Annotated in this window: 61 protein-coding genes and 3 tRNA genes (2 of these 64 cut by a window edge); 50 read left to right on the top strand and 14 right to left on the bottom strand. The window is 40.1% G+C overall.

The genetic code is table 11. The features are described from left to right. From hisC to acs, 5 genes are all read left to right on the top strand, one after another. Nucleotides 1-578, top strand: the 3' portion of a protein-coding gene (gene hisC / locus ACRD69_RS07955) for a histidinol-phosphate transaminase (RefSeq protein WP_430814534.1). It extends 466 nt beyond the left edge of the window; the window shows 578 of its 1,044 coding nt (coding positions 467-1,044); its start codon lies beyond the left edge, outside the window; the stop codon is at nucleotides 576-578. A gap of 3 nt (nucleotides 579-581) precedes the next feature. After that, nucleotides 582-1,493, top strand: coding sequence for an alpha/beta hydrolase (locus tag ACRD69_RS07950; protein ID WP_430814533.1), 912 nt, complete (start codon nucleotides 582-584; stop codon nucleotides 1,491-1,493). Continuing rightward, a complete protein-coding gene (gene hisB / locus ACRD69_RS07945; RefSeq protein WP_430814532.1) occupies nucleotides 1,490-2,620 on the top strand; it encodes a bifunctional histidinol-phosphatase/imidazoleglycerol-phosphate dehydratase HisB in 1,131 nt (376 codons plus the stop codon). The genes ACRD69_RS07950 and hisB overlap by 4 nt, the downstream gene beginning before the upstream one ends. Nucleotides 2,621-2,949: 329 nt before the next feature. Beyond that, nucleotides 2,950-5,949: a PEP/pyruvate-binding domain-containing protein gene (locus tag ACRD69_RS07940; protein ID WP_430814531.1), complete on the top strand. Its 3,000-nt coding sequence runs from the start codon at nucleotides 2,950-2,952 to the stop codon at nucleotides 5,947-5,949. 142 nt (nucleotides 5,950-6,091) lie between these two features. After that, complete coding sequence (gene acs, locus ACRD69_RS07935) at nucleotides 6,092-7,981, top strand: acetate--CoA ligase (protein WP_430814530.1); 1,890 nt, start codon at nucleotides 6,092-6,094, stop codon at nucleotides 7,979-7,981. A gap of 80 nt (nucleotides 7,982-8,061) precedes the next feature. On the opposite strand, the gene fabD is transcribed toward acs, so the two are convergent. Both fabD and ACRD69_RS07925 read right to left on the bottom strand, forming a co-directional pair. Further along, nucleotides 8,062-8,952: an ACP S-malonyltransferase gene (gene fabD, locus ACRD69_RS07930; RefSeq protein WP_430814529.1), complete on the bottom strand. Its 891-nt coding sequence runs from the start codon at nucleotides 8,950-8,952 to the stop codon at nucleotides 8,062-8,064. A 239-nt stretch (nucleotides 8,953-9,191) separates the two neighbouring features. Further along, nucleotides 9,192-10,742 carry a M28 family metallopeptidase gene (locus tag ACRD69_RS07925; protein WP_430814528.1) on the bottom strand — a complete coding sequence of 517 codons (1,551 nt, stop codon included), beginning with the start codon at nucleotides 10,740-10,742 and terminating at the stop codon, nucleotides 9,192-9,194. Between the two features lie 317 nt (nucleotides 10,743-11,059). Between ACRD69_RS07925 and rpsL the strand changes: the two genes are divergently transcribed. The 36 genes from rpsL (at nucleotide 11,060) to ACRD69_RS07745 (ending at nucleotide 35,381) form a co-directional block, all read left to right on the top strand. Further along, a complete protein-coding gene (rpsL, locus tag ACRD69_RS07920; RefSeq protein ID WP_212191489.1) occupies nucleotides 11,060-11,443 on the top strand; it encodes a 30S ribosomal protein S12 in 384 nt (127 codons plus the stop codon). 116 nt (nucleotides 11,444-11,559) lie between these two features. Continuing rightward, the gene (gene rpsG / locus ACRD69_RS07915; protein ID WP_262325223.1) at nucleotides 11,560-12,036 is read left to right on the top strand and encodes a 30S ribosomal protein S7; all 477 of its coding nucleotides are present in this window, start codon (nucleotides 11,560-11,562) and stop codon (nucleotides 12,034-12,036) included. A 25-nt stretch (nucleotides 12,037-12,061) separates the two neighbouring features. Next, complete coding sequence (gene fusA, locus ACRD69_RS07910) at nucleotides 12,062-14,173, top strand: elongation factor G (protein ID WP_430814527.1); 2,112 nt, start codon at nucleotides 12,062-12,064, stop codon at nucleotides 14,171-14,173. Between the two features lie 19 nt (nucleotides 14,174-14,192). Further along, a complete protein-coding gene (gene rpsJ, locus ACRD69_RS07905; protein WP_130642659.1) occupies nucleotides 14,193-14,498 on the top strand; it encodes a 30S ribosomal protein S10 in 306 nt (101 codons plus the stop codon). A 20-nt stretch (nucleotides 14,499-14,518) separates the two neighbouring features. Next, entirely contained in the window at nucleotides 14,519-15,136 is a 618-nt protein-coding gene (gene rplC / locus ACRD69_RS07900; protein WP_430814526.1) for a 50S ribosomal protein L3, read from the top strand. Continuing rightward, entirely contained in the window at nucleotides 15,136-15,765 is a 630-nt protein-coding gene (gene rplD / locus ACRD69_RS07895; protein ID WP_430814525.1) for a 50S ribosomal protein L4, read from the top strand. Before rplC ends, rplD begins: the two co-directional genes overlap by 1 nt. A gap of 11 nt (nucleotides 15,766-15,776) precedes the next feature. Continuing rightward, the gene (rplW, locus tag ACRD69_RS07890) at nucleotides 15,777-16,067 is read left to right on the top strand and encodes a 50S ribosomal protein L23 (RefSeq protein WP_430814524.1); all 291 of its coding nucleotides are present in this window, start codon (nucleotides 15,777-15,779) and stop codon (nucleotides 16,065-16,067) included. A gap of 5 nt (nucleotides 16,068-16,072) precedes the next feature. Beyond that, on the top strand, nucleotides 16,073-16,897 hold the full coding sequence (gene rplB / locus ACRD69_RS07885) for a 50S ribosomal protein L2 (RefSeq protein ID WP_430814523.1): 825 nt from the start codon (nucleotides 16,073-16,075) through the stop codon (nucleotides 16,895-16,897). Between the two features lie 20 nt (nucleotides 16,898-16,917). Continuing rightward, complete coding sequence (gene rpsS / locus ACRD69_RS07880) at nucleotides 16,918-17,187, top strand: 30S ribosomal protein S19 (protein ID WP_212227769.1); 270 nt, start codon at nucleotides 16,918-16,920, stop codon at nucleotides 17,185-17,187. Between the two features lie 38 nt (nucleotides 17,188-17,225). Next, the gene (gene rplV / locus ACRD69_RS07875; RefSeq protein ID WP_430814522.1) at nucleotides 17,226-17,645 is read left to right on the top strand and encodes a 50S ribosomal protein L22; all 420 of its coding nucleotides are present in this window, start codon (nucleotides 17,226-17,228) and stop codon (nucleotides 17,643-17,645) included. Between the two features lie 7 nt (nucleotides 17,646-17,652). Further along, nucleotides 17,653-18,372 (top strand): 30S ribosomal protein S3, encoded by a 720-nt coding sequence (gene rpsC / locus ACRD69_RS07870; protein WP_262325229.1) that lies wholly within the window; start codon nucleotides 17,653-17,655, stop codon nucleotides 18,370-18,372. 30 nt (nucleotides 18,373-18,402) lie between these two features. Continuing rightward, the gene (rplP, locus tag ACRD69_RS07865) at nucleotides 18,403-18,834 is read left to right on the top strand and encodes a 50S ribosomal protein L16 (protein WP_430814521.1); all 432 of its coding nucleotides are present in this window, start codon (nucleotides 18,403-18,405) and stop codon (nucleotides 18,832-18,834) included. Between the two features lie 4 nt (nucleotides 18,835-18,838). Continuing rightward, nucleotides 18,839-19,036, top strand: a complete 198-nt coding sequence (rpmC, locus tag ACRD69_RS07860; protein WP_262325230.1) for a 50S ribosomal protein L29 — start codon at nucleotides 18,839-18,841, stop codon at nucleotides 19,034-19,036. Between the two features lie 7 nt (nucleotides 19,037-19,043). Next, complete coding sequence (gene rpsQ, locus ACRD69_RS07855; RefSeq protein WP_430814520.1) at nucleotides 19,044-19,298, top strand: 30S ribosomal protein S17; 255 nt, start codon at nucleotides 19,044-19,046, stop codon at nucleotides 19,296-19,298. Between the two features lie 2 nt (nucleotides 19,299-19,300). Further along, nucleotides 19,301-19,666, top strand: coding sequence for a 50S ribosomal protein L14 (gene rplN / locus ACRD69_RS07850; protein ID WP_430814519.1), 366 nt, complete (start codon nucleotides 19,301-19,303; stop codon nucleotides 19,664-19,666). A gap of 20 nt (nucleotides 19,667-19,686) precedes the next feature. Continuing rightward, complete coding sequence (rplX, locus tag ACRD69_RS07845) at nucleotides 19,687-20,007, top strand: 50S ribosomal protein L24 (protein WP_410053432.1); 321 nt, start codon at nucleotides 19,687-19,689, stop codon at nucleotides 20,005-20,007. After that, complete coding sequence (rplE, locus tag ACRD69_RS07840; protein WP_430814518.1) at nucleotides 20,007-20,564, top strand: 50S ribosomal protein L5; 558 nt, start codon at nucleotides 20,007-20,009, stop codon at nucleotides 20,562-20,564. Before rplX ends, rplE begins: the two co-directional genes overlap by 1 nt. Before the next feature lie 4 nt (nucleotides 20,565-20,568). Next, nucleotides 20,569-20,838 (top strand): 30S ribosomal protein S14, encoded by a 270-nt coding sequence (rpsN, locus tag ACRD69_RS07835; protein WP_212191474.1) that lies wholly within the window; start codon nucleotides 20,569-20,571, stop codon nucleotides 20,836-20,838. Nucleotides 20,839-20,895: 57 nt separating this feature from the next. After that, nucleotides 20,896-21,291 (top strand): 30S ribosomal protein S8, encoded by a 396-nt coding sequence (rpsH, locus tag ACRD69_RS07830; protein ID WP_212191473.1) that lies wholly within the window; start codon nucleotides 20,896-20,898, stop codon nucleotides 21,289-21,291. Between the two features lie 12 nt (nucleotides 21,292-21,303). Next, nucleotides 21,304-21,855: a 50S ribosomal protein L6 gene (gene rplF / locus ACRD69_RS07825; protein ID WP_430814517.1), complete on the top strand. Its 552-nt coding sequence runs from the start codon at nucleotides 21,304-21,306 to the stop codon at nucleotides 21,853-21,855. A 20-nt stretch (nucleotides 21,856-21,875) separates the two neighbouring features. Continuing rightward, the gene (gene rplR / locus ACRD69_RS07820; protein WP_430814516.1) at nucleotides 21,876-22,232 is read left to right on the top strand and encodes a 50S ribosomal protein L18; all 357 of its coding nucleotides are present in this window, start codon (nucleotides 21,876-21,878) and stop codon (nucleotides 22,230-22,232) included. Nucleotides 22,233-22,238: 6 nt separating this feature from the next. Beyond that, nucleotides 22,239-22,757, top strand: a complete 519-nt coding sequence (gene rpsE / locus ACRD69_RS07815; protein ID WP_430814515.1) for a 30S ribosomal protein S5 — start codon at nucleotides 22,239-22,241, stop codon at nucleotides 22,755-22,757. A gap of 11 nt (nucleotides 22,758-22,768) precedes the next feature. Next, on the top strand, nucleotides 22,769-22,945 hold the full coding sequence (rpmD, locus tag ACRD69_RS07810) for a 50S ribosomal protein L30 (RefSeq protein WP_212191469.1): 177 nt from the start codon (nucleotides 22,769-22,771) through the stop codon (nucleotides 22,943-22,945). A gap of 29 nt (nucleotides 22,946-22,974) precedes the next feature. After that, a complete protein-coding gene (gene rplO, locus ACRD69_RS07805) occupies nucleotides 22,975-23,421 on the top strand; it encodes a 50S ribosomal protein L15 (protein ID WP_262325238.1) in 447 nt (148 codons plus the stop codon). Between the two features lie 4 nt (nucleotides 23,422-23,425). Next, nucleotides 23,426-24,772 carry a preprotein translocase subunit SecY gene (gene secY, locus ACRD69_RS07800; protein ID WP_430814514.1) on the top strand — a complete coding sequence of 449 codons (1,347 nt, stop codon included), beginning with the start codon at nucleotides 23,426-23,428 and terminating at the stop codon, nucleotides 24,770-24,772. 19 nt (nucleotides 24,773-24,791) lie between these two features. Then, entirely contained in the window at nucleotides 24,792-25,577 is a 786-nt protein-coding gene (gene map, locus ACRD69_RS07795) for a type I methionyl aminopeptidase (protein WP_430814513.1), read from the top strand. A 15-nt stretch (nucleotides 25,578-25,592) separates the two neighbouring features. Next, complete coding sequence (gene infA, locus ACRD69_RS07790) at nucleotides 25,593-25,811, top strand: translation initiation factor IF-1 (protein WP_143303625.1); 219 nt, start codon at nucleotides 25,593-25,595, stop codon at nucleotides 25,809-25,811. Between the two features lie 14 nt (nucleotides 25,812-25,825). Further along, nucleotides 25,826-25,942 carry a type B 50S ribosomal protein L36 gene (gene ykgO / locus ACRD69_RS07785; RefSeq protein WP_071792536.1) on the top strand — a complete coding sequence of 39 codons (117 nt, stop codon included), beginning with the start codon at nucleotides 25,826-25,828 and terminating at the stop codon, nucleotides 25,940-25,942. A gap of 11 nt (nucleotides 25,943-25,953) precedes the next feature. Continuing rightward, the gene (gene rpsM / locus ACRD69_RS07780) at nucleotides 25,954-26,331 is read left to right on the top strand and encodes a 30S ribosomal protein S13 (RefSeq protein ID WP_430814512.1); all 378 of its coding nucleotides are present in this window, start codon (nucleotides 25,954-25,956) and stop codon (nucleotides 26,329-26,331) included. A gap of 10 nt (nucleotides 26,332-26,341) precedes the next feature. Further along, the gene (rpsK, locus tag ACRD69_RS07775) at nucleotides 26,342-26,731 is read left to right on the top strand and encodes a 30S ribosomal protein S11 (protein ID WP_212191463.1); all 390 of its coding nucleotides are present in this window, start codon (nucleotides 26,342-26,344) and stop codon (nucleotides 26,729-26,731) included. Between the two features lie 144 nt (nucleotides 26,732-26,875). Beyond that, nucleotides 26,876-27,481 carry a 30S ribosomal protein S4 gene (rpsD, locus tag ACRD69_RS07770; protein ID WP_200465977.1) on the top strand — a complete coding sequence of 202 codons (606 nt, stop codon included), beginning with the start codon at nucleotides 26,876-26,878 and terminating at the stop codon, nucleotides 27,479-27,481. Nucleotides 27,482-27,490: 9 nt separating this feature from the next. After that, entirely contained in the window at nucleotides 27,491-28,483 is a 993-nt protein-coding gene (locus tag ACRD69_RS07765; RefSeq protein WP_212191461.1) for a DNA-directed RNA polymerase subunit alpha, read from the top strand. 5 nt (nucleotides 28,484-28,488) lie between these two features. Beyond that, nucleotides 28,489-29,019 (top strand): 50S ribosomal protein L17, encoded by a 531-nt coding sequence (rplQ, locus tag ACRD69_RS07760; RefSeq protein WP_430814511.1) that lies wholly within the window; start codon nucleotides 28,489-28,491, stop codon nucleotides 29,017-29,019. A gap of 132 nt (nucleotides 29,020-29,151) precedes the next feature. Beyond that, nucleotides 29,152-30,453 (top strand): phosphopyruvate hydratase, encoded by a 1,302-nt coding sequence (gene eno / locus ACRD69_RS07755; protein ID WP_430814510.1) that lies wholly within the window; start codon nucleotides 29,152-29,154, stop codon nucleotides 30,451-30,453. A gap of 149 nt (nucleotides 30,454-30,602) precedes the next feature. Then, entirely contained in the window at nucleotides 30,603-31,916 is a 1,314-nt protein-coding gene (locus tag ACRD69_RS07750; protein ID WP_430814509.1) for a citrate (Si)-synthase, read from the top strand. Nucleotides 31,917-32,057: 141 nt separating this feature from the next. Further along, nucleotides 32,058-35,381: a two-component regulator propeller domain-containing protein gene (locus tag ACRD69_RS07745; protein ID WP_430814508.1), complete on the top strand. Its 3,324-nt coding sequence runs from the start codon at nucleotides 32,058-32,060 to the stop codon at nucleotides 35,379-35,381. 146 nt (nucleotides 35,382-35,527) lie between these two features. Here ACRD69_RS07745 and ychF read toward each other — a convergent pair whose 3' ends face one another. The 3 genes from ychF to hisS form a co-directional block, all read right to left on the bottom strand. After that, nucleotides 35,528-36,628, bottom strand: coding sequence for a redox-regulated ATPase YchF (gene ychF, locus ACRD69_RS07740; protein WP_430814507.1), 1,101 nt, complete (start codon nucleotides 36,626-36,628; stop codon nucleotides 35,528-35,530). 196 nt (nucleotides 36,629-36,824) lie between these two features. After that, a complete protein-coding gene (gene hutH, locus ACRD69_RS07735; protein WP_430814506.1) occupies nucleotides 36,825-38,330 on the bottom strand; it encodes a histidine ammonia-lyase in 1,506 nt (501 codons plus the stop codon). Nucleotides 38,331-38,729: 399 nt separating this feature from the next. Then, on the bottom strand, nucleotides 38,730-40,094 hold the full coding sequence (gene hisS / locus ACRD69_RS07730) for a histidine--tRNA ligase (RefSeq protein ID WP_430814505.1): 1,365 nt from the start codon (nucleotides 40,092-40,094) through the stop codon (nucleotides 38,730-38,732). Between the two features lie 266 nt (nucleotides 40,095-40,360). Here hisS and ACRD69_RS07725 point away from each other — a divergent pair, with 266 nt between their 5' ends. Further along, the gene (locus ACRD69_RS07725) at nucleotides 40,361-40,540 is read left to right on the top strand and encodes a hypothetical protein (RefSeq protein WP_430814504.1); all 180 of its coding nucleotides are present in this window, start codon (nucleotides 40,361-40,363) and stop codon (nucleotides 40,538-40,540) included. A gap of 220 nt (nucleotides 40,541-40,760) precedes the next feature. On the opposite strand, the gene ACRD69_RS07720 is transcribed toward ACRD69_RS07725, so the two are convergent. Continuing rightward, nucleotides 40,761-41,429, bottom strand: a complete 669-nt coding sequence (locus ACRD69_RS07720; protein ID WP_430814503.1) for a PAS domain S-box protein — start codon at nucleotides 41,427-41,429, stop codon at nucleotides 40,761-40,763. Nucleotides 41,430-41,762: 333 nt separating this feature from the next. Continuing rightward, nucleotides 41,763-42,242 (bottom strand): WbuC family cupin fold metalloprotein, encoded by a 480-nt coding sequence (locus ACRD69_RS07715; RefSeq protein WP_430814502.1) that lies wholly within the window; start codon nucleotides 42,240-42,242, stop codon nucleotides 41,763-41,765. Between the two features lie 133 nt (nucleotides 42,243-42,375). On the opposite strand from ACRD69_RS07715, the gene ACRD69_RS07710 reads away from it, so the two are divergent. Next, entirely contained in the window at nucleotides 42,376-43,479 is a 1,104-nt protein-coding gene (locus ACRD69_RS07710; RefSeq protein WP_430814501.1) for an adenylate/guanylate cyclase domain-containing protein, read from the top strand. Between the two features lie 40 nt (nucleotides 43,480-43,519). On the opposite strand, the gene ettA is transcribed toward ACRD69_RS07710, so the two are convergent. Beyond that, a complete protein-coding gene (gene ettA / locus ACRD69_RS07705) occupies nucleotides 43,520-45,205 on the bottom strand; it encodes an energy-dependent translational throttle protein EttA (protein ID WP_430814500.1) in 1,686 nt (561 codons plus the stop codon). A 229-nt stretch (nucleotides 45,206-45,434) separates the two neighbouring features. Here ettA and ACRD69_RS07700 point away from each other — a divergent pair, with 229 nt between their 5' ends. Further along, nucleotides 45,435-45,608 carry a hypothetical protein gene (locus ACRD69_RS07700; RefSeq protein ID WP_430814499.1) on the top strand — a complete coding sequence of 58 codons (174 nt, stop codon included), beginning with the start codon at nucleotides 45,435-45,437 and terminating at the stop codon, nucleotides 45,606-45,608. Nucleotides 45,609-45,980: 372 nt separating this feature from the next. On the opposite strand, the gene ACRD69_RS07695 is transcribed toward ACRD69_RS07700, so the two are convergent. From ACRD69_RS07695 to ACRD69_RS07680, 4 genes are all read right to left on the bottom strand, one after another. Next, nucleotides 45,981-46,055 (bottom strand) — tRNA-Val (locus ACRD69_RS07695). 23 nt (nucleotides 46,056-46,078) lie between these two features. Further along, nucleotides 46,079-46,156 (bottom strand) — tRNA-Val (locus tag ACRD69_RS07690). Nucleotides 46,157-46,215: 59 nt separating this feature from the next. After that, nucleotides 46,216-46,290: transfer RNA gene (locus ACRD69_RS07685), tRNA-Val, on the bottom strand. 67 nt (nucleotides 46,291-46,357) lie between these two features. Further along, nucleotides 46,358-47,656, bottom strand: coding sequence for a bifunctional folylpolyglutamate synthase/dihydrofolate synthase (locus tag ACRD69_RS07680; protein WP_430814498.1), 1,299 nt, complete (start codon nucleotides 47,654-47,656; stop codon nucleotides 46,358-46,360). Nucleotides 47,657-47,731: 75 nt separating this feature from the next. Between ACRD69_RS07680 and ACRD69_RS07675 the strand changes: the two genes are divergently transcribed. The 5 genes from ACRD69_RS07675 (at nucleotide 47,732) to ACRD69_RS07655 (ending at nucleotide 53,212) form a co-directional block, all read left to right on the top strand. Then, nucleotides 47,732-49,048, top strand: a complete 1,317-nt coding sequence (locus ACRD69_RS07675) for a PhoH family protein (RefSeq protein ID WP_430814497.1) — start codon at nucleotides 47,732-47,734, stop codon at nucleotides 49,046-49,048. Nucleotides 49,049-49,169: 121 nt separating this feature from the next. Then, complete coding sequence (gene mtaB / locus ACRD69_RS07670) at nucleotides 49,170-50,486, top strand: tRNA (N(6)-L-threonylcarbamoyladenosine(37)-C(2))-methylthiotransferase MtaB (RefSeq protein ID WP_430814496.1); 1,317 nt, start codon at nucleotides 49,170-49,172, stop codon at nucleotides 50,484-50,486. A 5-nt stretch (nucleotides 50,487-50,491) separates the two neighbouring features. After that, on the top strand, nucleotides 50,492-51,280 hold the full coding sequence (locus ACRD69_RS07665; protein WP_430814495.1) for an inositol monophosphatase family protein: 789 nt from the start codon (nucleotides 50,492-50,494) through the stop codon (nucleotides 51,278-51,280). A 1-nt stretch (nucleotide 51,281) separates the two neighbouring features. Continuing rightward, complete coding sequence (locus tag ACRD69_RS07660; protein WP_430814494.1) at nucleotides 51,282-52,163, top strand: lysophospholipid acyltransferase family protein; 882 nt, start codon at nucleotides 51,282-51,284, stop codon at nucleotides 52,161-52,163. Nucleotides 52,164-52,177: 14 nt separating this feature from the next. Next, nucleotides 52,178-53,212, top strand: coding sequence for a glycosyltransferase family 2 protein (locus tag ACRD69_RS07655; protein WP_430814493.1), 1,035 nt, complete (start codon nucleotides 52,178-52,180; stop codon nucleotides 53,210-53,212). Here the strand turns inward: ACRD69_RS07655 and ACRD69_RS07650 are convergent. Continuing rightward, nucleotides 53,209-54,501, bottom strand: a complete 1,293-nt coding sequence (locus tag ACRD69_RS07650; protein ID WP_430814492.1) for a UDP-N-acetylmuramoyl-tripeptide--D-alanyl-D-alanine ligase — start codon at nucleotides 54,499-54,501, stop codon at nucleotides 53,209-53,211. The two genes, ACRD69_RS07655 and ACRD69_RS07650, sit on opposite strands and share 4 nt — an antisense overlap. 96 nt (nucleotides 54,502-54,597) lie before the next feature. Further along, entirely contained in the window at nucleotides 54,598-56,094 is a 1,497-nt protein-coding gene (gldJ, locus tag ACRD69_RS07645) for a gliding motility lipoprotein GldJ (RefSeq protein WP_430814491.1), read from the bottom strand. A 318-nt stretch (nucleotides 56,095-56,412) separates the two neighbouring features. Here gldJ and porU point away from each other — a divergent pair, with 318 nt between their 5' ends. Further along, nucleotides 56,413-56,735 carry the start of a type IX secretion system sortase PorU gene (gene porU / locus ACRD69_RS07640; protein WP_430814490.1) on the top strand. It continues 3,415 nt past the right edge of the window, so 323 of the gene's 3,738 nt are visible here — the first part of the coding sequence; its start codon is at nucleotides 56,413-56,415; the stop codon falls past the right edge of the window.

Genomic DNA, 56,735 nt, shown 5'->3' with positions numbered 1-56,735 from the left:
TTAACGAAGAGGATATTGTTCAGCTAATAAAACGCTTTGAGGGAATTGTGGTGCTTGATGAAGCCTATATTGATTTTGCACCCGACAAAAGCCTGCTGCCAAAATTGGATAAGTATCCAAATCTGGTGGTTTTACAAACATTTTCAAAAGCATGGGGTATGGCTGGTATTCGTTTGGGTATGGCTTTTGCATCTCAGGAAATTGTAGGCGTACTAAGTAATATCAAATACCCTTACAATATTAATGTGCTGACACAGGAAAAAGCCTTGGAGCTATTGGAGCGTGAATCGGATAAGAATGAATGGGTCAAACAGTTGTTGGCAGAAAGAGAGACGATGGCTCAGCGATTAGAGCAATTGACTTTTGTAAGAAAAGTATACCCTTCTGATGCCAATTATATTTTGATAAAGGTACTTGAGCCAAGGGCGGTTTATGATTTTCTGGTCACTAAGCAAATCATTATCCGCGATCGCTCAACGGTATCATTGTGCAAGGGATGTTTGCGTATTAGCATTGGTCAACCTGCTGAAAACAGCTTGTTATTGGAAGCATTATCTTTATATGGCAAAAATCAATAGATAATGAATAAACTAATAGCATTAATGGGACTTCTTACTTTGGCTTTTAACGGCCTTTCACAGCAACAGGTAATTGCCTTATGGACTGAACAAATGCCTTACAGAACAGAAACTGACCTGACGGAAGTTAAATCAGTATCCAATGGAGGCAGTAAACTCATTAGTGATATTGTCGCGCCAGAGATTCTATTCTTTAAAAGTAACAGCTCTGGCAAACGGCCTGTTGTTCTGATATGCCCCGGAGGTGGTTATGCATTTGAAGCCTATGAGCACGAAGGCACTAAAGTAGCCGAATGGTTCAATACGCGAGGTATTCACGCTGCAGTTCTGAAGTACCGCTTACCTGATAAGCGAATTAGTTCTGATCCGGTTTTTACACCTTTAACAGATGCCTTACAGGCGATGAAGCGATTAAATGAATTGGCAAATGATTTAAGTATTGATCAGCAATCTATCGGAATCATGGGATTTTCGGCAGGTGGTCATTTGGCAGCTTCAGCTTCCACCTTGTTTCATCTCGATAGATTTAAAGATCAGAACAACTGCAAGCCGGCGTTTTCAATTCTGATGTACCCGGTTATCTCTATGAGCAGTGATTTGACCCATCAGGGATCAAGAAAGAACTTACTGGGAAACTATCCAAATGCTGAACTGGTTGAATTGTTTTCCTGTGAGAAGCAGGTGTCGGACAAAACTCCACCTACTTTTATTTTACATGCCACTGATGATATGACTGTTAAAGTTGATAATACGCACGCGTATGCATTTTCACTGGAGCAATTCAATGTGCCTCACAAGAAAGTGATTTTTGATAAGGGAGGACATGGATTTGGCTTCCGCGAGGGAGCAGAGACAAACAAATGGACCAATTTATTAGAGGATTGGCTTCGAAGTTTAAAGATGATAGAACAATGAAGAAAAAACTACTCTTTGTCGACCGCGACGGAACATTAATTATAGAGCCACCTGTTGATTACCAGGTGGACAGTTTGGATAAACTGGAATTTTATCCTGGAGTATTTCAACATTTATCAAAGGTTGTTGACTTACTGGATTTTGAACTGGTGATGGTAACCAATCAGGACGGTCTTGGAACTGATTCATTTCCCGAAGATACCTTCTGGCCTGCTCATAATAAAATGATGAAGGCATTGGAAAATGAAGGTATTACCTTTGCAGATGTACTTATTGATCGGTCCTTTCCAGAAGATAATGCACCAACTCGTAAGCCGCGAACGGGTCTTCTTGGTAGTTACATGAATGGCGACTATGATCTGGCTAATTCATTTGTAATAGGGGATCGGATTACTGATGTTGAACTGGCTAAAAACCTTGGTTGTAAAGCAATCTTTTTAAAAGACAAGCATGAAGCCGAAAAGGAATTACATGCCGGTGGTTTGACTACGGTATGCCAGTTAGCAACCATCAATTGGAGCGAAATAACGGCTTTTCTGTTTTCATCCGAACGGTCTGCAACAGTTGAACGTAATACGGCGGAAACAAAAATAAGTGTGTCAATCAATCTTGACGGTAAAGGTATCTGCGATATTAAAACAGGTCTTAACTTCTTTGATCATATGCTAGAACAGATTGGGCGTCACTCAGGCTGTGATTTATCGGTTAAGGTCGATGGTGATTTACATGTAGATGAACATCATACCATTGAAGATACTGCCATCGTGTTGGGCGAAGCCATTAAAAAAGCACTTGGTGATAAACGTGGAATTGAACGCTATGGATTCTGTCTGCCAATGGACGACTGTCTGGCACACGTAACTCTTGATTTTGGAGGACGCTCATGGCTTGTTTGGGAGGCAGATTTTAAACGGGAAATGATAGGTGATATGCCTGTAGAAATGTTCTATCACTTCTTTAAGAGCTTCTCAGATGCGGCAGCTTGTAATTTAAACATTAAGGCAGAGGGGAATAATGAACACCATAAAATCGAAGGTATATTTAAAGCACTTGCTAAAGCGATAAAAGCAGCCATTCGTAAAGATCCATATAATAACAGACTTCCCAGTACAAAGGAGATGTTGTAGGATATGGCATTATGCTTCTTTCAGCAGACATTGAAAAAACAGCTCTTATGTGATATGACAATCATGTAAGAGCTGTTTTTTATTTGGGAAATAAATGTATTGAGACTTCGCAACAGGTAGATCAAAGTTCACCATGCTCCCAGTAGAAAAATAGTGCGATAAATATCTATATGTTACACAGCATAAGCAATAGCTTACCAAAATCACATTACTTTTCTTCTCATCCCAACAATTTTCATTTATTTTGTTGTTCGTGGTCAGCTGTGCTAATAATCTAACGATCAATCAGCCTGACGACCCATTGATCTAATTACCTAATGATCTACAACATGAATAATCCAATCGACGAATTAACACTATCAAACCTATATAACCGTAAACGTTCAGACCGGGATATTTTCCAGGAACTCATGTCTTTTAAGGTAAGTGAGGTTTTGCTCATTGCCAATCATTACGATGCGTATAGCATTGTGCGTGAAGGACGGTTTTTTGACAAGATTTTTGGTGAGTACCTGCAGTTAAATTTATTTACGGCACCGCGCATAACGAGTGTGGCTACTTCGGCAGAGGCAGAGGAGTTGATGCAGGAACGTGATTTTGATATGATCATATTAATGGCTGGTCTGGACAAGCAGGCACCATTACAAATGAGTGAACGTTTGAAAGAAATTCAACCTGAAGTGCCTATTCTGCTGATGGTAAATAATAATGCTGACCTTAAGTTTTTTGATGAAGCCAGTGGTAATATAGAGCACATAGATCGGGTATTTGTATGGAACGGTGATTCACGCGTATTCCTCGCCATGATAAAATATGTCGAGGATAAGATGAATGTGGAGAAAGATGTGAAGGTTGGTGACGTGAGAGTTATACTGTTGGTTGAGGATTCACAAAAGTATTATACCCGATACCTGCCATTGCTATATTCAATCATTATGCGACAAACTCAGGCTATCTTGTCTGAAGAGTCGAGTGACCAGCTGCACAAAATTATGAAGATGCGCGTGCGTCCGAAAATTCTACTGGTTAGTAATTATGAAGATGCAGTTCTGATCGTGGATAAATACCTCGATAACCTGATTTGTGTAATTTCAGATGTGCAATATGCGCGCAATGGTGTCGATGATGTGAATGCGGGTGTTGAACTTATCAGGTATGTAAAATCTAAGACGATAATTCCTACGCTGCTGCAATCATCTGATCCGTCCAATGCCCTGCGTGCTGAAGCTGTGCAATCAGATTTTATCGATAAGAACTCAGATAGTTTATCGCTGGACATATATAATTTTATTCACCAGAAGTTAGGCTTCGGTAACTTTGTTTTTAAAAACAGTCGGGGAGCGAAAGTGGCAGTTGCCCGCAATATGAAAGAGTTTGTTGATTGTATTGAAGATGTTTCTCCTGAATCGTTATTGTATCATGCGCGTAGAAATGGTATCTCTACATGGTTAATGGCCCGTGGTGAGATATCCATTGCAAAACGGTTGCGTCCTTATCGTATCGAGGACTTTGAAAGTTCAACAAAGCTGCGACAAGCTATTTTAGATGTTTTTGAAGATGTTCGTTTAAAGCGTCTGCGTGGAAAAGTGGTCATGTTCGAAAAAGAAATGGTGAAGAGCAGCCGCTACATTGTTCGTATAGGTGAAGGATCGTTTGGAGGCAAAGGGCGAGGTGTTGCTTTCCTGAGTAATTTTATCGAAAACATAAATTTTGATCGTATTGTTGACGATATTAATATCCGTATACCATCCACCACAATTATAGGCGCCGGGGAATTCACACATTTTATTGAAAAGAACAATTTATACAACCTGGCATTTGTTGAGAAAAAATATGATGAGATAAAGCAACTGTTTCTTAAGTCGGAGTTGAGCGATGAGGTGAATGAAAAGCTCATGCAATATGTGGAGGTAATGGATCAGCCACTTGCTGTTCGTTCGTCAGGCTTATTCGAGGATAGTCTGTTGCAGCCTTTTGCCGGTGTTTATGCCACCTATATGGTGCCTAATAATCATCCCGATATTAATGAACGCTTACGTCAGTTAAGCACAGCCGTTAAGTTGGTGTATGCTTCTATGTTCAGCGATCAGTCAAAGGCCTACTTTGATGCGGTTAATTACAAGATCGAGGAGGAAAAAATGGCGGTCATTATTCAGGAGGTAGTAGGTGGTAAAGTGGGTGATCGTTTTTACCCACACATAAGCGGTGTGGCTCAGTCGTATAATTACTACCCATTCTCATATATGAAACCAGAAGACGGTTTTGCCGTGCTGGCCGTAGGATTGGGTAAATACGTTGTGGGAGGCGAAAAAGCTTATCGTTTCTGCCCCAAGCATCCAAAGCTTGAACTGAACTCCATACAGGATCAGATAAAAGATTCGCAATCGTATTTCTATGCGCTTGACCTTGATAGGACGGATTTCTGTCTCGAGAAAGGAGGTGAGGATGCTGCCATCGTTAAGCTTAGTGTTAAGGAAGCTGAAGAGGATGGAAACCTAAAGCATTGTGCAACAGTTTATGATTACAACTATGATCGGATGACAAACGATTTCTCCAAAAGGGGACCGCGTGTAGTTAACTTCTCCAATATCCTGAAATACGATTATATCCCATTGTCACGAACACTCGATATGTTGCTTCGCTTCTTTAAAGAGGCTATGGGTGCTCCTGTTGAAATTGAGTTTGCTGTTGATCTGGAGCCGGGACGACGTAACTTGCCAACTTTATACCTGTTACAGATAAAGCCGCTGATCCGTGTTGAAAACAATGTGAATATTGATTTTGACGAGGTGGATAAGAATAAAATGGTTCTTCAGTCCATAAAAGGAATGGGTAATGGTCGTCTGAACCACATAAAAGATGTGGTTTATATGAACATTGATGTGTTTGACAGGACAAAAACAGCTGAAATGGGCGCCGAGATGGCTGAGATTAACCGTTATTTTGAAGAGCAGGGTAAGGAATATGTGCTGATTGGACCCGGTCGATGGGGCACGCGCGACCGTTTTACAGGTATTCCCGTCTTTTGGTCTCAAATTTCACATGCCCGTGTTATCGTTGAAATGGGCTTGCCTGATTTTCCTCTTGACGCTTCTTTGGGTTCGCACTTCTTTCACAATGTAACATCGATGAATGTGGGTTACTTTAGTGTTCATCATAATAGTGAAGAGCAATTCGTTGGTCTTGATAAATTAAAAGAGCAAAAGTTGGTTCGTGAAACAGAATATTTTAAGCACGTGGAGTTTGAGCATCCTTTGACCATTTTAATGGATGGCAAACAACAAAAAGCAGCAATTGTTATCAATGATAAACCTATTGATGTTGACTAACAATATGGATTAAGCCTCCTTCGGGAGGCTTTTTTGGTATTGCATAAAAGAAAAAAGAATCCGAAAACATTGAAAAACATAAAATCAGTTTTTATCTTGATGGGTATCAAAATATTAACCATAGAGATAAACTGAAAGATTTATGATGGATTCAAAGGATTTCGTATATCCTGCACAAGGTGTGGTAGATTATGCAACAGTTAAGTCGTATGAAGATTTATACCAGGCATCAATAAAAGATCGCGAACGATTCTGGGCAGATGAAGCAGCACGACTTGAGTGGTACCAGCCTTGGAATAAAGTTTTGGATGATTCCAATCATCCGTTTTATAAATGGTTTGTTGGTGGAAAAACAAACATTATCCATAATGCCATTGATCGTCATCTCAAAACTGCCACCCGCAATAAACTGGCACTAATATGGGAAGGGGAACCCGGTGATCTAAAAACATACTCTTACCATGCCTTAAATCGCGAAGTGGCTGAATTTGCCAATATTCTTAAAGCAATGGGTGTGCATAGGGGGGATATCGTGACGATTTATATGCCACAGATACCCGAGCAGATATTCGCCATGTTGGCTTGTGCTAAAATAGGAGCAGCCCACAGTGTTGTTTACGGAGGTTTCAGCCATGAAGCATTGGCAGAGCGGATCAATGCCGCCAACAGCAGGGTTGTTATAACCGCAGACGGTGGTTTCAGGCGTGGTAAAGCAACGAAGCTGAAAGACATTGTCAACAAGGCAATGGAATTATCTCCCACAATGGAAGTGTGTATAACCGTAAAGCGTACCGGTGAAGATGTTTATATGGAAAATGACCGCGATTACTGGTATCATGACCTAAAGGCTTTGCCAATTGCCAGCCATAAATGTGATACGGAACAAATGGACGCTGAAGACATGCTGTTTCTTTTATATACTTCCGGTTCTACGGGTAAGCCCAAAGGCCTGGTTCATACACATGGAGGATATAGTGTATATACCTCAGCAACCCACCGAATGGTCTTTGATATTAAACCTGAAGATCGTTGGTGGTGTGCTGCCGATCCGGGCTGGATCACGGGTCATAGCTATATGGTTTATGGTCCTTTAATTAATGGCTCTACTATATTTATGTATGAAGGTGCACCTAACCACCCATATCCCGATCGCTGGTGGCGAATGGTCGATAAATATGGTATTACGGTGTTATATACATCGCCCACAGCAATCAGGGGGCTCATGCGATATGGAGAATCATGGGTAAACAGGCATGATATAAGCTCATTGCGTTTGTTAGGCTCGGTTGGCGAGCCAATCAACCCTGAGGCATGGCGCTGGTATCATGAGGTAGTTGGGAACAAAAAATGTCCTATTATGGATACATGGTGGCAAACAGAGACTGGAGGATTTGTTATTACACCATTGCCCATTACACCTCTTAAACCAGGATCAGCAACCAAACCATTTTTCGGTCATGAAATTGGTGTTGTGGATGAGCAGGGGAATGATGTTGCAACCAATGATGTTGGAGCATTGGTGATCAAGAATCCGTGGCCGGGTATGGCCAGGACTATCATGGGCGACGATGGCCGTTATAAAGAAACTTACTGGGCTAAGTTCGAAAAGCAGAGATATTACCATGCAGGCGATTCAGCGAGAAAAGATGAGGATGGGTATTACTGGATAATTGGACGAAGTGATGATGTTATTAAGGTAAGTGGATATAGATTAGGAACAGCGGAGATTGAAAGTGCAGCAGTTAGTCACCCTGATGTGGCCGAAGCAGCGGCCATAGCTTTGCCTCACGAGTTAAAAGGTAGTGGCATTCATATATACATCATACTAAAAGCGGGTAAAGAAGGAACAAGGGAATTGGCTAAAGAAGTGATGGAACATGTGGCAAAGGTAATGGGGCCCATTGCCAAGCCTGAGGAAGTTGTATTTGAACAGTCGTTGCCAAAAACCAGAAGTGGAAAGATTATGCGACGTGTTTTAAAAGCGCGGGCTTTAGGTGAGGATGAAGGAGATTTGAGTACGCTTGATGACTAAGCAAAATAAAAGGCAAGCTTTAATGGCTTGCCTTTTTTATATCTATAAATCAATTAGTCCATTGAACTAACGATCTATTTTTATCCCTGATAAGTGCTGAAACCGTTTGTTTCCATTTTACGGTCAACTTTCTTGACTAATCCCTGTAAAACTTTACCAGGACCAACTTCAGTGAATGAAGATACACCATCGGCAATCATGTTTTGAACAGTTTGTGTCCAACGAACAGGAGCTGTTAATTGTGCAACAAGGTTTTCTTTAATAGTAGCAGGATCAGTTACTGCCTGGGCATTAACGTTTTGGTAAACCGGACAAACAGGAGCGCTGAATTCGGTTGACTCGATCGCAGCTGCTAATTCTGTCCTGGCTGGCTCCATTAAAGGAGAGTGAAAAGCACCTCCAACAGGTAACTTAAGAGCGCGTTTCGCACCTTTCTCGGTTAAAAGCTCACATGCTTTATCAATACCGGCGAATGAACCTGAAATAACCAACTGTCCCGGGCAATTGTAGTTAGCTGCCACAACAACATCATCAATGCTTTCACATACTTCTTCCACAATTGCATCTTCCATACCAACAATGGCTGCCATTGTTGATGGTTCAATCTCGCATGCCTTTTGCATGGCCTGTGCACGTTGTGAAACAAGCTTTAATCCATCTTCAAAGTTCATGGCGCCAGCTGCAACCAAGGCAGAGAATTCACCTAATGAGTGACCGGCAGTCATTTCTGGTTTAAACTCTTCGCCCAATGTTTTTGCTAGTATCACTGAGTGTAAAAAGATGGCTGGTTGAGTTACTTTGGTTTGCTTTAGGTCTTCGTCAGTTCCTTCAAACATTAAGTCAGTAATGCGAAATCCTAAAATTTCATTTGCTTTTTCAAATAGTTCCTTCGCCATTGGAGAGTTATCGTATAAGTCTTTACCCATTCCAACGTACTGGGCACCCTGGCCCGGAAATACAAATGCTTTCATAATTGTTATTTTTATAAGGCAGGCCACAAGTGTTGTTAAGAACGTTAATTGTTGTTTTTGTGACCTGCTTAATAATTTAAATTGTTAATGTATCTCATCCCGGTATTAGGTGCCTTATGCTGCAAAACAACAAAGGCTCACGGTTGACGAGAGCCATTAATTCTTTTAATTTATCTGGGCAAAGATAAAGCATAAATTTGCTATACTCCTAATATTTATTTCATCAATTGTATTTTCGACTATTCGTTAGCTAAGTTCCATAGACTCAGAAAGCTTGTTTTTACTATGGCTTCAAACTTTTGCCAATCTATTCGCTCTACATGATCACCTGGCATATGATATGATTCGTGTCCCCCGGTGTGAAACCACATAATAGGTATACCTTTTTTGGCAAATGGTGCATTGTCACTACCGCTGGTAGGATTATCCCATGCACTGAAGTTTATTTTCAGTCCCAACTGGTATTCTTCATTATATGTTGCACATAACTTCTCTGCCTGATCCCAGCTTTTTGTATATAATAAGGTCACAGCTGAATCTGGTTTTTCATACTTATAACTTCGCCCTATCATATCATAGTTATGGTAATATTTAACCCTACCAATTTTGTCATAGGTGTTTACAAAGTACCTGGACCCAAATAAACCTCGCTCTTCAGCTGTCCAGTTGGCAAAAATAACAGTCCGTTTTGGACGAATGCCCATGGCCATAAATGCTCTGGCAATAGCTACTGTTCCTATGGCACCTGAGCCGTTGTCATCTGCACCATTCCATATATATCCGTCATACATACCTAAATGATCGTAGTGGGCGCCGACAACAATAATCTCATCAGGTTTTTCAGAACCTTCAATAAGGGCAATAACGTTTCTGCACTTTTTTAATTCAACATTGGCAGTTGAATTGAGCTGAATAGATGAGTAGTTAAAGGCAGGTACTGTAGTATTTAATGATTCAAGGTTATTTTGATATTGTTTGATAAACAGCTCAAAATCCGGAATCAGATCTGTCATGATTGCTTTGGATACTTTATAAAAGTATGGCCCCTCTTTTTTGTCACCCGGTAAGAACAGACTCTTTTGGTAAATTCCGGATGAGCGTTTACTGAGTTCTTTTTCTGCCTTAGCTTTAGGATATGGTGATTCTTCTATGGATTGACTTACGTAAGGATCATTTAGATCGTATTCAAGAACAGCAACGACACCAGATTTCTTAAGCGCGTCAAATTTTATTTGCCTCCACTCTTGTTGGTTCTTATTTTCCATAAGTTGCTTTAAAGGACTTTCCATTTTAGCATCAGGTAAACCCGATAGGCGTATTAGCACTTTTCCTTTACATTTTTTGTAGTCTATTTCCTGCAATTGTTGCGAATTAATACCAAAGCCACCCCATATCAACTCAGCGTTGATATTATATGATTCGCTTATTCTCTCTGCTCGTAAATGCACAGGGAAAGAGTATGCTTTGCTTTTGGTCTTATTCGATAATATGATGGAAGCTTCAGAGGGTGCTGCCGCAACTAATAGTGGTACATCCTGAAAGTAGGTATTGTCGTCAAATGCAGTAAGACCAGCAGCTTTGTAGAGAGAGGCAAGGTAATCGGCTGCCATATAAGCACCTTTTGTGGTGGCTTCGCGACCTTCAAACCAATTGGATGATAAAAAAGTCAACTCCGCTTCAAGAGAGTTCCGGTTAATGGTAGACAGTGCCGATTCAATATTTTCCTGCCCATAAATAAATTGAGCTGTCGCACATGCAAGGATTGTAACAAAAATGAGTTGTTTAAGCATTTTCTTAATTTTTTATAGAGCGAATTTATGGCATAAAATTAGTTTAAGCAGTGCCGACTTGTAGAGAATTGAGTAAAGATGTTCATTTATCGAGCTTGGTTTAGTAACAATTTGTTTTCCAAAGAGAAAAAAAAGAATGATTTAAAAAAAAATAACAATTCACATGTTCATTTTCCATTGAAAATTAGTACTTTTGCAGCGCTTTTTTGTCTAAAATTGTCAAAAAGGCTGAAAATCAGTGGGGTTTTACAAGGGATTAGTGTACCTTTGCACCCCGTTTTGAAACGAAATTGTTTAATGCAATATATTTAAATTTTATGCCAACAATTCATCAGTTAGTTAGAAAAGGACGAAACAAGCAGGTGGAGAAAAGTAAATCTCCTGCTTTGAACGCATGTCCTCAAAGACGAGGCGTGTGTGTGAGGGTGTATACCACTACACCAAAGAAGCCTAACTCAGCCATGAGAAAGGTAGCAAGGGTGCGTTTAACCAATGGAAAAGAGGTGAATGCTTACATCCCAGGAGAAGGACACAACTTACAGGAGCACTCGATTGTGTTAGTGCGTGGTGGTCGTGTTAAAGACCTTCCGGGTGTACGTTACCACTTAGTACGTGGAGCATTAGATGCATCAGGAGTAGACGGACGTACGCAGCGCCGTTCAAAATATGGTACTAAGCGACCTAAAGCTGCTAAGAAGTAATTAAAGACATTGTGAAGTGCGTTGTTTACTTGGTTAGTTAACTGGATGAGTAAATGTTAAGCATTGAAGACTAGTAAAGACAGCCAAGAAGAATAACAAAGTAAACAAAAGAGAAGATGAGAAAAAGTAAACCAAAAAAGAGGATCCTTCTTCCGGATCCAAAGTTCAACGATCAGACAGTTACTCAGTTTGTGAATAACATGATGTTGGACGGTAAGAAATCAATCGCTTTCAAGATCTTTTACGATGCTATGGATCGTGTAGCTGAAAAAGCTGAAAAAGAAGGAAAGCCAGTATTGGAATTTTTCAAAAAAGCACTTGAAAATATTACTCCATCGGTTGAGGTAAAAAGCCGACGTGTTGGTGGTGCAACTTTTCAGGTTCCAACTGAAATTCGTCCGGCCCGAAAGGCGTCCATCGGCATGAAGCACTTGATTTTATTCGCTCGTAAGCGTAGCGGAAAATCAATGGCAGAAAAATTATCTGCTGAAATTGTTGCTGCATACAATTTAGAAGGCGGTGCCTTCAAGAAAAAAGAAGACATGCATAAAATGGCAGAAGCTAACCGTGCTTTTGCTCACTTCAGATTTTAATCTAAATATTTAAGAAATTATTGTCATGGGAAAGGCAGATCTTAAAAAGACCAGGAACATAGGTATTATGGCTCACATCGATGCCGGTAAAACAACGACTACTGAGCGTATCTTGTTTTATACTGGTATTACTCACAAAATTGGTGAGGTGCACGATGGTGCAGCTACTATGGACTGGATGGAGCAAGAGCAAGAGCGTGGTATTACCATTACTTCTGCTGCTGTTACAACAAACTGGATTTATGAAGGTGTTGAAAATAAGATTAACATCATCGATACCCCGGGTCACGTTGACTTTACAGTAGAGGTAGAGCGTTCACTACGTGTTCTTGATGGTGCTGTTGCATTATTTTGTGCTGTAGGTGGTGTTGAGCCACAGTCTGAAACCGTATGGCGTCAGGCAAACAAGTACAATGTTCCTCGAATTGGTTTTGTTAATAAAATGGACCGTTCAGGTGCTAACTTCTTCGAAGTAGTACGTCAGGTTCGTGAAATGTTAGGTGCAAATCCAATTCCATTGCAGATTCCTATCGGAGCTGAAGAAAACTTCGAAGGTGTTATCGATTTGATCGAAAACAAAGCTGTTGTATGGTTCGAGGATGAGCAGTTAGGTTCTCGTTACGAGCTTCAGGAAATTCCTGAAAACTTGAAGGCGGAAGCTGAAGAGTGGAGAGGAAAATTAATTGAAGCAGTTGCTGAGCATGATGATGAGTTAATGGAGCGTTATTTCGAAGATCCTGATTCAATCACTCGTGAAGAGATGTTGAAGGTGATTCGCGAAGCTACTATTGCTCAGACTATCACACCTATGATGTGTGGTTCAGCGTTTAAAAATAAAGGTGTTCAGCGTTTATTAGATGCTGTTATCCAGTACTTACCATCTCCAAGTGATATCGGAACTATCGAAGGTGTTAATCCTAAGACTGGTGACGAAGTGACTTATGAAATGGATGAAGATCAGCCTTTATCGGCATTAGCATTTAAAATTGCAACTGACCCATTCGTTGGTCGTTTAGCATTTATGCGTGTTTATTCAGGTAAGATCGATGCTGGTTCATACGTATTAAATACACGTACTGATAAAAAAGAGCGTATCTCTCGTTTATATCAGATGAAATCAAACAAGCAGTTGCCACGTGAGGTAATCTCAGCTGGTGATATCTGTGCTGGTGTAGGTTTCAAAGATATCCGTACTGGTGATACACTTTGTGATGAGAAACACCCTATCGTATTGGAATCAATGGACTTCCCAGAGCCAGTAATTGGTGTTGCTGTTGAGCCATTGTCACAAAAAGATATGGATAAATTAGGCGTTGCTCTTGGTAAATTAGCTGAAGAGGATCCTACATTTAAAGTAAATACAAACGAAGAAACTGGTCAGACTGTAATTTCTGGTATGGGTGAGCTTCACCTTGAAGTACTTATTGACCGTTTGAAGCGTGAGTTTAAAGTAGAATGTAACCAGGGTCAGCCTCAGGTAACTTACAAAGAAACGATTACGCAAGAAGTTGAGCTTCGCGAAGTATTCAAGAAGCAGTCTGGTGGTCGTGGTAAATTTGCCGATATCCAGTTCCGTATGGGACCTGCTGAAGAAGGTAAAGTTGGTCTTCAGTTCGAAAGCACAATTAAAGGTGGTAACATTCCTAAAGAATTTATCCCGTCAATTGAGAAAGGTTTCAAAGAAGCTATGTTGAATGGTGTACTTTGCGGTAGTGAAGTAGAAGCATTGAAAGTAGAAGTATTTGATGGATCTTTCCACGCTGTCGATTCAGATCAGTTGTCATTCGAAATTTGTGCCCGTCAAGGATTTAAATCAGCATCTGCACAAGCTAAGCCTCAGTTATTGGAGCCTATCATGCGTGTAGAAGTTGTTACTCCTGAAGAGTATATGGGTGATATCATCGGTGACTTCAACAAGCGTCGTGGTCAGGTAGAAGGTATGGAATCTAAAGCTGGTGCTCGTGTAGTAAAAGCTAAGGTGCCATTAGCAGAAATGTTTGGATACGTAACTGCTTTACGTACTATCTCATCTGGTCGTGCAACTTCATCAATGGAATTCTTAGAGTACGCTGCTGTACCTAAGCAAATCGCTATTGAAGTAGTAAAAGAAGCAAAAGGAAAAGTAGAATTATTATAACACAATTAGTGTTCTCACTATGAGTCAGAAAATTAGAATAAAACTTAAATCTTACGATCACAACTTGGTTGACAAGTCAGCTGAGAAGATCGTGAAGACAGTTAAGAGCACTGGTGCAGTAGTAAGCGGTCCTATTCCGCTTCCTACTCACAAGCGTATCTTCACTGTGTTGCGCTCCACATTTGTGAACAAGAAGTCACGTGAGCAGTTTCAATTATCATCTTACAAGCGTTTGATTGATATTTATAGCTCTACAGCTAAAACTATCGATGCTTTGATGAAGTTAGAATTGCCAAGTGGTGTAGAAGTAGAAATTAAAGTGTGATAATCTTAAATGTTTAAACAATGCCAGGACTAATTGGAAAAAAAATCGGAATGACATCCGTTTTCAGTGCCGATGGTAAAAATGTGCCATGCACTGTTATCGAAGCAGGCCCTTGCGTAGTTACACAGGTTAAAACTGTGGAAACTGACGGCTACGAGGCTGTACAGTTGGCGTTTGACGACAAGAAAGAAAAGAGCACAAGTCAGCCTGAGGCAGGTCACTTTAAAAAGGCCGGCTCAGCACCAAAGCGTAAAGTTGTAGAATTCCACGAATTCGAAAACGAATTAAAGCTTGGTGAAGAGGTTGATGTGAATCTTTTCGAAGAAAACGCTTTTGTTGATATCACAGGTATCTCAAAAGGTAAAGGTTTTCAAGGTGTCGTAAAGCGTTACAACTTTAGAGGTGTGGGTGACGCTACCCACGGTCAGCACAACCGCTTACGCGCTCCTGGATCTATTGGTGCAGCATCCTACCCTGCAAGGGTTTTCAAAGGCATGCGCATGGCAGGTCGTACAGGTGGTGACAGAGTTAAGGTTGAAAACCTTAAAGTGATTAAAGTAATTCCTGAGAACAACCTTATTTTGGTTAAAGGTTCTGTTCCGGGAGCAAAAGGCTCATATCTAATTATTGAAAAGTAATGGAACTGAACGTATTAACAATTGAAGGAAAAGAAACCGGAAGAAAGGTAAATTTACCTGAAGCGGTGTTCGGAATTGAGCCCAGCGACCACGCCATTTACTTGGATGTAAAACAATACTTGGCTAATAATCGTCAAGGGACTCATAAGTCAAAGGAACGTGCTGAGATTACGGGTTCTACTCGTAAGATCAAAAAGCAAAAAGGTACTGGTACAGCTCGTGCCGGTAGCATCAAGTCTCCTGTTTTCGTAGGTGGAGGTCGTGCATTCGGTCCTCGTCCGCGTAACTACCGTTTTAAGTTGAATAAAAAACTTAAGCAGTTAGCTCGTAAATCTGCGTTGGCTTACAAAGCACAATCACAAATGATCACTGTTTTGGAAGACTTCAACTTTGAAGCTCCTAAAACAAAAGACTATGCAGCTATGGTATCAAACCTTAAGCTAACTGGTCAGCGTTCATTGTTAGTGTTAAAGGAAGCTAACGATAACATCTACCGTTCAGCTCGCAATATTCAGCGCGCAGAGGTAGTGACATTAGATGAACTGAATACATTTGACATCATGAAAGCTAAAAACCTGGTGTTAGTTGAAAGTTCTGTAGAAGAATTCGGTAAACTGTTTAACGCATAAGGAGGCTCGTCATGAAAGTTATTATTAAACCAATTGTAACTGAAAAGATGACAGAACTAGGCGAGAAGTTGAATCGCTTCGCATTCGTAGTTGATAAGAACGCTAACAAGCTTCAGATCAAAGACGCTGTTGAAGAATTATACAACGTAAGCGTTGAGTCTGTCAATACAATGGTATACGCGGGTAAATCAAAGTCGCGTTACACAAAGAGTGGAGTTATTGTTGGTAGAACAAATTCCTTCAAAAAGGCAATTGTAACATTGGCTGAAGGAGATACTATTGATTTTTATAGCAATATCTAATAAAAATGGCAGTAAGAAAACTAAAGCCCACAACACCGGGGCAGAGACACAAAATTATTGGTGCGTTTGATACGATTACATCAGCGTCACCAGAAAAGTCCTTATTGAGGCCATTAAAGAAATCCGGAGGTAGAAATAACTCTGGTAAAATGACCGTTAGAAATATCGGTGGTGGTCACAAAAGGAGATACAGGGTAATCGACTTTAAGCGTAATAAAGACGGTGTTAACGCAACAGTTGAGTCAATTCAATATGATCCTAACCGGAGTGCTCGTATTGCATTGCTAGCTTACGCTGATGGAGAAAAAAGGTACATTCTTGCACCTAACGGGTTGCAGGTAGGTCAAGCTATTGCTTCAGGAACAGGGGTTGCTCCTGAGATCGGTAACAGCTTACCATTAAGCGAGATTCCTTTAGGTTCCATTATTCACAACATCGAATTGCGTCCGGGCCAGGGAGGTACAATGGCACGTAGTGCTGGTACTTTCGCACAATTGGCTGCTCGTGAAGGAAAATACGCGGTTGTTAAATTGCCTTCAGGCGAAACAAGAATGGTATTGGTTACATGTCGCGCTACTTTAGGTGCTGTAGGTAACTCAGACCACGCTCTTGAGCGTTCAGGAAAAGCTGGACGTAGCCGTTGGTTGGGTCGTCGCCCACGAGTTCGTGGTGTAGCAATGAACCCAGTTGATCACCCAATGGGTGGTGGTGAAGGTCGTTCGTCAGGAGGACACCCAAGATCTCGTACAGGGGTATTGGCTAAGGGTTATAAAACTCGTCATCCTAAGAAGGCTTCTAATCAATACATCATTGAAAGAAGAAAAAAATAACCGGTTAAATTAAACGAATTATGAGCAGATCATTAAAAAAAGGCCCATTTATCGACTTTAAACTGGAAAAGAAAGTTCTGGCACAGAACGAGTCAGGTAAGAAATCAGTTATTAAGACTTGGGCACGTGCGTCTATGATTTCTCCGGAATTTGTAGGACACACTATTGCTGTACACAACGGTAATAAGTTTATCCCGGTTTATGTTACTGAAAATATGGTAGGACACAAATTAGGCGAATTTGCCCCAACGCGTACTTATCGCGGTCATGGTGGTAATAAGAAAAAGTAATTGGCCTGCCAATATTTAAATTCTTTAAACAGTAAAAAATGGGTGCAAGAAAAAGAATAAGAGCTGAAAAAATAAAGGAAGCTAAGAAGAGCGATTTCTTCGCAAAGCTTAACAATGTACCGACTTCACCTAGGAAAATGCGTCTTGTTGCCGACATGATCCGAGGTAAAGAGGTGAACCTTGCTCTGGATATGCTGAAATTCTCTTCGAAAGAAGCTTCCAGAAGGGTTGAGAAACTGTTGCTTTCTGCTATCGCTAATTGGAAAGAAAAGAACGAAGGTGTTCGCATCGAAGACGCTAACCTTTATGTGAGTGAGATCGCGGTTGATTCAGGCCGTATTTTGAAACGTTTACGTCCGGCTCCACAGGGTCGTGCACACCGTATCAGAAAGCGTTCGAACCACGTAACGTTACGCGTTGCAAGCAAAGTAGTATCAAGTGAAACACAAGAAAACTAATAGCTAGATGGGACAAAAAGTTAATCCAATTAGTAACAGGTTAGGAATCATTAAAGGATGGGATTCTAACTGGTATGGAGGAAAGAACTATGGCGACAAGCTATTGGAAGACTCCAAAATCAGAAAGTACCTCAATGCACGTTTAGCTAAAGCAAGTATCTCTCGTATCATTATCGAGCGTACTTTGAAATTGGTTACTATTACCGTTTTCACTGCACGTCCTGGTATCATTATTGGTAAGGGAGGTCAGGAAGTAGATAAACTGAAAGAGGAGCTTAAGAAAATTACCGACAAAGAGGTTCAGATCAACATCTTTGAGGTAAAGAGACCAGAGTTGGACGCTATTATCGTAGCGAAAAACATCGCTCGTCAGGTGGAAGGACGTATCGCATATCGTCGTGCCATTAAAATGGCTATCGCTTCTACCATGAGAATGGGTGCTGAAGGTATCAAAATTCAGATTTCCGGACGTTTAAACGGTGCTGAAATGGCCCGTAGCGAAATGTACAAAGAAGGGCGTACGCCACTTCATACATTACGCGCCAATATAGACTATGCTCAAGAAGAAGCCTTGACTAAAATGGGTCTGATTGGTATTAAAGTTTGGATCTGTAAAGGTGAGATCTATGGTAAGCCAGATTTATCACCTGCTTTCAACACCAAAGAAAAAGGTGGTGGAAACCGTGGAGGCGGTAGAGGTCCGAGAAGAAGAAATAATAAGAAGTAATTCTCCTTTCACATTAATTGATTAGGAACGATGTTACAACCAAAGAAAGTAAAATTTAGAAGAAGGCAGAAAGGCCGTATGAAAGGCGATGCTCAACGCGGGCAAGAGCTAGCATTCGGATCTTTCGGTATCAAAGCCTTACAAAGTAAATGGATTACAGGTCGTCAGATTGAGGCTGCCCGTGTTGCGGTAACACGCTACATGCAGCGTCAGGGACAGATCTGGATTAGAATATTTCCTGACAAACCGATTACTAAAAAGCCAGCCGAAGTACGTATGGGTAAAGGTAAAGGTAGTCCGGAAGGATTTGTGGCCCCTGTTACTCCAGGACGCATCATTTTAGAATGTGAAGGAGTACCTTACGAAGTAGCTAAAGAAGCATTGCGCCTTGCAGCACAAAAGCTTCCTGTAACTACAAAATTCGTTGTGAGAAGAGACTATGTAGAATCATCAAATGCTTAATGACATGAAAGTAGAAGAAATCAAAGAATTAAGTGTTAGCGAAATTGCTGAGCGTATCGAAACTGAAACTGCAGCATTGCAGCAGCTTGAGTTGAACCACACAACTTCGCCATTGGAAAACCCAATGCAGATTAGACATACTCGTAGAAACATTGCGCGCTTGAAGACTATCTTGAGTCAAAAGCAACAAACTGAAAAATAATTAGGAGATGGATAGAAATCTTAGAAAAGAACGTATTGGTGTTGTGGCAAGCAACAAGATGGAGAAGTCTATCGTTGTTTCTGTAGAGATCCGCGAAAAGCACCCCATCTACGGTAAGTTCGTGAAAAAGTCGAAGAAGTTTCACGCGCACGATGAAGACAACACCTGCAATATCGGGGATACTGTGAAAATTATGGAAACACGTCCCTTGAGCAAGACTAAACGTTGGAGATTAGTTGAAATTCTAGAAAGAGCTAAGTAATCATGATACAACAAGAATCTAGACTTGCAGTTGCTGATAACAGTGGAGCCAAAGAAGTATTATGTATCCGTGTTCTGGGAGGAACAAGGAAACGTTATGCCGGAGTAGGCGATCGTATCGTGGTAACTGTAAAAAGCGCAACGCCAAGCGGTGAATTGAAAAAAGGAACCGTAACTAAGGCTGTAGTAGTGCGCACTAAAAAAGAAGTTAGACGTCAAGATGGTTCCTACATCCGCTTTGATGAAAACGCTTGCGTTTTACTGAATGCTGCCGGAGAAATGAGAGGAACACGTATTTTCGGTCCTGTAGCCCGTGAGGTGCGAGAAGGATTTATGAAAATTGTATCCTTGGCGCCTGAAGTACTTTAATCATCAAAGAGATTAGAACAATGGGTAAATTGCATATTAAAAAAGGCGACATCGTAATCGTTAACGCTGGAGTCAACAAAGGCCAGGAAGGGAAAGTCCTAGAGGTATTCCCTGCTAAACAACGTGCCATTGTTGAAGGTGTTAACATGGTGAGCAAGCACACAAAGCCTAATGCTGAGAGTCCGCAAGGAGGTATAGTTAAGAAAGAGGCTCCTATTCACATTTCAAATTTAAATGTGAAAGATCCTTCAACTGGAAAACCAACACGTATTGGTCGTAAGTTGAATGATGATGGTAAACTGGTTCGAATTGCTAAAAAATCAGGGGAGGAGATCAAGTAATGAGTTATACACCTAGTTTAAGTAAACAGTATAAGGACGAGATTGTACCAAACTTGATGAAAGAATTCGGGTTTAAATCAATCATGCAGGTTCCTAAGTTAGAAAAGATCGTTATCAACCAGGGTCTTGGTTCAGCTACCGCTGACAAGAAAATGATTGAAAACGCGATCAAAGAACTAACTACGATCACCGGTCAGAAGGCCGTTGCTACACTTTCGAAGAAAGATATTTCGAACTTTAAGCTTCGTAAAAAAATGCCAATTGGTGTACGTGTAACACTTCGTCGTGAAAACATGTATGAATTCCTTGAGCGTTTAATTCGCGTGGCTCTGCCTCGAATTCGCGACTTCAAAGGTATCAACAGTAAGCTTGACGGACGCGGAAACTATACCTTAGGTATTGAAGAACAAATCATTTTTCCTGAAATAAATATTGACAATGTGTCAAAAATATTGGGTATGAATATTACCTTTGTGACCTCGGGAAAAACCGATGAGGAAGCTTTTGCTCTGTTAAAAGAGTTTGGGTTACCATTTAAAAACGTGAAAAAGAACTAGTTATATGGCAAAGGAATCAATGAAAGCCCGTGAGGTAAAAAGGGCTAAGCTTGTTGCCAAATACGCTGAAAAACGTGCCAGGCTTAAGGAAGAAGGAGATTATGTAGGTTTGCAAAAGCTACCTAAGAATGCTTCTCCAGTTCGTATGCACAACCGTTGCAAGTTAACCGGACGTCCGAAAGGTTACATGCGACAGTTTGGTCTTTCAAGGATTCAGTTCCGCGAAATGGCTTCAGCTGGTTTAATACCTGGTGTTAAAAAAGCAAGTTGGTAAGAGTGTTAAATATTGTCCCGGTGTGTATTACGCCGGGATCAATTTAATCTTTATAAAATGACAGATCCAATAGCAGATTTCCTGACACGAATCAGGAACGCCATTATGGCGGGTCATAGGGTTGTTGAAGTTCCAGCTTCAAACCTTAAAAGAGAGATGACCAAAATTCTTTTCGAGAAAGGGTACATCTTAAATTACAAGTTCATCGAAGATGACAAGCAAGGAGTAGTTAAGATCGCACTTAAGTACGATCCACAAACTAAAACTCCGGCTATCAAAGCGCTTAAGCGCGTGAGTACACCTGGTTTACGCTCGTATGCCGGGTATCGTAGTTTACCTCGCGTTCTTAACGGTCTTGGTATTGCTATCGTGTCAACTTCACGAGGTGTAATGACAGATAAAGAAGCCCGAGTACAGAAAATTGGTGGTGAAGTATTGTGTTACGTTTATTAAAAAAGAAGAACTATGTCAAGAATTGGAAAAGCACCGATCAGCATACCTTCAGGAGTGAACGTAACTGTTAAAGACAATACAGTGACAGTTAAAGGCCCTAAAGGCGAGTTGTCACAAACGATTCACCCTGAAATGGAAGTGAAAGTTGAGGATGGAACAGTAACAATTGTTCGTCCTAACGAAGAAAAAGAAACACGTGCACAGCACGGATTGTACCGCTCGTTGATCAACAACATGGTGGTAGGAGTTTCTGAAGGTTACAAAAAGCAATTAGAATTAGTAGGTGTTGGTTACCGTGCTACTAATCAAGGTCAATTACTTGATTTGGCATTGGGTTATTCGCACCCTATTCAGCTTTTATTGCCAAAAGAAATTAAAGTGGAAGCTGTTACTGACAGAAAAAGCAATCCTATTATTACGCTTGAATCAGCAGATAAGCAATTACTTGGACAAGTATGTGCTAAAATTAGGTCGTTACGTAAGCCTGAACCATACAAAGGAAAAGGTGTTCGTTTCAAAGGCGAAGAGATTCGTCGTAAGGCCGGTAAATCTGCTAAAGTTTAATCTGAATTAAATTAGGAATTATGGCTTTTTCGAAAATAGAGAGAAGACGAAAAATTAAGTTGCGCGTTCGCAAGGATATCAGCGGAACCGCAGAGCGTCCAAGAATGTCAGTATTTAGAAGCAATAAGCAAATTTCTGTTCAGTTAATTGATGATGTTAATGGAAAAACATTAGCTGCATCATCTTCTTTATTAAAAGAAATTGCTGACCAGAAAGGTACTAAGTCTGAAGTAGCTGCAATGGTGGGTAAAAATATCGCTGAAGTTGCTCAGAAAGCTGGTATCACTGTTGTTGTGTTCGATAGAAATGGATACCTATATCATGGTAGAGTTAAACAATTAGCCGATGCTGCTCGTGAAGCAGGGCTTAAATTCTAACAGACTATGGCTGGAAATAACAAAAGAATCAGAAACAATAACGATCTTGAATTAAAGGATCGTTTGGTTGCTATCAACAGGGTAACTAAAGTAACCAAGGGTGGTAGAACTTTCTCATTCTCTGCCATCGTAGTGGTTGGAAATGAGAACGGCGTTGTTGGCTGGGGCCTTGGTAAAGCAGGCGAAGTAACAACAGCTATTGCAAAAGGTGTTGAAGCTGCCAAAAAGAATCTAGTTAAAGTACCTATTATCAATGGTACTGTTCCTCATGAGCAATTAGCTCGTTTCGGTGGTGCAAGCGTATTTATGAAGCCTGCATCTCATGGTACCGGAGTAAAAGCCGGTGGTGCGATGCGTGCTGTATTAGAGAGTGTTGGAGTAACTGACGTACTAGCTAAGTCAAAAGGTTCATCGAACCCACACAACTTGGTTAAAGCGACTATTCAGGCACTTACTGAATTGCGTGATGCTGCAACTATTGCTGAGCAAAGAGGTGTTTCAATGGATAAAGTATTTAACGGATAAATAAGGACAAAATGGCTAAGATAAAAGTAACTCAGGTTAAGAGTAAAATCGGGGCCACTGCAAGGCAAAAAAACACCTTGGCTGCCCTTGGGCTGAAGAAACTTCAGCAAACCGTTGAACATGAAGCCACACCTCAAATTGAAGGAATGGTTCAAAAAGTACTGCACTTAGTGACAGTAGAAAGATAATTTGGTCGAACGAATTAGAGGAAATTAATATGAATTTAAATAACTTAAGACCTGCAAAGGGTTCAGTAAAGACCTCAAAGCGTATCGGTCGTGGACAAGGTTCTGGTCGCGGTGGAACATCTACCCGTGGACATAAAGGTGCCAAGTCACGTTCTGGTTACTCACGTAAGTTTGGTTTTGAGGGCGGACAAATGCCTTTGCAGCGACGTGTTCCTAAATTCGGATTCAAAAACATTAACCGTGTTGAGTATAAGGCTGTAAACATTGAAATGTTACAGGCTATTGCTGAAAAGAAAGAGGTTACTGTTATTGATCCTGAAGTTTTAAGACAAGCCGGTTTAGTTAGCAAAAATGACTTGGTGAAGATCTTAGGTAATGGTGAGTTAAAAGCTAAATTAGAAGTTAAAGCTCATGCATTCTCTGAATCAGCAACTAAGGCTATTGAAGCAGCTGAAGGAACCGTAGTAAAATTGTAATTGAATGAAACTATTCGAAACCATCCGCAACATCTGGAAAATTGAGGATCTTAAATCCAGAATTACAACAACAATTGGACTATTGTTAATATACAGACTTGGTTCATTTGTAGTACTTCCTGGTATTGATCCTACGCAACTTAGTGCGCTAAAAAGTCAAACAAGGGACGGTGTATTAGGCCTGCTCGATATGTTCTCAGGAGGTGCGTTCTCTAACGCGTCTATCTTTGCATTGGGTATCATGCCTTACATCTCAGCATCCATCGTAATTCAGCTGATGGGTATTGCTGTACCTTACTTTCAACGTCTTCAAAGGGAAGGTGAAAGTGGACGTAGAAAGATCAATCAGATAACCCGTTATCTGACTGTATTGATTTTGATAGTACAAGCACCAGGTTACTTAACAAACCTTTTTAATCAGTTGCCAGACGCGGCTTTTGTAGCTACAGGTTGGTCATTTACTGTTACCAGTACAATCATCTTAACTGCCGGAACTATGTTCGTGATGTGGTTAGGTGAGCGTATTACCGATAAAGGTATTGGAAATGGTATCTCACTAATCATCATGATTGGTATTATTGCTCGCTTACCACAATCGTTGTTCGCCGAGTTTATATCAAGAATGGAAGCTGCTAGTGGAAGCGGTGGTTTGGTTATGTTGCTAATTGAGTTTGTTGTGTTGTTCTTCGTATTTGCCGGAACAATTGCTTTGGTTCAGGGTACTCGTCGTATTCCTGTACAGTATGCAAAGCGAATTGTAGGTAACAAACAATACGGAGGTGTACGTCAATACATCCCATTAAAAGTTAATGCAGCTGGTGTAATGCCTATTATCTTTGCTCAGGCTATCATGTTTATTCCTGTAACATTTGCAGGATTCGTTGATAACGAAACAGCAACTGGCTTTGCATCTATATTTGCTAACTTTACGGGTGTTTGGTACAACGTAATATTCGCCTTAATGATTATTGCATTTACCTATTTTTATACTGCTATTACAATTAATCCAACGCAAATGGCTGAGGATATGAAGCGTAATGGCGGATTTATTCCGGGTGTTAAACCAGGTAAGAAAACGGTTGAATTCTTAGATTCAGTTATGTCTAAGATTACTTTACCGGGTTCTGTATTTCTTGCATTAGTAGCAATTTTGCCTGCTTTTGCTATGATGGCCGGTGTTGACCAGGGATTTGCTCAGTTTTACGGTGGTACATCACTATTGATTTTGGTTGGTGTAGTATTGGATACTTTACAGCAAATCGAAAGTCACTTGTTAATGCGTCACTATGACGGCTTAACTAAGTCTGGAAGAATAATGGGTAGAAGTGGCGGTGGAGCCGCTGTGTTATAATTAAGGAACGATCATTGACATGATTTATTTAAAGACTGACGAAGAAATAGAGTTGATGCGTTTAAGTAACCAATTGGTTGCAAAAACGCTTGGTGAAGTTGCCAAGGCTATTAAGCCTGGAGTTTCTACGTTAGAGCTGGATAAAATAGCCGAGACCTTCATTAGAGATAATGGAGGTACTCCTGGCTTTTTAAATTATCAGGGTTTTCCTAATACTTTATGTACATCTGTTAACGAACATGTTGTTCATGGTATTCCTAATGATACACCTTTGAATGAAGGTGATATTGTTTCGGTTGACTGTGGTGTCTTATTGAATGAATTCTATGGCGATTCGGCGTATACTTTCCCTATTGGTGAAGTTTCACCCGAAATTAAAGCATTGTTGGATGCCACCAAAGAATCCTTGTATAAAGGTATTGAACAGGCAATTGAAAATAATCGTTTAGGAGATGTAGGTCATGCCATTCAGACTTATACTGAAGAACGCGGTTATAGTGTTGTTCGTGAAATGGTAGGTCACGGCATAGGTAAAAATCTGCATGAAGCACCTGAAGTAGCCAATTATGGCCGCAAGGGTAATGGTACCAAATTAAAATCCGGAATGGTTATCGCCATCGAACCAATGATCAATTTAGGCAAGCGCCAGATTGTTCAGGAGGACGATGGATGGACGATTCGAACGATCGATAAGAAGGTATCTGCTCATTATGAACATACTGTAGCAGTAAGAAAAGGTAAAGCTGATATACTTTCTAGTTTTAAATTTGTAGAAGAAGTATTACATTTGCAGTCTGAAAAATAAAAAGTTATAGAAATTATGGCGAAACAAGCCTCTATAGAACAAGACGGAACAATCATTGAAGCCTTATCCAATGCCATGTTTAGAGTGGAATTGGAAAACGGTCACATCATTACGGCTCATATCTCAGGTAAAATGCGTATGCATTACATCAAAATTTTACCTGGTGATAAAGTAAAAGTAGAGATGTCTCCGTATGATTTGACAAAAGGAAGAATTTCCTATAGATACAAATAATAAAGTGACTGATCATGAAGGTTAGAGCATCTGTAAAGAAAAGAAGTGCCGATTGCAAGATCGTAAAACGCAAAGGGCGCTTGTATGTGATTAATAAAAAGAATCCAAAGTTTAAACAACGTCAAGGATAAATTATAAGATTATGGCAAGGATTGCTGGAGTTGATATACCCTCAAATAAAAGAGGTGAAATTGCTTTGACTTATATCTTCGGAATAGGAAGAAGTAGAGCACAAGAGATTCTTCAGAATGTTGGCGTTGACGCTAATATCAAAGTATCAGACTGGACCGACGCACAGATTAAAGCTGTACGTGAAACGATTGCTGACAATTACAAAATTGAAGGTGAATTACGTTCAGAAGTTCAATTGAACATCAAGCGTTTGATGGATATTGGATGTTACCGTGGTATTCGTCACCGTATCGGTTTACCATTACGTGGTCAATCGACTAAGAACAACGCCCGTACACGTAAGGGTAAGAAGAAGACTGTTGCAAACAAAAAGAAAGCCACTAAATAATAAGTAAGATATGGCAAAGAAGTCAGGATCTCAAAAGAAGAGAGTTGTTAAGGTGGAGGCTGTTGGACAGGCTAATATCCATTCGTCTTTCAATAACATTATCATCTCATTGGCCAATCAAAATGGTCAGGTGATTTCTTGGTCTAGTGCTGGTAAAATGGGTTTCCGTGGTTCTAAAAAGAACACACCTTATGCTGCACAGATGGCTGCTACTGATTGTTCAAAAGTAGCATTCGACTTAGGACTGAGAAAGGTAAAAGTTTATGTGAAAGGGCCGGGTAATGGTCGCGAGTCTGCGATTCGTTCTATCCATGCTGCTGGTATCGAGGTAACAGAAATTGTTGATGTTACTCCACTACCACACAACGGATGTCGTCCTCCAAAAAGAAGAAGAGTTTAATTACTCGACTAGTTGTTAACCATAGGTTTTTGATGGCAAATTTTGAATAAGAATTGGTTATATGATTATTTCTCCTCTCTATAATCTAGCGGCTGCCATATTCAATATTTAAAATCAAAAATTTAAAGTCAAAAATTTAGAAGAATGGCTAGATATATTGGTCCAAAAACACGAATCGCCCGAAAATTCGGTGAAGCGATTTATGGTCCGGATAAAAATTTCGAAAGAAGAAATTTTCCTCCAGGACAACACGGAAATAACCGTAGACGTAAAACAAGTGAATATGGTCTACAGTTAAAAGAAAAGCAAAAAGCTAAGTACACTTACGGGGTGTTGGAAAAGCAGTTCCGTAACCTGTTTAAGAAAGCTTCTCGAAGCAAAGGTATTACAGGTGAGGTGTTACTTGGTCTTCTAGAATCTCGTTTAGATAATGTTGTTTATCGCATGGGAATTGCTCCAACAAGAGCAGCTGCAAGACAACTTGTATCTCACCGTCACATCACTGTTGATGGTGGAATCGTAAACATCGCATCATTCCAGGTTAAATCTGATATGGTTGTTGGTGTACGCGAAAAGTCAAAATCGCTTGAAGTTATTTCAAACTCTTTGGCAAATACAGGTGTGCATAAATATTCCTGGTTAGAATGGGATCAAGATTCATTTGCAGGTAAATTCTTGAATGTACCTGAAAGAAGTGATATTCCTGAAAATATTAAAGAACAGTTGATCGTTGAATTGTATTCTAAATAATTAATTCTTATGGCAATATTAGCATTCCAAAAACCAGATAAAGTAATTATGCTGGAAGCCGACGAAAAATTCGGCAAATTTGAATTTCGTCCGCTTGAACCAGGGTATGGTATTACCGTTGGAAATGCCTTAAGAAGAATATTGTTGTCCTCTTTAGAGGGATATGCAATCACCACTGTCAAGATCGAGGGAGTAGATCATGAGTTTACCAGCATTCCTGGTGTAATCAATGATGTTACTGAAATCGTTCTTAATCTTAAGCAGGTTCGCTTCAAAAATCTGGTAGAAGATACAGAGCAGGAAACTGTAACTGTAAGTATTTCAGGTAAAGAAGAGTTTACAGCTGGAGATCTTAATCAATTCATGACTGGTTTCGAAGTATTGAACCCGGAATTAGTAATTGCTAAGATGAACCCGGAAGTAAATCTGCAGATGGTATTGACCATTGAGAAGGGAAGAGGTTACGTTCCTTCAGAGGAAAACAAACCGGCAGAGGCTGAATTTGGTTTAATTGCTATCGATTCAATCTTTACTCCAATTCGCAACGTTAAGTATGCGATTGAAAACTATCGTGTAGAGCAAAAAACTGACTACGAAAAGTTAGTTTTAGAAATTGAATCGGATGGTTCAATCCATCCAAAAGATGCGTTAAAAGAAGCAGCGAAAATATTGATTTATCACTTTATGCTATTCTCTGACGAAAAGATTACTCTTGACTCAGACGAGAAATTTGGCAACGAAGAGTTTGATGAAGAAGTATTACACATGCGTCAGCTTCTTAAAACTAAGCTGGTTGATATGGACTTATCAGTACGTGCGCTTAACTGTTTAAAAGCAGCTGATGTGGAAACACTTGGTGAGCTTGTAACATTTAACCGTAACGACCTGTTGAAGTTCCGTAACTTCGGTAAGAAGTCACTTACTGAGTTAGATGATCTTCTGCTCAATATGGGACTTACTTTCGGAATGGATACCGCAAAGTATAAATTAGACAAGGAATAATAGCGATGAGACATAGAAAGAAATTTAATCATTTAGGTCGTAAGAGCGCGCATCGCAAAGCGATGTTAGCTAACATGGCTTCCTCATTGATTCTTCACAAAAGAATCAAAACAACGGTGGCTAAGGCTAAAGCATTACGTATGTATGTTGAGCCTCTTATCACTAAAACAAAAGATTTAGATACAGTAGAAGCTAAAATGCACGCTCACAGAACTGTATTTTCATACTTAAAAGATAAGCACGCCGTTAAAGAGTTGTTCGAAGAGGTAGCTGGTAAAGTTGCTGACCGTCCAGGAGGATATACTCGTATTTTGAAGTTAGGTAACCGTATCGGTGATAACGCAGAAATGTGTTTAATCGAATTGGTTGACTACAACGAAAATATGTTGGAAACTAAGAAGTCCTCTACAGCTGGTAAGAGAACACGACGTGGACGTAGAAAATCAACTGCTGACAATGCGGTTGCTGAAGCTCCTGCTCAGGAAACTACTCAAGAGCAAGCTCCGGAATCTACTGATGCTGAATCAAAAGAATAAATTAATGATTAAAAAGGAAAGACTTTCGTTTTTCCTTTTTTTTCGTGAAATTGCTTAAAAGGGGATAATGATGAAATAGCATTATCCTTTTTTTTTGGAAGATTATCAATCAATACATAAACAAAAATTATTATGGGACAAATTGCAAACATTCATGCACGTGAGATCCTTGATTCACGAGGTAATCCTACAATTGAAGTTGAAGTTACTTTAGAAAGCGGTTTCGTTGGTCGCGCTGCTGTACCATCAGGTGCATCAACAGGTGAGCACGAAGCTTTAGAGTTACGTGATGGTGATAAAGGCCGTTACTTAGGAAAAGGTGTGTTAGGCGCTGTTAAGAACGTAAACGAAGTAATCGCTCCTGAATTAGTAGGAATGAGCGTACTTGAGCAAGTTGCGATCGATAATAAAATGTTGGAGCTTGACGGAACTAAAACAAAGAGCAAATTAGGTGCTAATGCTATCTTAGGTGTTTCTTTGGCTTCTGCTAAAGCTGCTGCCGAGTACTTAGGAATGCCATTGTATCGTTACATTGGTGGTACTAACGCTGTTACTCTTCCTGTACCAATGATGAACATCATCAACGGTGGTTCTCACTCTGATGCTACTATCGCTTTCCAGGAATTCATGATTCGCCCTGTAGGTGCTGCGTCTTTCCGAGAAGGTTTACGCATGGGTGCTGAAGTATTCCACGCATTAGCTAAAGTATTAAAAGGTAAAAACCTTTCTACTGCTGTAGGTGATGAAGGTGGTTTCGCTCCTATGTTAGGTGGTACTGAAGAAGCTATTGACTGTATCTTAACTGCTATCAAAAACGCTGGTTACAAGCCAGGACGTGTTGAAGAAGGTGGTGATATCTCAATTGCTATGGACTGTGCTTCTTCTGAGTTCTTCAAAGATGGTGTATATGATTACAGCATTTTCGAACCAAACGGAGTTAAGCGTAACTCTCAAGAGCAGGCTGCTTACTTAGCTGAACTGGTTGCTAAATACCCAATCGATTCTATCGAAGATGGTATGGATGAGAACGACTGGGACGGATGGGTAGCTTTAAATACAGCTATCGGTGATAAGTGCCAGTTAGTAGGTGATGACTTATTCGTTACAAACGTTGATTACCTGAAGAAAGGTATTGAATTAGGAGCTGCTAACTCTATCCTTATTAAAGTAAACCAGATCGGTTCATTGACTGAAACATTGAACGCTATTGAAATGGCTCACCGTGCAGGTTATACTTCAGTAACTTCTCACCGTTCAGGTGAAACTGAAGATGCTACAATTGCTGATATTGCCGTGGCTACTAACTCAGGTCAGATCAAAACCGGTTCATTAAGCCGTTCAGATCGTATGGCGAAATACAATCAGTTACTTCGCATTGAGGAGGAATTAGGAGAGCGTGCAGTATATGGTTATGCTAAAGTTCAGAAGAAATAATCTATTTCTATTTGATATACAAAGGCTGTCCTTTTAGGGCAGCCTTTTTTTGTGCTTTATGGTTTGTAAAACAATTAGGCTCATTAGCTGTTCTAATAAATGCCTTACCTCACGCAAGGCATATTATTAATTCAATCAGCTCACTCAATATGGATTATATCAAACAAAAAATTCTTGAAATTGGCCGTCCAAAGGCCGAAATGGTAAAAGATCTAATTAAAAAGCATGGTGATGATGTAATACAGGATGTAACACTTGGACAGGTTCTGACAGGTATGAAGGGGATGGTGTCATTATTGACCTGTACATCAAAGCTTGATCCGGAAGAGGGAATACGCTTTCGCGGATATTCAATTCCTGAATTACAGGGATTATTGCCTAAAATTCACCCTGACGGAGAGCCCCTGCCAGAAGGACTGTTTTACCTGATGTTGACAGGAGAATTACCTACCAAGGAAGATGTTAATCATATAAGTGAGCAATGGGCACAGCGAGCACAGGGAATACCACCGCATGTATATGATGTGATTAACGCGTTGCCCAAAGATGCACACCCGATGATTCAGTTTAACACGGCTATTCTGGCTATGTCTACTGAGTCACAGTTCAGGAAGGCATATCTGACCGGAATGGATAAAAAGGATTACTGGGATCCAACTTATGAAGGGGTTATGGATCTGATTTCACGACTGCCTGTTATTGCAGCTTATATTTACCGACGCGTATTCCATAATGAGGAGTACATAGAATTGGACCCTAATCATGATTGGGCAGGAAATTTAGCGCATATGATGGGGCACGATACCGTTGAAGTACATCGTTTGATGCGCCTGTATATGATGATTCATGCTGATCATGAAGGAGGAAATGTATCAGCACATGCCACCCATTTGGTTGGATCGGCCTTATCAAATCCTTATTATAGCTTTTCGGCAGGTATGAACGGCTTAGCCGGTCCTTTGCATGGTATGGCTAATCAGAATGTGATGCACTGGATTCACAAAATGATACGTGAGATAGGAGACGAAAACCCCAGTGAGGCACAAATAAAGGCTTATGCTGAAATGACTCTCGATAAAGGACAGGTAATTCCGGGATACGGTCATGCAGTTTTAAGAAAGACGGACCCAAGATTTACTGTGCAGCTCGAATTTGCAAAAAAATATGCGCCTGATGCTCCATTGATACAAACTGTAAGTAAAATATACAAGGTAGTGCCCGATATTTTGGCATCAACTGGTAAAGTAAAGAATCCATGGCCAAATGTTGACGCCATTAGCGGATCACTGCTTTCATCTTTTGGTATAACTGAATATCCGATATATACAGTATTATTTGGTGTTTCAAGGGCATTGGGAGTGCTTACTCAGTTGGTATGGGACCGATTGTACGGATTGCCAATTGAACGACCCAAATCGCAAAATCTGCAGTGGTTTGTAGATAAAGTAAATTATAAAGGTTAGGTATGAAGAGAGGCTGGCGCCTCTCTTTTTTTTACTAAAAGAAATTAAATGCGTTAATAATCAGATTCAATCAAGAAATTACCATTTCTTTCTTCTACTTCACTTGCATTAGGTCATAGGTTTTTATTACTTTTATCAGCAATGAGTGTGTTGATCCTAAGGATATTTAAAAGGCTATTTTTCAGCTATTCCCAAACGCGTGGTTTGTCGGTGATAGCCCTTGCATTTATACTGCTAAATGTTGCTAATGCCCAGCGCAATCAATTCTCTACAGAGCAATTTACCATCAACGATGGATTATCCAATAGTCATATTACCACACTTTTTCAGGATAGCAGAGGTTATATATGGATTGGAACATCAGACGGTTTAAACAGGTATGACGGGTATCATTTCAATGTTTTTCGTCATCACCCGTTAAAGGATAGTACTATTGTAGGTAACTATGTTCAGTCTATTGTTGAAACTCCTGATGGTAATATCTGGATTGGAACCCGTAACAGTGGGATAGCTATTTGGTTGAAAAAAGGTGGTAAATTCCTAAACCTGGGGAAAGAATCTAAATTATTCAGCGATTTGCGTGAATATGGTGTTTATGGCATGCAGGTCGATGGTGACTATGTATGGATCAAAACACGCAATGCCGTCGCCAGGATCAATCATAAGGACTTGTCCTTTAGTAAATTTGATCATTATTCTTCTGTTCTTAAGAAGGGAATCAGTGATGCCTATCCTGTGGTTACAGCAGACAATAAGGTTTGGTTTGGTTCTAAGGATGGTATTCAGTATATGGAGACCAAAGGCAGTACCATTCAGCGTATACATCCTGATAATATGCATCAGGTTGAAATAAGCAGTCTGGTAAAAGCTAATGATAGCCTGTTATTAGCAGGTTCAGCCAATGGGTTATGGCGATACGATCTGAATAACAATCAAATACAATCGGTCTACAAAAGAACTAACCGCTTTAATGACGATCCAATAAATACTTTGTTGGCAGGCGAAGATGGTTATGTGTGGCTGGCAACTTCAAAGGGATTAATGGTTGCCCGACCTCCTTATGAAACCTATGAAGAATATCAGGTAAGTAATCACCTCAGAGCTCCTTTCAGAAAGATCAGCTCAATATTGGTTGATAACAGTGGCCTTCTATGGGTTGGAACAAAGCAAGATGGATTGTTTAAAATAAACAGGAAGCCTTCTAAGTTTTATTCCATATCTTCAAAGGATGATGTTCAGTTTCCAATTGATTGCTTTGACTTTCAATCGGTGTTTGTCGATGAAAGTAATAATCTTTGGTTAGGTACAACTCAAAAAGGGGTGTATCGAATTAATCGTGACACTAAGCAATTTAAGCACTTTACAATTTATCCGGCCTATGTTTCAAAAGATGATCCGGTTGTTAACGATATTTATAAAGATTCAAAAGGCAATGTCTGGTTTGGTACCAATGAAGGTGTGTTTGTATTGTATAACGGACGTAGCAGGATAAGTGAATTTGACTATACCAACAGCGGTGATTTCAGGTATTTGCTTAAGACTAATACGATTAAAGATATTATAGAAGATAAATTGGGACATATATGGTTTGCCACCCAGTTTGGCTTGTATCGTTTTGATGGTTATAAAATAACAAGTTACTGGTCAGATAATGATAGCGAAAATGGCTTATGTGATGATGAGATTAATGTGCTGTTTGAAGACTCGGATGGAATGTTATGGATTGGGACCAATAATGGTATTAACAGGTATAATGTGGTTAGCCGCAGCTTTGACTGTATTCGAAATGTCGAAGGTGAACCAAAGCAGTTAAGTCATAATATTATTTCTGCTTTTGCCGAAGATCATGAAAAAATTGTTATTGGTACGCATGCAGGTTTGTCCTATTTTGAAAAGAACACAAGAACTGCTTCTTTCTGGAAATACGATGATTTGATCAGTGGTAAGATCTATGCAGTTGAAATAGATAATTACCATCGTATCTGGATAAGTACAGGTATTGGTATCTCTTCAATCTTACCAGGTGGCCAGCCTTTCCATTATAATAAAAATGATGGAGTGCCTGATTATAACTTCAATATCGGTTCATCGTGCAAATACGGTGAAAATGAATTATTCTTTGGTGGTGATAAAGGCTTAACGATTATCAACTCACAAGATGTTATCTCAAATCAGAATGAACCAAAAGTTATTATTACTGGCGTAACAGTTTACCGTAAAGGCAAAGAAAAAGATAGTTACGAAGGTGTATTTGACGAAGAAATATCTGTACTTTATAAGCGTAATACCATGGTTCAGGTTTCGTTTTCTGCCCTTGAGTATACTTATCCGGCTGCCAACTCGTACCGTGTTAAGCTGGAAGGACATGATGAAGAGTGGCGCGATGTTACCTATCAGAACTTTGTCAATTTCTCCAACCTGTCTCCCGGTGAGTATACGCTTAAGGTGAAGGGTTACAATAGTGATGGGGTTCCAGGTCCTGAACAAGCACAGTTAACAATTTCGGTTACACCCCCTTTATGGATGTCGGGATATGCCTATGCATTCTACATTATTTTTGCTGTTTTATTGATTCAGACGCTTATTAATTATCGTATCCGTAACTATCGTAAAGCATACAAAGCACTTAATGAGAAGGCTATTGATAAAAAGAAAATAGAAGATCAGAAAGAAACCTTATCGAGGGTTCACCAAAGCCTTACGGATAGTATTAGCTACGCTAAACGCATTCAGGAAGCAATGATTCCGTCTGAAGAAATGGTGAAACGCATCATGCCCGAATCATTTGTATATTACCGTCCTAAAGACATTGTTAGTGGTGACTTTTACTGGACTTATCGCACGGGTAAAAAGGTATTTATTGCTGCTGTTGATTGTACTGGGCATGGTGTGCCGGGAGCCTTTATGTCGATAATAGGATATGATCTGCTTAAGAATATTGTTGAAATTCAGGGTGAGCAATGTCCGGCAAGTATATTGAATAAGCTAAGTCGTGAGGTGGCCCTTACATTCAGAAAAAACGGGCAAGATGGTGGATTAAACCAGAAAAGCGTTGATGACGGAATGGATATTGCCCTGGTGATGATTGACGAGGAAAAGAACGTTCTTCACTTTGCAGGAGCTATGAATCCGCTCTATATTATCCGCGACAACGAGATATTTACATACAAAGGAGATCGTTTCCCAATAGGCTATTCTGATGGCAATGAATTAACCTATTCACGACAGGAAATAGATGTTTACCCCAATGATGTTATTTACATGTTTTCTGATGGTTTTGCCGATCAGTTTGGTGGTGCTGAAGGCAAGAAGTTTAAGTACCGTCGTTTCCGCCATTTGCTGCTGAATATACACAAGTTACCAATTGATGATCAGAAGTCCATTTTACACCAGAAAATGGAAGAATGGATGGGGTCAGAATACGAGCAGGTTGATGATATTCTGTTAATGGGGTTCAGGCTGTAACTCGATACATCGCCTACAGAATTAGTTGCATGTACCAATCATAAGCACTGATAAAAATAAAGCCCGACGTTAGCCGGGCTTTAATATTTCTATAAAGTGTTTCTTGCTCTAAGCGAAGCTTTACGCATTATTATCTAATATCTTTATTATACATTAAAACGGAAGTGCATGATATCACCATCCTGTACAACGTACTCTTTACCTTCAACATTCATTTTACCGGCTTCCTTACACGCTTGTTCTGACCCAAGCTCAACAAATGTAGCGTATTTAATAACTTCAGCGCGGATAAAACCTTTCTCAAAGTCGGTATGGATAACACCTGCAGCCTGTGGTGCAAAAAAACCTTTGTGGAAAGTCCAGGCACGAACTTCTTTTTCACCGGCAGTAAAATACGTTTGTAGTTCAAGCAGGCTGTAGGCCGAACGGATCAGTTTGGCAACACCTGACTCTTTTAATCCCATATCTTCCAAAAACTCCTGACGCTCTTCAAAAGTTTCCAACTCAGCGATCTCAGATTCTGTCTTAGCCGCGATCATTAATATTTCAGCATTCTCATCTTTTACAGCTTGACGCACTGCTTCGACATGTTGGTTACCATCAATAACAGCATCTTCATCAACATTACAAACGTACATAACAGGCTTGTTTGTCAGTAAATAAAGATCTTTGGTTACTTTCTCCTCGTGCTCGGTTAATTCAACAGTACGAGCTGATTTTCCGTTTTCAAAAGCCTCTTTGTAACGATAAAGCACTTCAACCAGTTTCTTAGCATCAACATCTTTCGAAGACTTGGCAGCTTTTTCTGTCTTCTGAAGACGCGCTTCTACAGTTTCCAGGTCTTTAAATTGAAGTTCAAGGTCTATAATCTCCTTATCTCTCACCGGATCAACAGAACCATCAACGTGTGTTACGTTATCATCGTCAAAGCAACGTAATACATGAATGATCGCATCTGTTTCGCGGATATTAGCCAGGAACTTATTTCCTAAACCTTCTCCTTTACTGGCTCCTTTAACCAATCCTGCAATATCAACAATCTCAACTGTTGTTGGTACCACGCGTTGTGGTTTAACCAATTCTTCCAGTTTAACCAACCTTTCGTCAGGTACTGTTATCACACCTACGTTTGGCTCAATGGTACAAAAAGGGAAGTTGGCCGATTGAGCTTTTGCGTTTGATAAGCAATTAAATAAGGTTGATTTTCCTACGTTGGGCAAGCCAACGATTCCGCACTGTAATGCCATTATATTATGTCTTAATTCGTTACTCTGTTATTTTGAGCTGCAAAAGTAGTAGTTTTTTTAATAACTTCCTTAGCTTCTTTAAGATGCTTAAGAACTTAATGAAATAAAAAAGATCGCATCTTTATCGATTAACACGAATGAAGATGCGATCCTTTTTAATTCCTTATGATGTGCCTTAAGGCCTAATGTTTATATGTTACTCGCCAAACTCGCCAAACTCGCCATTCTGAAGGAAGTCGATACTCTTTTCAATTTCTTTGTACATGATCTTGTCTTCTTTCACAAAGCCAACGTACTTGCGGTATTGTGTTAGGAAGTCTTCAAGGAAAGGCGATGTTTTAGCCGGACGACGGAAATCAATGGCCTGTGATGCATTGAATAACTCGATTGCCAATACACGTTCTACATTCTGGGCAATTTTCAAGGCTTTAGTGGCTGCATTACCACCCATACTCACATGGTCTTCCTGCTCGTTTGAGGATGGAATACTATCAACCGATGATGGTGTTGCCATCTGCTTGTTCAAACTCACAATTGAGGCTGCCGAATACTGAGGGATCATAAATCCACTGTTTAGACCCGGGTTGGCTACAAGGAACTCCGGTAAACCACGCTCACCCGATATCAATCGGTAGGTACGACGCTCTGAAATACTTCCTATCTCACTCATGGCAATAGAAAGGAAATCCATAGCTAAAGCAAGAGGCTCACCATGGAAGTTTCCACCCGATACAATTAAATCGTCCTCAGGGAAAACCATTGGATTATCGGTTACTGAATTAATCTCAGTCAATACCACATTGGCTACATAGTTAATGGCGTCTTTGATGGCACCATGTACCTGTGGAACACAACGGAATGAATATGGATCCTGAACGTGTTTCTTTTCGCGGGTAATTAATTCACTTCCTTCCAGTATGGCTTTGATGTTACGCGCTGTTTCAATTTGTCCCTGGTGAGGACGAACGGCATGCAACTGTGGGAAGAAAGGCTCGATACGACCGTCAAAAGCATCTAAGGATGTAGCTGCAATAATATCGGCATATTTCGAGAGGCGGAATGCTTTTAACAAGGTATAAACAGCATGTGAACTCATAAACTGAGTACCATTTAATAATGCCAGTCCCTCTTTGGCTCCCAGTTTAATCGGCTCCCAGTTGTTTTCGGCAAGCACATCAGCTGCCTTTCGCAATTCACCTTTGTAATGTACCTCACCTTCAGCAATCAATGGTAAAAACAAGTGTGCCAGCGGAGCAAGGTCTCCAGATGCGCCTAGTGAACCCTGTTCGAATACGATCGGGTAAACACCATTGTTAAAGAAATCGCATAAACGCTGAACTGTCTGTACCTGAACACCTGAGTTACCAATACTCAAAGCGTGTATTTTCAGCATCAACATCAGCTTAACTACGTCGCGTGGCACTTCGCGTCCAACACCACAGGCATGACTTTTAACCAGGTTCTCCTGCAGCTTACTTAAATCATCAGTTGAAATAGAGATGTTACACAAAGAACCAAAACCGGTATTGATACCATAAACAGGGCCGTCGTTATTAGCTACTTTATTGTCGAGATATTTTTTACAATGCTCAATGCGTGCAATTGACTCGTCAGATAATTTAAGCTGATAACCTTCTGTAAGGATGGTTTCAATAATTTCATATGATAGAGGTGCCGGTGAAATTTCAAATATCTTTTGCATGGTATTTTAAATTAGTGCAAGGCGACTGGTGCTATGTGCTGATTATGCCGGGCATTGGCGCTATGCAGGTTTTAAAACTGGTGCCACTTTCATTAATACGAGGCACGATTATTACAATAAGTTGATAGATTGGGATGTGTTAGTTGTTTGTTATGATTGAAGCAGTTAATTGACGTGAATAGTCGATTAATGCCAATGACCAACATGTCGCAATTACCAATCTGCGTATTGGAAAAGCTTTGTTAGTGCGTCATAACAAAAAGGCCTGCGACCTTCAGGGACAGCGAATATCTCCACCGAAGGAGATAAAAAGATGTGATCTGTTTTTTAGAATTCTGCCCATAAAAAAGCGGTGTAAGCAATTTGATGCTTACACCGCAAACATAGATAATTTCTTTATTAAATGCTGATGACTTTAATCAATTCCTCAACACTTACTTTACTTTGTTCACCACTTTCCATGTTCTTAACGGTTACAACATTGGCATTGCGCTCTTCTTCACCGGCTAACAATACAAAAGGAATTTCTTTTTTATTGGCATAGTTCATCTGTTTTTTCATCTTCACCGAGTCTGGAAATAACTCGGCATTGATGCCCGCGTTACGCACTTCTTTAAGAATACGCAGTGCATATAACTCATCTTCTCCGCCAAAATTAACAAACATAGCGCGTGTTTTAGCTCCATCTGCCTTGGGGAATAACTCCAGCTGATTCATTACATCGTAAATACGATCTGCACCAAATGAAATGCCTACACCCGACACATCTTTCAAACCGAATATGCCTGTCAGGTCATCATAGCGTCCACCACCTGTTATACTGCCAATTTTAACGTCTTTGGCTTTTACCTCGAATATGGCACCTGTATAGTAGTTTAATCCACGAGCCAATGTCAGGTCCAGTTCAACCTCCAGGTCGAGGTTGAGCGTATCAAGGTAGTTCAGTACCACCTCCAATTCATCCACACCTTTCAATCCGACCTCAGATGTTGCCAGCACTTCGCGTAGCTTAGCTATTTTATCGCGGTTTGAACCGCTAAGCATTATTATAGGCTGAATGGTGTCGATTGCTTCCTGCGATAGGCCTTTTGAAGCCAGTTCCTCATTAACTTTATCCAGGCCAATTTTATCAAGCTTATCAATGGCGACGGTAATGTCGACGATTTTATCTGAGGCATCAATGATCTCAGCAATACCTGATAAAACTTTGCGGTTGTTTAGCAATAAGACCACGTTAATATTCAGTAAACGGTATACTTCGTCAACGATCTGAATCAGCTCCACTTCATTCAAAAGAGAGTTGCTACCCACAACATCAACATCGCACTGGAAAAACTCACGGTAACGACCTTTCTGAGGACGGTCGGCACGCCATACAGGCTGAATCTGATAACGCTTGAACGGAAAGCTTATTTCATTTTGGTGTTGCACCACAAAGCGTGCAAATGGAACTGTTAAGTCATAGCGTAAACCTTTTTCACTTATTTGCGACATTACTTTATTTGATGCTTTCTCTGCCAATAAGCCTTCGTCAGCTTTTTTCAGGTAATCACCCGAGTTAAGAATCTTAAATAATAGCTTATCGCCTTCTTCACCATATTTGCCAAGCAGGGTGCTCAGGTTTTCCATAGCCGGCGTTTCAATAGGCAGGTAGCCATACTTCTGAAACACCGATTTTACCGTATCGAAAATATAATTGCGTTTCACCATTTCAACCGGTGAAAAGTCCCTGGTTCCCTTTGGAATGCTTGGTTTTTGAGCCATATCTTATTCGTGTTTTGCTATTCGTAATTTAAACAGGCACAAAGATACTAAAAAAGACCGAAGACAGAGGGCCGTAAACGAAAGACCGGGGAGAGTGGAGATGAATGGGGGAGACATACAATCATCCGGAATTCGATCGTAAATTTCGTCTTCAGCTTATTAAGAACTAAACTAAATGGGTTGGTACATCGATTTTGTTAAAACAATAGTGCATTTGTTTTGTCAATAGTGATGAATGTACAATTATAACTTTAAAACAAACAGATATGTCAAATGCAGTAACCGTGCTTGAAGCAATGAGTAAGGCAGGAAAGCCCATGCGAACTGGTGAAATTGCTGAAGCCAGCGGACTTGAAAAGAAAGATGTTGAAAAAGCTATGAAAGAATTAAAGGCTGATGCAAAGATTGTTTCGCCCAAACGTTGCTTTTGGGAACCGGCTAAATAAACGATGTTAAAAAAACAGTAAGGGATTATCAGGACTGGTTTTTTATTTGAACATGTAAATCACTATCAGAACATGATAAATCCACATCCCTGCACCTGCGGTGCGGCACTTCCCATTGCTCATATGAGTAATGGGAAGCCACGATAGTCATCGGGCTTATAAATCGTATCTTTTAAGTTACACGGATTTTCTACAGACCCCAGGTCCTTCTTCAGGTATGCTAACAAGACCTGACACAATTGGATAAAAACTTTACCAAATCCTGATCGGGTCGCAGTTTTAGCTTCTTTCTAATGCGTTTTCGAGCGGCGTATACACCATCAGTCGTAATATTGAGCTGTTGTGAAATTTGCTTGCTGTTATAGTTCAACGTTAGATAATAACAGACCTTAAGATCGTTATTGCTGAGCATTGGGTAACATCTGCTGAATTGTTTAATGATTTGGATGTAGTTGTTGTTGAAGTTTTTAGCGCGCTCAGCTTTTAACTCCCGTTCCAGAACTATTATGATCTGTTCTAACCTGATTTTTTCAATATCTACATGCTCATGTATCTCCTGTACATGCCCGATCAATAGTTTCTTGCCTTGAAAGTTTTGATAATGAGTATGTAATTTACAGGCAAAAAGTTCACCATTATTTTTTTTGCAAACATGTGTGTAATAGCCATCAAAATTAATATGTTCGGGAGTCATTTCTTCAGGATACAGTGCGGCAAAATCCTCGGGCATCAGATCTTTAAGGCTTTTCTCTTTAAAGGCTTTGAGTGATGGGTAGTTATATAGTTCAATGGCTTCTTTATTGCCTGATAAAATCTGACCATTTAACTCTGCTACTACAATAGCTTCGCCGGTCTTTACATTGGCTATAGAGGTGTTTTGATACTTCATGGGTCTTTACGTTGGTTAATGTAAATTTAAGGTAAAATGTAGATATGTACCACAATCCTACCAATGCTTTTTTTTACATTGCTATTAAATGCCCATACTTTTGCAATAAGTTAATCCTTTATGGTTTCCCGATTCATACATTCTTACATTGCTCTCCCACTTTCCCTTGGGAGGGCAATTCTTCTTTACAGCCTATTGTTTTTTATTCGCGAATACGCATTTGATAAATGAGTGCATGGAGCAGAAGTTCAAGGATTCAAATGTGCGAACTTACTGCCCCTAGAGCTATGTAGCGAGTGATTTAAATACTTGTGACTGCCATTCAGCCACAACTTAAATCCTTTCTTTTAAGCCAGGGTGTGATAATAATGTTTTCAGGTAGTTTTCAGCTTCCGGATCGTTTTCGGCCGGTGCCCAGGGTGCAAACTGCTTGTCAGTGGCCATATCATAAGGACCATCCTTTACTTCGTAAACACATGTATTATTTTCCAATGCCACTATTGTATGGTAGCATCCGGGTGCTATTTCGATACCAAATACATCATTATCCCTGTTGAGTACGGCTGATTGCTTAATGGAACCATCATCATTAAATAAAACAACAAGCAAGCGGCCTTTTAGTATGATAAAGGCTTCTCGTTTAGCCGGATGTTCATGCTTGTGTGGCTGAACATAACTGAATGGCTGAAGCATGTTGAGCATTCGGTGCAGTAAATCATCAGCACTTTTGTGAAAATTATAATTAGCCCTTTTTCGTACTGAATTAGCCGCTTTATCGGATAAATTGCTTAGCAGATTCTTATCTATAATCATGATATGTAAAACTATATTATCGTTGGTTATAAAAATACAACAGTTTGTCAACTTTATCACTTCATTAGTCACTAGCGCGTTAACTTTTTAAAATGTATTCGTACACAGTTTTATAAGCCATAGTTGAGAAGAAATGGGGACTAAAATTTTAATCGTTGATGATTCAGAATTAGATCTGAAGTTAATATCAACAATCATCAGCAATAATGAACCTTTCCGCTCTATCGTTACCGCCAGCGATGGAGAGGAAGCATGCAGGCAAGCTGTTCGCCACCAGCCTGATTTGATCATATTGGATTGGGAAATGCCTGGAATGAACGGATTAGAAGTTCTTAGGACGCTTAAAAAGAATGAGCTGACCAGTGAGTTGCCTGTTATTCTAATGTCGGGTGTGTCATTTACCGACAAGATCAAGGAAGCCTTTACGGCAGGTGTCGCCGATTTTATACCTAAACCTGTTAATTCGGAAGAGTTGCAGGCCCGGTCAAATGCAGTACTTACCAACTATGCCAATTACAAGTCGCTTAAAGATCATGCCAATCAATTGACATTGGCCAATTTGAAAAATGAGCGTATACTAAAGTCAATTCTTCCGCTGCCAATTTTACTGCAGATAAAAGAATACGGGTCAATTCCGCCTAAACGCTATAAGGACTGTGTGGCTATTTTTGTCGATATGGTTGACTTTACACCCAAAACAGGAAAGATGTCGCCAGGTGTGTTGCTGCGTGAATTAAATGAGTTATTCAATGGCTTTGATGATGTGATTGACAAGCATTTTTGTACACGTATTAAAACCGTGGGGGATGCATATATTGCTGTCTGTGGAATGTTCTATACTCCCGGAAATATTGAAATAGAAGCGGCCTCTGCCGCTGTTAAAATACGTGAGTACATTATTGAGCGAAATAAAAACAGTGAAACCAAGTGGGAAGTTAAGATTGGCTTATACAATGGTGATATCATTGGTAGTTCGGTTAGTCCGAGCAACCTTAACTTTGATATTTTTGGAGAGACGGTTAATATGGCATCGCGTTTTCAGGCCATGTGTGAACCAATGCAGATAAATGTTTCTGAAAGTCTGAGTAAGCCATTGTCGCAGGCTTATAAACTCGTTACCCGTGTTCCGCGTAAAGTGAAAGGAAAGGGTGTTATGCCGATGTATTATATCCACAAGCCTCTTAAAGAAATAAAAAAAGAGGAAGCTGTTTTAATGCCAGCTCCCTCAATGCAGTAGTATTAACCTGAGGTCATAATATAATGTCAGAATCAGGTTGTTATTTAATAAGCTTTTTATAGCGAATACGCTGTGGTGTTGTATCACCCAGGCGTCGCTTTTTATTTTCTTCGTACTCAGAGTATGAGCCTTCGAAGAAATAAACTTTTGATTCGCCCTCAAATGCCAGGATGTGTGTAGCAACACGATCAAGGAACCAACGGTCGTGAGATATCACAACTGCACAACCTGCAAAATCTTCCAAACCTTCTTCCAGTGCACGAAGTGTATTAACGTCAATGTCGTTGGTAGGCTCATCGAGCAGCAACACGTTACCTTCTTCCTTTAAAGCCATCGCCAGGTGCAGTCTGTTTCGCTCACCACCTGAAAGTACTTCGCATTTTTTCTGCTGATCATTACCTGCAAAGTTGAATCGCGATAAGTAGGCACGGGCATTAACTTCTTTGTTACCCATACGAAGTAATTCATCACCTTGCGATACCACTTCGTATACTGTTTTACCAGGGATAATATCATCGTGCGACTGGTCAACGTATGATACCTTAACCGTTTCACCCACTTCGAAGGTTCCAGCATCGGCCTTTTCCATTCCCATGATGAGGCGGAACAAAGTTGTTTTACCGGCACCATTAGGTCCAATAACACCAACAATACCATTTTTAGGCAGCATAAACTCAAGGTTTTCAAATAGCAGTTTTTCATCAAATGCTTTGGAAACACCATGAGCTTCTATAACCTTATCGCCCAAACGCGGACCGTTAGGGATGAATATCTCAAGTTTTTCTTCTTTCTCTTTTACATCCTCCTTCATCAAGCTGTCGTAGGCATTCAAACGTGCTTTGTTTTTAGCGTGACGAGCCTTAGGGGCCATACGCACCCATTCCAACTCTCTTTCCAGTGTTTTACGACGTTTCGAAGCCTGCTTTTCTTCACTGGCCATGCGCTTGGTTTTCTGATCTAACCACGATGAATAGTTACCTTCCCAAGGAATACCTTCGCCACGATCCAATTCGAGAATCCAGCCCGCAACATTATCAAGGAAGTAGCGGTCGTGGGTAATACCTATTACAGTTCCTTTGTACTGCTGCAAGTGCTGCTCCAGCCACTGTACCGATTCGGCATCAAGGTGGTTGGTTGGCTCATCAAGTAGTAAAATATCCGGCTCTTGTAATAACAGGCGGCACAATGCCACACGTCGGCGCTCACCACCTGAAAGTACATTGATAGGCTGGTCTTCAGGCGGACAGCGAAGGGCATCCATGGCACGATTAAGTTTGGTGTCGAGGTTCCAGGCATCGTGCTGGTCAATCAGCTCCTGCAGCTTGGCCTGCTCATCCATCACGGCCTGCATCTTATCCGGGTCTTCAAGAACTTCTGGATCGGCAAACTTTTCATTGCATGCTTCATAGGCTTTAAGCGTATCAACAACCTCCTGCACGCCTTCTTCTACCACCTGGCGTACTGTTTTGCTTTCATCCAGTTGAGGCTCCTGCTCAAGGTAACCCACTGAGTAACCTGGCGAGAATACCACATCGCCCTGGTAGTTCTTTTCAACACCCGCAATAATTTTTAGTAGTGTTGACTTACCTGATCCGTTCAAACCAATAATACCGATCTTGGCACCATAGAAGAACGACAGATAGATATTGTTTAGCACTTTTTTTTGTGGGGGAAAGGTCTTGCTTACCCCAACCATGCTGAATATTATTTTCTTATCGTCTGACATGATTATACATTTTTTTGCAAAAGTAATGAAAGAAGAAGACTTAGGTAGATGAATTGCATAATATATTGTGTGCTTGCAACTAATAAATATGGATATATTCCTGACTTTTGTAACTATTTTCCAATAGTCATGTATTAAGGTTTGGGATAATGTATTATTAAACGGATGCTGCATGGTGCTTGTGGGGACAAGTATGCGCGCTGTTTTGAAATGAAACTAACTAATCGGGGTGTCGAAGAAGACGTATACTAAACCAGGTATTGAGCAATACAGTTTAGATAAAGAAGTGTGCCTGCTTCTTTCTTCCGAAATTTGGGATCCTGTTGGACCACCAGGTATGACTGCTGCACCCCAAAAGGAACTATTTAGTGAAAATGCCTTCGAGGAGAATCCATTTGAATAGGATTTACTCATAGTTCGTTCGATGTTCGTTCGATGTTTGTTCAATGTTCGTTCAATGTTCGTTCAATGTTCGTTCAATGTTCGTTCAATGAAAGTTGAAGAAACAAGGACTATTATACGATTGATCAAGGATCATATACAAATAGTCGTCCAATGAAGGCTCCCACCAGTATTTTTGATAAAGTTTTACAATCTCACACGGCAATTTTCTCCCATATTCAAACATCGAATACATTCCTGAAGTCTTAGCTAATGGAGATACCCATCGTATTTGTTTTTGGGTGGTGAGTACAGGATGTGAAAAAAACACATATTTTGTTTCGGAGAGGATATACAAAAAAAGGAGAAGCAATTATTGCTTCTCCTTTTCAAGTGGGCGATGAGGGAGTCGAACCCCCGACCCCTTGGGTGTAAACCAAGTGCTCTAAACCAACTGAGCTAATCGCCCTGAAATATATATAGTGTAAATTTTGGTGGGCGATGAGGGAGTCGAACCCCCGACCCCTTGGGTGTAAACCAAGTGCTCTAAACCAACTGAGCTAATCGCCCTGAATATTTTCAGGTAATTTCACTAAATTACATCAATGATTTCGTTTAATCATTTTGGGTGGGCGATGAGGGAGTCGAACCCCCGACCCCTTGGGTGTAAACCAAGTGCTCTAAACCAACTGAGCTAATCGCCCTTGCGTGCTTGTCTCTTTCGAAAAGCGATGCAAATGTATAGCTCTTTTTCTTTTCCTCCAAATTTAATTAATACTTTTCTAATACGTCAGCTACAATAAAAGTGCTCCCTCCTATGAAAATCAGGTCATTGACATCTGCATTTTTTTTTGCTGTTGTTAATGCTGTATGCACATCGGGGTATGATTCGCCGATTAAATTGCAGTTAGTGGCCATCTTCTTTAGCTCTTCTTCATTTAAGCTTCGCGGTATTGATGCTTTGGTAAAATAATAGTGAGCCTGCTTAGGCAGTATATTCAACACTGCAGCATGGTCTTTGTCATTAACCATACCTAGCACTATATGCAATTTGTTATGCGGTGTATTTTTGATTTGTTCTACCAGCATTTCCATACCATCAAGGTTATGCCCGGTGTCACATATGATACGAGGGTTATAGCCTATGTGCTGCCAACGCCCGATCAGGCCTGTGTTATCAACAACATTCGACAGGCCTGCATAAATATTTTCTGTTGATATATTAAATTCTTTCTTCTGAAGCTGCTCAATAATTGTCAGGGCTGTTAAAACATTTTTTTGCTGGTAACTACCAAGTAAATCAAGTTTTAAATCAGGATAAACGAGGTCGTCACCTTTTCTGATCTGAAAGATCTGCTTTTCATCAATCGATAAGGTTGCTGTTGATAATGTCAGTTCTTTGTCAGCAAAAATTATATCAGAATCACGTTCTCTTGCCAATGCCTTAAATACAGGAGCTGTTTTTTCATGTGTCTGGCCAATGACAACAGGAATATTTTTCTTAATGATACCGCCTTTCTCTCCTGCAATTTGTTCCAGATTAGTTCCCAAAAATGCAGTGTGATCCAAGCCAATGTTTGTAATAGCGGATACTTCAGGCGTGGTAATGTTTGTGGAATCCAGTCGTCCGCCCATACCTACTTCGACCACGGCAACATCAACAGCTTCTTGCTTAAAGTAGTCAAATGCCATGGCCACCGACATTTCAAAAAATGAAGGCTGCAATGACTTAATTATACCATTGTGATTAGCCACAAAATCAATAACGGCCTGTTCGGTAATCATCTCACCATTAATTCGAATGCGCTCTCTGAAGTCTATGAGGTGAGGAGAGGTGTAAAGTCCTACTTTCAAGCCTGCTTCCTGCAATACTGAGGCAACACAATGTGATACTGAACCTTTGCCGTTGGTACCTGCTATGTGAACGATTTTATAAGCTTTATGCGGATGATTGAAATATCTGTCTAGTTCTAAGGTGGTTGCTAAGTCAGCCTTATATGCCGCTTTTCCTACCCGTTGATACATGGGTAACTGAGCGAATAAAAAATCAAGAGTTTCTTTGTAATCCATAACGCAAAATTATACCATAATCTGATTTGTGAGGCTATTTTTTCTTTATCTTTAAGAGAAACAAAACCTCTCTATATGGCGAAGAAAATATTTATTCTTGACACAAATGTTCTTTTACACGACCACAAATGTATATACAACTTTGAGGAAAACGATGTGATAATTCCAATAGTTGTGCTTGAAGAACTCGATAGATTTAAAAAAGGGAATGACTTAATTAATTTTCAGGCACGGGAATTTGCTCGTGAAATGGATAAAATGGCCGGTGAAAAGGCCTTTAAGGAAGGGATACCATTGGGGGCGAAAAAAGGGAAATTATTTGTGGCAACCGGTAAGCCCACCCCCGAAGTAATGAAAGAATCGTTTAGTGAAAATACCTCTGACCATCGGATATTGGCTGTATCGCTCCACGTTAAAGGTCAGTTTCCACGTCGGCAAACCGTGCTCATCACAAAGGATATTAATTTACGGCTTAAGGCCAAATCTTTAGGTTTAGCATCTGAAGATTATGAAAACGATAAGGTTAAGGATATTGATATCCTGGATAAAGGGGTAGAGATCCATGAAGATTTTGATAAGGCACTGATAGAATCCTTATATCAACATCAGGGAATTCCGGTAGATGAGTTTCCAATAAAGGATTTACCGGCTAATCAATATTTTGTTTTGCGTAATGGTAATCAATCTGTGCTGGCTCACAATGATGCCTATTCGGGTTTGATACGCAGGGTTGAAAAACATGGAGCTTATGGTATTGATCCGCGTAACGCAGAACAAACATTTTCATTGAATGCTCTTCTCAATCCCGATATTAAGCTGGTGTCATTATCGGGTAAAGCTGGTACAGGTAAAACACTGTTGGCCCTGGCTGCAGCCTTACAACAGCACAGGCAATACAGTCAAATATTGTTAGCCAGACCAATTGTTCCGCTTGCAAATCGCGACCTTGGCTTTTTGCCAGGTGATATTAATGAAAAGATAGGGCCCTACATGCAGCCTCTGTTTGATAATCTTGGAGTGATCAAAAGCCGGTTTAAAGCAACAAGTAAAGAGGTAAATAATCTGGATGAGATGCTTAAGAATGAGCAATTGATCATTACACCTCTTGCCTATATCAGAGGAAGAAGTTTGTCTGATGCTTTTTTTATTGTTGATGAGGCTCAAAACCTTACTCCTCATGAAGTGAAAACGATTATAACTAGGGCCGGGGAAGGAACTAAAATGATATTCACCGGCGACGTTCAGCAAATTGATTCACCATACCTGGATATGCAATCAAATGGCCTGGCTTATCTTACTGATAAGATGAAGGGGCAGGAGATCTTCGCACATGTTAACCTTGTAAAAGGTGAACGAAGTTACCTGGCAGAACTGGCTTCTGATCTGCTTTAGTAAAGACATTGGATTGGCAATTTAGCTAATACCATATCATTTAAATTTCAATAGCTATTGGCTGATGTCTTTCAGCTGGTAGCTTTTTTTTACCTTTGCACTCTCATTTTTTATTACAACGATGATTGATAGTTCGGTTTTTGAAAATAAGAAAGTGGCGTTTCACACCTTTGGATGCAAGCTTAATTTTAGTGAGACATCAACGGTGGCACGCACAATGGTAGAGGCGGGGTTTGAGAAGGTAGATATTTCTGAACCGGCTGATGTGTATATGTTTAATACCTGTTCAGTAACTGAGCTGGCCGATAAAAAATGCAAGCAGGTTATCCGTAAGGCCATCAAACAAAATCCTGATGCTTTTATTGTGGTAACCGGTTGCTTTGCTCAATTGAAGCCTGATGCTGTTTCAAATATTGAAGGAGTAGATCTGGTACTGGGTTCAAACGAGAAGTTTGATATCCTTCAATATATGGAGGATTATAAGAAAAGTGATAAGGCAGAAATTCATGCGGGGCAGATTGGTAAAAATAAGGAATTTAAACCATCCTATTCATTTGGTGACCGGACCCGCTGTTTCTTGAAAGTGCAGGATGGCTGCGACTATTTTTGTAGCTACTGTACCATTCCTTTTGCCCGGGGCAGAAGCCGAAGCGATACTATTGCCAATACCATTGAGCAGGCAAAAAAAGCGGCCAGTGGGGGCGCCAAAGAAATTATTCTGACCGGTGTTAATATCGGCGACTTTGGAAAGGAGACGGGTGAATCATTTTATGAGCTGTTACAGGCACTTGAAAAAGTAGACGGCGTTGAAAGATTCAGGATCTCATCCATTGAGCCTAACCTATTGACAGATGAGATTATTGAGTTTGTCGCCAGGTCGAAAAAGTTTATGCCTCATTTTCATATTCCTTTACAGTCAGGGTCTGACAAAGTGTTGAAACTGATGAAACGTAAATACGATACCAGTCTTTTCCGTTCTAAGATTGAGCGCATAAAAGAATTAATCCCTGAAGCATTTATCGGGGTTGATGTCATTGTTGGTGTCAGGGGTGAATCTGATGATGATTTTAATACGACTCATCAGTTTTTATCGGACCTGGATATCTCACAATTGCATGTGTTTACATACTCTGAGCGGCCAAATACACAGGCATTAAAGATTGATGAAGTGGTGCCCGTTCCGCTTCGTAAAGAGAGAAGTAAAATTCTTCATGAATTATCGGAAAAGAAAACGCGACACTTTTATAAGCAATATATTGGCAATGAGAATACAGTTTTGTTCGAAGGTGCTGAGCATGACGGAATGATCAATGGTTTTACACAGAACTATATCAAGGTTGAGGTGCCTTTTAAAAAGCATTTGAGCAATACTATTCAGGCAGTCAGGTTAAAGCATTTGTCCTTGGGTACATTGAACATGGTTGGAGAACTAATTTAGATCGTATGGATTATAAGTCGTTGTGTCATCAGGTTTGTCAGCTGGCAAAGAATACAGGAGCTTTCATTAAGAATGAGCGTGAAAACTCTTCAATTGATATAGAAGTAAAAGGCAGTAACGATTTTGTTACGCAGGTTGATAAAGCCTCGGAGCAAATGATTGTTGAGGGCTTAAAGGAATTATTGCCCGGTTGTGGATTTATTGCTGAAGAGGGAACGGATGATAGTAAAGGGGAGGTTTACAACTGGATCATTGATCCCATTGATGGCACTACAAACTTTATTCATGGACTATCGCCTTATGCCATAAGTATAGCACTGCAGGAAAAAGATGAACTTGTTTTGGGCGTTATATATGAGATTGGTTTGGATGAATGTTTCTATTCTTACAAAGGAGGAGTAGCTTATTTGAATGAAGAGGAGATTCGTGTTTCCAATACCCAGACAGTTAAAAACAGTTTGATCGCTACAGGATTTCCCTATTCCAATTACTCCCGTCTGGATGGTTTTATGAATTCTGTTCGGTATTTTATGGAACATTCGCGTGGATTGAGGCGACTTGGCTCCGCAGCGACCGATCTTGCTTATGTGGCATGTGGTCGTTTTGATTCCTTTTATGAGTACAACCTAAAACCATGGGATGTTGCCGCAGGTGCTTTTATAATTAAACAGGCTGGCGGTGATGTAAGTGATTTTAATGGAGGTGATAACTACTTGTTTGGCATGGAGATAATAGCTACTAATAAGGCTACTTTCGACGAGTTTAAAGCAATTGTAAATAATATAATGAGTTAATATGCAGAAGATAGGCAATTATATAGCTTTGTTTTTTCTGTGGCTGTTCAGTTTACAGCCGTTTTTCATGATTTATCTGTGGTCAGATCTTTTATATCATTTTATTCGTCTGTTTAATTATCGAAGAGCAGTAATCAATGAGAATTTGGCTTATGCTTTCCCTGAAAAGACGAAAGAGGAATTGCGTGAAATCCGCCTGAAGTTTTATCGCAACTTCTGTGATATAATGGTTGAAACGATCAAAGTTCAATCAATGACTGAGAAACAAATTCGTCAGAGGGTAAAATGGAGTAATACAGAGTGTGTTGATCAATATACGCAGCAAGGCAAAGATGTGGTTGCCGTGATGGGGCACTATTGTAACTGGGAGTGGATCCCGTCTATTAATTTAAATGTTGACTGCCTTGGTTGTGCTACCTATCGCCCCTTGAAAAATAAGGCCTTTGACACATATATGCTTAAGCTGCGTGGTAAATGGGGTACTGAGAATTATACGATGTCTGATACTATCCGTGAACTCATTAAGCTGCGAAGAAAAAATGTCAGGTATATTATCGGACTCATTGCCGATCAGTCGCCCGGGAGGAAGAGCTTAAATTACTGGACAAAATTCTTAAATCAGAATACAGCTATTATTCTTGGCCCTGAGAAGATAGCTAAGGCAACCAAATCACCTCTTGTGTATTTGGATATGCAGCGTATTAAGCGTGGGTATTACGAAGTCAATATTATTCCCGTTGTTGAAGATCCGATCAATACCAAGGAATATGAAATTACTGAGAAGCACCTGCGTTTATTGGAAGATGCTATTATTAAAAGGCCGGAAAACTGGTTGTGGTCTCATAAACGCTGGAAGTATTCAGAACAACGGACATTTAATTAATCAACAAAACTAAGATGGCGAAGACTGCAGTCGTAATTTTGAACTGGAACGGAAGAGCATTGTTGGAGAAATTTCTGCCAATAGTTGTTAATAACAGTCGGCATCCCAATGTTGATATTATTGTCGCTGATAATGCCTCATCAGATGATAGTGTAGCTTTTATAAAAGAAAACTTTGTCAATGTTGGAGTTATTCAACTGGATATAAATTATGGTTTTGCAGGTGGTTATAACAGAGCACTGCAGCAGGTTAATGCCGATTATTTTTTGTTGCTCAATAGTGATATTGCGCCGGAACCGGGTTGGTTAGAACCGTTGATATCTGTCATGGATGAAAATTCTGAACTTGGTGCCTGTATGCCCAAAGTAAGAGCTTATAATGAACCTGACAAGTTTGAATACGCAGGCGCAGCCGGCGGGTATATTGATATGTTTGGTTATCCTTTTTGTCGTGGGCGTATTTTGAATCGAATAGAATCTGATAAGGGACAGTACAATAAACCTTTATCTGTTTTCTGGGCGACAGGGGCGGCATTAATGATTCGTTCTGAATTGTATTTGAAAAGTGGAGGGCTTGATGAAGCTTTTTTTGCCCATATGGAGGAGATAGATCTATGTTGGCGATTAAAAAGCATGGGGCATGCTATTAAAGTTATCCCATCGTCTGAAGTATTACATGTTGGCGGAGCTACATTAAGTCAGCAAAATGCGCGTAAAACTTACCTGAATTTCAGAAATAACTTACTGATGCTTGTTAAAAATTTACCTTCAGACCGCTTGCTGATCATCTTATTCTTTAGAATGGTTTTGGATGGGATTGCTGGTTTGCACTTTATCACAACAGGTGAATTGGGGCATTTTACAGCTGTTTTAAAGGCGCATTTTAGCTTTTATCGAATGTTGCCTTACGCTATCAGATTAAGAAGGCAACAAGCTGGTTTCAGGCTCAAAAAAGCACATAAGGAAATTTATCCGCAAAGCATTATTTGGGCGTTCTACATAAAAGGAATAAGAAAGTTCAGCGAATTAAAACATTATCACTTAGACTAAAGATGAGGTAATAATTCTTCTAATTTATTACTTCGTGAACCTTTGATCAGTATGCTTTTGTTTTGTATTGGCTTGAGCTGTATATCCTTTATCAGGCTTTCATTATCCTCGTAAAAAATAGCATTGTAAGTGTTAATCGCTTTGAACTCAGTCCCGATTAATATGACCTTTTCAAAAGTTAGTTTATTGATCGTATCCAGTAGTTTCTGATGCTCAGTAATGCAATCATCCCCCATTTCTTTCATGCCTCCAAGTATCACTAACTTATTGGTAGCATCCATTTCAGAAAAATTATTCAGCGCCACCTGCATACTTGATGGATTGGCGTTGTATGCATCCATAATGATCTTATTGTGGGCTGTTTGAATAAATTGGGATCTGTTATTAGTAGGCGTGTAATCTTCAATGGCGGCATTGATATCCTCAGGTTTCACATTGAAGGTATGTCCAATGCAAATGGCAGACAAGATATTTTCCAGGTTATATGAGCCTATCAGCTTCGTTTGAATATGATACGATAAACCATCTTCAGTTTGCCAGCTCATAGCAATGAAAGGATCGTTTTTGGTTGTTTGTCCGGAAATAAATCCACTCTCAACACCGAATTCAATCCTGTTTTCAATTCCTGAGGCCATTCCCATTAGGTGTTCGTTGTCGTGGTTTATAAACAATTTACCATTATTGTTTTTGATGTGTTGATATAATTCACCTTTTGCTGTTTTAACACCTTCAAATGAGCCGAAACCTTCAAGGTGGGCTTTTCCAACATTGGTAATAATGCCGAAGTTGGGTTCCGCAATTTTACAGAGTAATTCAATTTCACCAACATGATTAGCGCCCATTTCAACAATACCTAACTCAACAGTTTTATTCATACTAAGCAAGGTAAGCGGAACGCCAATGTGGTTGTTGAAATTACCTTGAGTAGCCATGATGTTGAATTTTCGGCTCATTACAGCGGCAACCAGCTCTTTGGTAGTTGTTTTGCCATTTGTACCCGTGATGGCTATTATCGGGATGTTTAAATAGCGCCTGTGGTGCAGTGCCAATTCCTGTAAACAAGTCAGCACATCATCCACTACAAAGATATTTTCGATGCCTTTCAGGCTATAGTCATCGGCCACTGCAAAAGCAGCGCCGTTACTTAATACATCCTTTACGTATTTATTACCGTCGAAGTTAGCTCCTTTCAAGGCAAAGAAGATGACACCCTGGTTGTTATTGCGGCTATCGGTTGAAACTCCTTTGCTTGATAAAAACGCTTTATGTATGTCTGCTATCTGGCTCATGGTTGAGAGTGATAAATGATTACAGTTTCCAAAACAAAAATAAAAAAAGAGGCTAACTTTTAAAGTTAGCCTCTTGATAATATTCTGCTATAAGAATTATTTCTTGCCTTTTATTGGACTTCCAACACGTGTCATTGCACATCGGAAACCTAAGTCATCACGACTTTCTCTCTCATCAAGGTAACGACGAGCTCCCGGAGCCAACCAATAAGCGCGGTCTCTCCAACCACCACCTTTATAAACGCGAGAGCGGTCAGATACTAAACTTCCAAGACTGCTGTTTGGAGCTCCTGAATACATGTTACCTGTATTTGACTCATTATCGTTCCAGTCAGTACCTGTCACTGCATTAGATGTTGCATCACCATCAGCGTAGTTTCTGTTATCTGAGGTACGGTAGTTTTTACGGTTTAAGATGTCCTTATCTTCTTCGTTTCTGTAACGAATGCGTCCAAGGCTGTCTTTCTCAACAATGTATCCTTCTTCATCAAGTACTTTCTGCTTAAATACGTTACCGCGGTACGGGCTGAATTCTTCAACGTCTTCAAATGATAATGGACGATATACATCAGCAACCCATTCGTTTACGTTACCAGCCATACAATATAAGCCATAATCGTTAGGGTAATATGAGTCAACAGCTACAGTGATGTCACCACCATCGTTCAGGTTTCCTGCCATACCCATCATATCACCAGTACCTCTTACGAAGTTAGCCATCATTTTACCACGCTCTTTTTTATCAGCGTTACGAGTGATGTGACCATCCCAAGGATAAATGCGTCGGTTGGTCATGCGTTCGTCGTATGAGTTACCAATCAGACCCAATGCTGCATATTCCCATTCAGCTTCAGTTGGGAGACGGTAGCGAGGTAGAAGAATACCATCATCCCAACGAACACGACGTGTGTCATTATTTGGATTTAGGTCTTCCATTGGGTTTTTACCCTGGATACCTTCATATTGACCATATAAATAAGCTTCAGTGTTGAAGTTATTTTCACCAATTTGGTTAACGTCAAACTCAAGGATACCTTCTTCAACAAGAATTATCTCATTAACACGATCGGTACGCCATTTACAATAATCCTGTGCCTGAATATGACTAACACCAACCACCGGATACTCAGCATAAGCCGGGTGACGTAAGTAGTTCTCAACCATTGGCTCATTATAAGCCATCGGACGACGCCAAACTAATGTATCAGGTAATGCTTTTCTGTAAACTTCAGGGTAATCAACGTAAACACGCTGAATCCAGAATAAATATTCCAGGTAATCAATGTTTCTGACTTCCGTCTGATCCATGTAGAACGAAGGTACAGTAACACGTCTTGGTGAATTGTTCCATTCGTAAAGAACATCTTGCTCAACACGACCCATTATGAACGTACCACCTTCAATAAAGGTTAGTCCTGGTCCGGTTTCCTGCTCATAACCCGACTTGTACTGGAAGCCACCATTGTCCGGATTATTGTATTCCCAACCTGTTGCAGAAGAAACAGCTTTGTTTCCACCTTTCTTACTACATGACGATAAGCCTACTAAGCTAAAAGCCAAAACAGCCAATATAACTGCGGTATTTAATCTCATAGCACTTTGATATTGTATTCTAATTATCAATTATTTACAAACTTAGTAATCACACACGTTTGATGTGTAACTGACTCCATTATACTGCAAAAATATAAAAAGGTTATAGCTAAGCTCCTTTTTCGAACTATTTTTTTAATAGCTAACTAAATGCTAACAATACAATTTTTCAAGATTCAGAACGTTAAAAATAGAAAATTCTTGTACAGTTATAGCTATTTTTGTCGTTTTTGATGAACAAATGTACTTGAATGAAGTATAATGTGAAGTAGGTTGTTGTTATTAGTGTAATCTAAGTCAGGTTATTAAAGAAAGATAATGGGTAGATATTTATATATAATATTATTGATGTGCTTCTGCCAGGTTGAGGCGCAAACATTCACAGGGAAAGAATTTTTTACATGGTTGGGTTCCGAAACAAGTGATTATGAACTCCGACCATTTCAGTTGGCTGAACAGGTAAGCATTGATGAAAAGAGTCAGTTGCCCGTAAAACTTGTTCAGTGCTCTTTACCGTATTATATAGATGCAGACGAGTTGGAGATTCAATATTCACTGGAAACAACACAGGTTAATAACGACCATCAATTAAACTATTTGAATTCAGTAAGCACTGATGGTTATGATATGATAAAAAAACA

The sequence above is a fragment of the Carboxylicivirga agarovorans genome (genome assembly GCF_050589845.1).
Lineage (GTDB): Bacteria > Bacteroidota > Bacteroidia > Bacteroidales > Marinilabiliaceae > Carboxylicivirga > Carboxylicivirga agarovorans.
This window is presented reverse-complemented; position numbering and strand designations above follow the sequence as displayed.

Excerpts from the sequence above, each read along its gene's own strand:
- ACRD69_RS07950 (WP_430814533.1), top strand. The coding sequence starts at position 582 with ATGAATAAACTAATAGCATTAATGGGACTTCTTACTTTGGCTTTTAAC.
- hisB (WP_430814532.1), top strand. The coding sequence starts at position 1,490 with ATGAAGAAAAAACTACTCTTTGTCGACCGCGACGGAACATTAATTATA.
- ACRD69_RS07940 (WP_430814531.1), top strand. The coding sequence starts at position 2,950 with ATGAATAATCCAATCGACGAATTAACACTATCAAACCTATATAACCGT.
- acs (WP_430814530.1), top strand. The coding sequence starts at position 6,092 with ATGATGGATTCAAAGGATTTCGTATATCCTGCACAAGGTGTGGTAGAT.
- fabD (WP_430814529.1), bottom strand. The coding sequence starts at position 8,952 with ATGAAAGCATTTGTATTTCCGGGCCAGGGTGCCCAGTACGTTGGAATG.
- ACRD69_RS07925 (WP_430814528.1), bottom strand. The coding sequence starts at position 10,742 with ATGCTTAAACAACTCATTTTTGTTACAATCCTTGCATGTGCGACAGCT.
- rpsL (WP_212191489.1), top strand. The coding sequence starts at position 11,060 with ATGCCAACAATTCATCAGTTAGTTAGAAAAGGACGAAACAAGCAGGTG.
- rpsG (WP_262325223.1), top strand. The coding sequence starts at position 11,560 with ATGAGAAAAAGTAAACCAAAAAAGAGGATCCTTCTTCCGGATCCAAAG.
- fusA (WP_430814527.1), top strand. The coding sequence starts at position 12,062 with ATGGGAAAGGCAGATCTTAAAAAGACCAGGAACATAGGTATTATGGCT.
- rpsJ (WP_130642659.1), top strand. The coding sequence starts at position 14,193 with ATGAGTCAGAAAATTAGAATAAAACTTAAATCTTACGATCACAACTTG.
- rplC (WP_430814526.1), top strand. The coding sequence starts at position 14,519 with ATGCCAGGACTAATTGGAAAAAAAATCGGAATGACATCCGTTTTCAGT.
- rplD (WP_430814525.1), top strand. The coding sequence starts at position 15,136 with ATGGAACTGAACGTATTAACAATTGAAGGAAAAGAAACCGGAAGAAAG.
- rplW (WP_430814524.1), top strand. The coding sequence starts at position 15,777 with ATGAAAGTTATTATTAAACCAATTGTAACTGAAAAGATGACAGAACTA.
- rplB (WP_430814523.1), top strand. The coding sequence starts at position 16,073 with ATGGCAGTAAGAAAACTAAAGCCCACAACACCGGGGCAGAGACACAAA.
- rpsS (WP_212227769.1), top strand. The coding sequence starts at position 16,918 with ATGAGCAGATCATTAAAAAAAGGCCCATTTATCGACTTTAAACTGGAA.
- rplV (WP_430814522.1), top strand. The coding sequence starts at position 17,226 with ATGGGTGCAAGAAAAAGAATAAGAGCTGAAAAAATAAAGGAAGCTAAG.
- rpsC (WP_262325229.1), top strand. The coding sequence starts at position 17,653 with ATGGGACAAAAAGTTAATCCAATTAGTAACAGGTTAGGAATCATTAAA.
- rplP (WP_430814521.1), top strand. The coding sequence starts at position 18,403 with ATGTTACAACCAAAGAAAGTAAAATTTAGAAGAAGGCAGAAAGGCCGT.
- rpmC (WP_262325230.1), top strand. The coding sequence starts at position 18,839 with ATGAAAGTAGAAGAAATCAAAGAATTAAGTGTTAGCGAAATTGCTGAG.
- rpsQ (WP_430814520.1), top strand. The coding sequence starts at position 19,044 with ATGGATAGAAATCTTAGAAAAGAACGTATTGGTGTTGTGGCAAGCAAC.
- rplN (WP_430814519.1), top strand. The coding sequence starts at position 19,301 with ATGATACAACAAGAATCTAGACTTGCAGTTGCTGATAACAGTGGAGCC.
- rplX (WP_410053432.1), top strand. The coding sequence starts at position 19,687 with ATGGGTAAATTGCATATTAAAAAAGGCGACATCGTAATCGTTAACGCT.
- rplE (WP_430814518.1), top strand. The coding sequence starts at position 20,007 with ATGAGTTATACACCTAGTTTAAGTAAACAGTATAAGGACGAGATTGTA.
- rpsN (WP_212191474.1), top strand. The coding sequence starts at position 20,569 with ATGGCAAAGGAATCAATGAAAGCCCGTGAGGTAAAAAGGGCTAAGCTT.
- rpsH (WP_212191473.1), top strand. The coding sequence starts at position 20,896 with ATGACAGATCCAATAGCAGATTTCCTGACACGAATCAGGAACGCCATT.
- rplF (WP_430814517.1), top strand. The coding sequence starts at position 21,304 with ATGTCAAGAATTGGAAAAGCACCGATCAGCATACCTTCAGGAGTGAAC.
- rplR (WP_430814516.1), top strand. The coding sequence starts at position 21,876 with ATGGCTTTTTCGAAAATAGAGAGAAGACGAAAAATTAAGTTGCGCGTT.
- rpsE (WP_430814515.1), top strand. The coding sequence starts at position 22,239 with ATGGCTGGAAATAACAAAAGAATCAGAAACAATAACGATCTTGAATTA.
- rpmD (WP_212191469.1), top strand. The coding sequence starts at position 22,769 with ATGGCTAAGATAAAAGTAACTCAGGTTAAGAGTAAAATCGGGGCCACT.
- rplO (WP_262325238.1), top strand. The coding sequence starts at position 22,975 with ATGAATTTAAATAACTTAAGACCTGCAAAGGGTTCAGTAAAGACCTCA.
- secY (WP_430814514.1), top strand. The coding sequence starts at position 23,426 with ATGAAACTATTCGAAACCATCCGCAACATCTGGAAAATTGAGGATCTT.
- map (WP_430814513.1), top strand. The coding sequence starts at position 24,792 with ATGATTTATTTAAAGACTGACGAAGAAATAGAGTTGATGCGTTTAAGT.
- infA (WP_143303625.1), top strand. The coding sequence starts at position 25,593 with ATGGCGAAACAAGCCTCTATAGAACAAGACGGAACAATCATTGAAGCC.
- ykgO (WP_071792536.1), top strand. The coding sequence starts at position 25,826 with ATGAAGGTTAGAGCATCTGTAAAGAAAAGAAGTGCCGATTGCAAGATC.
- rpsM (WP_430814512.1), top strand. The coding sequence starts at position 25,954 with ATGGCAAGGATTGCTGGAGTTGATATACCCTCAAATAAAAGAGGTGAA.
- rpsK (WP_212191463.1), top strand. The coding sequence starts at position 26,342 with ATGGCAAAGAAGTCAGGATCTCAAAAGAAGAGAGTTGTTAAGGTGGAG.
- rpsD (WP_200465977.1), top strand. The coding sequence starts at position 26,876 with ATGGCTAGATATATTGGTCCAAAAACACGAATCGCCCGAAAATTCGGT.
- ACRD69_RS07765 (WP_212191461.1), top strand. The coding sequence starts at position 27,491 with ATGGCAATATTAGCATTCCAAAAACCAGATAAAGTAATTATGCTGGAA.
- rplQ (WP_430814511.1), top strand. The coding sequence starts at position 28,489 with ATGAGACATAGAAAGAAATTTAATCATTTAGGTCGTAAGAGCGCGCAT.
- eno (WP_430814510.1), top strand. The coding sequence starts at position 29,152 with ATGGGACAAATTGCAAACATTCATGCACGTGAGATCCTTGATTCACGA.
- ACRD69_RS07750 (WP_430814509.1), top strand. The coding sequence starts at position 30,603 with ATGGATTATATCAAACAAAAAATTCTTGAAATTGGCCGTCCAAAGGCC.
- ACRD69_RS07745 (WP_430814508.1), top strand. The coding sequence starts at position 32,058 with ATGAGTGTGTTGATCCTAAGGATATTTAAAAGGCTATTTTTCAGCTAT.
- ychF (WP_430814507.1), bottom strand. The coding sequence starts at position 36,628 with ATGGCATTACAGTGCGGAATCGTTGGCTTGCCCAACGTAGGAAAATCA.
- hutH (WP_430814506.1), bottom strand. The coding sequence starts at position 38,330 with ATGCAAAAGATATTTGAAATTTCACCGGCACCTCTATCATATGAAATT.
- hisS (WP_430814505.1), bottom strand. The coding sequence starts at position 40,094 with ATGGCTCAAAAACCAAGCATTCCAAAGGGAACCAGGGACTTTTCACCG.
- ACRD69_RS07725 (WP_430814504.1), top strand. The coding sequence starts at position 40,361 with ATGTCAAATGCAGTAACCGTGCTTGAAGCAATGAGTAAGGCAGGAAAG.
- ACRD69_RS07720 (WP_430814503.1), bottom strand. The coding sequence starts at position 41,429 with ATGAAGTATCAAAACACCTCTATAGCCAATGTAAAGACCGGCGAAGCT.
- ACRD69_RS07715 (WP_430814502.1), bottom strand. The coding sequence starts at position 42,242 with ATGATTATAGATAAGAATCTGCTAAGCAATTTATCCGATAAAGCGGCT.
- ACRD69_RS07710 (WP_430814501.1), top strand. The coding sequence starts at position 42,376 with ATGGGGACTAAAATTTTAATCGTTGATGATTCAGAATTAGATCTGAAG.
- ettA (WP_430814500.1), bottom strand. The coding sequence starts at position 45,205 with ATGTCAGACGATAAGAAAATAATATTCAGCATGGTTGGGGTAAGCAAG.
- ACRD69_RS07680 (WP_430814498.1), bottom strand. The coding sequence starts at position 47,656 with ATGGATTACAAAGAAACTCTTGATTTTTTATTCGCTCAGTTACCCATG.
- ACRD69_RS07675 (WP_430814497.1), top strand. The coding sequence starts at position 47,732 with ATGGCGAAGAAAATATTTATTCTTGACACAAATGTTCTTTTACACGAC.
- mtaB (WP_430814496.1), top strand. The coding sequence starts at position 49,170 with ATGATTGATAGTTCGGTTTTTGAAAATAAGAAAGTGGCGTTTCACACC.
- ACRD69_RS07665 (WP_430814495.1), top strand. The coding sequence starts at position 50,492 with ATGGATTATAAGTCGTTGTGTCATCAGGTTTGTCAGCTGGCAAAGAAT.
- ACRD69_RS07660 (WP_430814494.1), top strand. The coding sequence starts at position 51,282 with ATGCAGAAGATAGGCAATTATATAGCTTTGTTTTTTCTGTGGCTGTTC.
- ACRD69_RS07655 (WP_430814493.1), top strand. The coding sequence starts at position 52,178 with ATGGCGAAGACTGCAGTCGTAATTTTGAACTGGAACGGAAGAGCATTG.
- ACRD69_RS07650 (WP_430814492.1), bottom strand. The coding sequence starts at position 54,501 with ATGAGCCAGATAGCAGACATACATAAAGCGTTTTTATCAAGCAAAGGA.
- gldJ (WP_430814491.1), bottom strand. The coding sequence starts at position 56,094 with ATGAGATTAAATACCGCAGTTATATTGGCTGTTTTGGCTTTTAGCTTA.